Here is a 57,671-nt window from a genome sequence, read left to right on the forward strand (position 1 = left end):
ACAATGGTGTGGTGATTATTGCTTTTCCAACCTTCTCCGAAAAAGCCTAATTTCCCATTTTTGATAAAATAACGCGTGTCAGGGTGCAGCTTGGCTTCTACTTTGGTGGGCGATACCGACGTCAGTACCAACTCACTCATGGTGGGCCGCTCGTAGTCAAAAGAGAGGTTACGAATTGTAACAGTTGAACATTTAAAAAGGGCAAAAGCTACCATTTTTCCATGCAAGTAAATCTGCGTTCCGTTGCCTTCAATCGTCAGGTTTTTGAATTCTCTCAGCAAAAAAGCGACGTTTTTCACCTTCGGTAAGGTATCCTTTTCCGTGCTGTTTGAAATATAAATTTCCTGTTTATAAGCACCGTCGGGCCACAAATCCAAACGCCCACCTGGCAATACAAGCGTAGCGTTGGGGAGTTTTCGGCACTGTTCAATGGCTCTGACAAGTGCGGGGCTTGCGTTTTCGTAGCTGTCAGACTTGGCTCCAAAGTTGCTTAAAAGTACCCGTTGTTGGGCAAAAGTCATTTGGCAGAAGAACAGCATTAAACACAAGCCGAGACACTTTAATTTATGGTTATTCATGGGTTTTCAGATGGGATTTTTGTTGTTCTACCGAACCGTCGGTATCCATTTCGAGGGAGTTAATCCCCTCAAAATGAACACCTCGGCTGTACGGATAATACCGTCGGGCAGTGCGCCAAATTTCGTCACTGAAACTTGGCTAAATGAAAGAAAAGTGTGAATAAAGAAAACTGTAATTAGTATAACGCTTCGTCGGAAAGCCATAGAAAATAAAATTGAACACATGAAAATAATAACAATCAGGTCTGAAACTGCCCATAAGCACTCAATCAATCAAAACGGCTTCGCCAGCGCCAAGTGTCAGCATGACCGAATTTGCCTCCACCTTTACCTTTTTTGATAATTGTAGTCCCTCTGTTGTTATCAAAGACACCGAAAGTTGCTTTTTTCCCCGAAAAGAGGGGGGAAGTTTCCATGCGCGATTTTGGTAGCCACTTTTACTGTAAGCAACCACCGAGGGCTTTTTCAACCACAAGGCAGGCACAAAAACATCATCGTTTTCGGCCAAAACAGCCTCTCCTGCTGCCAGCGTATAGGCGTTTTGTTTGAGCGTTGCGATGGTATTCTGAGAAAAATGAACCGATTTTTGGGAGGCATTATTGACGACAAACTTTCGTTCGAGGCGGTTCAAATAATACCAAATCAGGGTTTTTGTGCAAAATTGTGGTAAAAACCCCATCAACTGTTTTGGGTCTTTCACCACCACATCCTCCCCGTGCATACTTGTCCCAAACAGTTTCCCCCATTCGGAATTATCTTGTCCACCGCAGTAATAATTTGCGGGCCACTTGAGGTATTTATCTAGCCCCGTAAACCACCAAGCCATTGGCTGATAGCCCTCAAACGACGATTCGCGTAGAAAATCGACACCCTCGCAGGTAACATCAATTCCTTTGGAAGCCCAGTAAAGAAAAATCTTGCGCTGTGCCGCCGTTTCGTCTTGTACTGTATTACCCAAAAATGGACTAATTGGCCCCTTATCAAGCGTTACTTTATATTTTCCATCAACCAGCTGAGGCACAGGCGGCCACGTATGAAAGGCGTCAATGTGGATGGTTTTGGCATTTTGAATCGGCAACATTTGGCACAGTTGATCGATTCGTTTTTGGGCAAAACCCATCTCCCATTCACGCGCCAAACTAATCGGATAGCCCCATTCGCAGGCCCGCAGGGTTCCGTCGGCGTTACGCGCAATGATGTTATTTTTTACGTAGGTCTCCCACAAAGGACTGTCTTCGTAGGCATCAAACATATTGATGTGGAGGCTCACCACCGTATGGTACTTGGTAGCTTCTTTCATCAACCATTTCAAACTTTCCAAGGCTGTTTTGTCTTCAGGGCGTTTTAGGCGCTCATTCACTTCAAACCACGCGGGGTATTTGGAATCATGCCCGTTGTATTGCCAACCCACGAGATAGACAATTTTAGGAATCCCAAGGGTCAACTTATCCATTTTTTTGATGACCTCCAGGGCTTGTGCGAAAGTCAGTGCCACGTCAGATGCGCCGTTGTCTTTCCGTTTAAATTTACCATCATACAAGGCTTGCGACAAAAACAATTTCATTGTCAAAGTTTGGTCGTAACGATGTTTTGGTTGAATTACGGCTTTCAAATCCGTCGGATAACTGATATGAATCGTGTCTTTTTGCTGGGCAAAACCCGCCGCAACCGCCAGTTGAAGCGTTAAAATGAGGGTCAAAACCTTCGATTTGGTAAAGGGTAACACTGGTTAAAATAACGTTTTGGGTGAAAAATAAGGGAGAAGGAAAGCTCCCTCTCCCCCTTCAGTTGAATCAAATCTACTGAATCTATGGAAACTTAATTGTTAAAATTGCCAATCTTCACTACCCAAACGCGGCTATCGCCATTAGCTGCTGTGATTTTGTACTTACGTGGTTGGGAAAAATCACCTGGCAAACCTGGCTGCGGGGCGCCTTCCAAAGGCTCCATGGTAGCAGCGGGCGAAATATTGGTCATCAGTACCAACCGATTTTTGGACACTTTGGCTTTTTCTTCGGCCGTAAATGACCCCGATGCCGCAGGTACAGTTACGTTAAAAATCAAGGAATCAAGCGACGCCCCAGCCGTACTTTCTTTCCGCTTAAATTGCTTTTGAGTCAGCGTAAGCGTCACATTCCGCACCACAGGGCTTCCCCCCGACATTGCTTTGGAATCTTCAAAGCGATACTCCATAAAAACCTCCGTGATAAGGGCATCCTTAAATTTGGGCAAATTATCTTCCAGTCCATATTTGAGGCAGGAAGACAAGCTCAATGCCATTCCAAGAATCAGCAAATACTTCATTTTATGTATTGTTTGCATTGTCTTTCTCATTTATTTGTGAACGTTTACCAGTTAGGGTTTTGCGTCATCGCCCCGTGGCGTACAATTTGCGAATTTTGAATCGGCAACAAGTAACGGCGCGTTTCGTCAAACAAACGCTGGTCATTGAGTTGGAAATTAATCACTTCGATGCGGTAGCCTTTGCGCGTTGCGTTGATTTCCATGTACGTCGGTTTTTCCAAAAATTCGGCAATTTTAGCCCCAGGAGCTGCGCCTCCGTTGGCACTTCCACCGTATTTACCCCAGCGCAATAAGCTCCAGTAATAGTCTTTTTCTTTGAAAAGCTCTACCCTGCGCTCGCGCTTATAGTCTTTCCAAGCATCTTCGGCGGTAGTAGCCGTCGAGGGTGGCAAGCCTCCGTGGCCTTGACGAGTGATGTTAAGCGTCGTCACAGCCTCCGCAATTTTGTTTTGCATCAGCAACGCCTCCGCTTTGTTCAAATACACGCGCCCCATTCGGAAAATCACCCAGTGATAATCCACCGGCGTGTTGAAAAAAGGCCGTGGAGACACGTTATAAATTCCTTTGCGGAAATAAGCATTGGTGATTTGGGTACAACAGCCCGAGTTCAGGCTTCCTTTAATCATTCGGTTCAGGTTTCCGTTGCGGTTGGTTGTCACCAGTTCACCGTACCAAGCCGTTGAGTCATAGACAATAGACGCCGCCAAACGCTTATCGCGGTTGTTATAAATGATTGCATTGATACTTCCCGAACCCGTCACTACGGCACTGTCGAGGAATGACGATTGTTTTTTGGTTACATTTTTCAAAAACTGCGACGATTGATCCCATTTCACCGCTTTGGAAGGGTCGGCGGCATCAATGACCAAGTATTCGTCAATGATGTTTTGGGTTGGAGAATATTTACCCCAATCCTCAAACACTTTGTCCAATTTAAACAGTGGCGTGGCGTTCCGCAATTTGAGGTCGTCGTTGTTCACATTGGGGATGGCCTCTTGCATATCTGCAATGTTTGATACGACGGTATTGGACTTGTCGCGGTAAGTAGCGAGCAAGATTTCGGGTGAAAACCGCGCTTTTTCGTTAAACATTCCTTCGTAATCGGCCTCCAACGGCTTGCCCGTTGCAATGACAGCATTGGCCGCGTCAATGGCTTTTTGGTAATAGGTATTATCCCCCGTGTAAGCCGCCGCTTGCAAAGCTGCTTCAGATTTTAAGGCATACGCCGAAGCCTTAGACGCAAGCCCCGCTGGCGACGAAGCAGGCAGGCCAGCAATCGCATCGTCTATATCTTTCATAATCAAGTTATAGGTTTCGGCGATGTTGGCCGTTTGAGGCAACGCGTAATTCGTTTCGTTTTCGGTCAATACTTTTTCCACCCATATTACCCTTCCAAAACGACGCGCTAGCCAGTAGTAGGTCATGGCCCGCAAAAATTTACCATGCGCTACCAATTCTGCCTTATCTCCGTCGCCCAAGGCAGTTGAAGCCGTTGCTTTTTCAATGATGAGATTACAACTACGAATTTTGCTAAATTGGTTAAAACCGTAATCGTCGTCTCGCGTAATTGACTCTCTTGTAAAGGCGTTTCCATCACTTTGGATGACATTACTGGTTCGAACTTCGTCTTCAACGGTGTTGGTATATAAACCTAACACTGATGAATATACGCCGTTGACAAAAAGCATGGCGTTGCCCTTCGAACTCCACACCGCTGTCTCATCAAATTTGTCAAACGGTCGGGTGTCGTCCAATTGCTTACAAGAGTAAATACCAACACAAAGGACTGTTAGTATCAATACTATTTTTGTGATATATCGTTTCATTGCTTTCAGTTGCTTTGAGTTAAAAACCTAGATTTACTGATAAGGCATACACACGTTGCGACGGGTAGTCGTAGTTGTTGTTACTTCCCGTTTCGGGGTCAAGGCCGTATTGCTTTATCTTCGAAAACGTGAGTAAGTTGGTTGCACTCAACGTCACTCTCAGGTCTGAAATGAATTTTAGGTCTTTGGAAAGATAATTTTTAAAGTTGTAACCTACCTGCAAGGCTTTCAAGCGCAAATAGCCCGTGTTTATCACCCAAAAATCGGACGTCACGGCATTGTGCCCACCGTTGACGGCTGCACCCGAAATCAAGCGCGGGAATTGCGAATTGCCCGCTCCTGGCTCCCAGTGGTTTTTGGTTTGAAACTCGTAGCGGATATTGGTTGAATAATTACTCTGGATGACATCGCCCAAATAAATACTACGTTTACCGCTGCCTTGCCAAAGCATGTTCATAAACCAACCTCCGTACGTTAAATCGGCCGTGAAACCGTACGTTACCCGTGGAAATGCTGACTTCCCTACTCTTCTAAAATCATCGCCATCAATTTTTCCATCGCCATTTACGTCTCGATAAATAATATCACCAGGCGCAACGATTGATGCCATTCGGCGCGGGCTGTTCATGATGTCGGTAGAGTTTTGGTACAAGCCTGCCGACAAATAAGCCGTTTGTAAGAACCCAATTTGATGATATGAAGTCGTATTGGGGTTTTTGAGCGTTGTGCTGTCCTCGTTGGGGTTTACTTCCCAGAGTTGGTCAAATTTTACAAAATTTGAGCCCAACGTATATTTCAACTTCCCAATGTTATTGTTGTATTTGACCGTAAAGTCAAAACCTGCTCTTCTAAACGCACCGTTTGATTTGCGGGTCGGTAAGGCCGTTCCAAGCGGGTCGGTGTACCCCACACCCGAAGGAGAAGCCAAGTAGCCCGTGGTACGCAAGTAAAAATAGTCCAAACTTCCGCTGAGTTTATTGCCCAACGTTGCAAAATCAAAACCTGTGTTGAACGATTGTTGGTCATACCAACTGATGTCGGGGCTTGGAATGCTCGGGGCATTGAGGCTTGGTTGAAGTACGCCACCTACCACGTAACCACTGCCTGTGGAGTAACCTGGTACGTAGGCAAAGCTACTCACGCCTGAGTTTTGTCCTACTGAGCCGTACGATATTCTGGCTTTCAAGAGGTTAATGATGTTTTTTTCCATCAAACTTCCCATAAAGTTTTCGTGGGAAATGAGCCAACCCAAGGCCGCACCAGGAAAAAATCCTTTTCTTTTTCCTGCGGGAAACAAGTCGCTTCCGTCGTATCGAAAACTTCCTTCAAACAAATATTTCTCTTTGAAATCGTAACGAACGCGTCCTAACCAACCATTTCTAACGTTTTCAAAACTAGAACCGTTGTTGATAGCCGTTGACTGCGGCCCCGCAAAAATCTGGTCAATCCCAAACACGTATGAGTTACGCCCCGTGCTGAAATTTTCGTTGTAGCCGTAGGCTTCTTCGTAGCCAAACATGGCCGAAACGTTATGGCTGCCAAACTTTCGTTCGTAGTTTCCAAACCCTTGCAATACATAATTATAACCCGTTGTTGTCGAAACCGAAAGGTTGGGCTGGTTCGAGCTGGCGGGTGTCGAACTACCAATGCCATATTGGGGCGCAGTGATGTTCCATGATTTGCCAAAAGCCTGCACCTGACTCAAGTTTCCGTTGGCACGAAACGACAAGCCTTCTACGCCTGGCACTTTCCAGTCAAGGTTCAACAAGGCATTCAGATTGCGGTCTTGGTTGCGAACATAGCCACTGCGGGGGTCGATTTCGACAATGGGGTGATCCCCTTTGTTGGCGTATTTTGTACGTTCCAAATCGGCATAAGCTTTGTCGGTAGGTGGTGCATTTTGGATGTGGCTCCACACCGCAAAATAACCACTCCCATAGCCGCTCGCATTGTCGCGGCGGGTTTCGTCCACCCCGTAAATGGTCATGCTGGTTTTCAAGCCAATTTTGGCAAAATCGCCCGTTAAGCTCAAGCGATAGTTATATCTTTTCAACCAGTTGGTATTAAATTGATACAACGTTCCTTGGTTCAAATAGCCCAATGAAGCGTAGTATTTGATTTGTTCATTGCCTCCGTTGAGCGACAAATTGTGGTGTTGCTGCGGAGCAAACTCTTTCAACACAAGCTTTTGCCAATCGTTGTTTGGAAAATTGAGGGGGTCGGTTTGATCGCGGTATTTTTGAACATCACTTTCGGCATATCGCCCCTGATTGCCTTCTTTTACATCCACTTGATTGACCAACGACACCAATTCGTACGAGCTGATTTTGCGAGGCAAATACGTAGGTTGCGACAAATCTTGTCCAAAGTTGTAGTTGATCGAAAGTTTTTTGTTGTTTCCTCTTTTGGTCGTTACCAATACCAAGCCATTCCCCGCCGCTACCCCATAAATCGCCGTGGCGGGGCCGTCTTTAAGGAAAGATATGTTTTCAATATCGTTGACCCCGAGGGTTTGAAATTGAAATTCAGTAGAAATAATGTCGTCGATGACATAAACGGGTGTGCCGCCTCCCCTGAGCGAAATCGAAGGTTTTTTCCCAGGACCGCCACCGCTGTTGGTGACAATAATACCTGGAATACGCCCCCCTAAGGTTTCTCCTACCGAAGAAGCCCCAAGGTTGGTGATTTTTTCGGCTTCTAAGGTTGAAACAGACGTAATATTTTTTTCCTTTTTAATCGTCCCATAGCCAACCACTATCACCTCCTCAAGGGCCTTGGTGTCGGTTACCAGCGCTACCTTGATAGTGGTACGATTATCAATCAAGACTTCTTGGGGTTTGTAACCAATGTATGAAAAGACCAAAATACCTTTCCCATCGGCAACGCTAATTTCGTAATCGCCATTGGCGTTGGTGGTTGTCCCACGGGTAGTTCCTTTAATTGTAATGCTTACCCCTGGCAATTTTTCGCCTTTTTCGTCGGTGACGGTTCCTTTTACGCCCCAGTCCACATTAGCAAGCACTTGTGGTTTGGACGACTCTTCATTTTCGTATAAAAAACCCGTTTTCGGGCCGATTTCTTTGCGTAGCACAATTTTCTTGCTCACTACTACATACTTAATACTCAGTGGTTTGAGCATTTTATTGAGTATTGTAGAAAGCGATTCGTTTTTTTCGCTCACACTTACTTTCTGATTAAGATTTAGCGTGCGCGAATTGTACGAAAACTTGACGTGGGCTGTTTTTTCAATTTCAGACAACGCATTTTCAAGGCTCACGTTGTTGAGAACAAGCGTTACTTTTGAGTCAAGCATTTCTTGCCCTTTCGCGGGCATGGCCATTGCGATTCCCACAAAAACAACAGCAAGTATCATTTGAAACACCGATATTTTCACGATCTGAAAAAGGAGCCGTTGGTGAATAAAACTTTTTTCCATACTTTTGATTGTTAATTTTAATACTATTAGACTGGTATTGACATGACATTCCCGCCCTTTGCAGAGGGTTGAGGAAAACTAGAAGCGTTGGAATGTTGCAGCATTTCGACGCTTTTTTTTTGCTACTTTTTTAGTGCATAGACAAGGGTTTAGGGGTGGTTAGTTACATCCAGATGAAATAATTGTTACCTGATTTCCATTCATTTCGTAGCGTGTATCACTTCCTAAGCTTTCACAGATAATTTTTAGCTTTTCGGGAAGTGGTTCATCACTGAGGGATGTTGTCATGTAGCAATCTTTCAATTTTTCTTTGGGGTATTCAATTTTGACCAAATACGCTTGTTCGATGGTCGTAAAAATCTGCTCTACTGGTATATCACGAAACTCAAAACTCAACTGTTCGATGGTATTGGTTGAGGCGATAAGCGGTTTGTCTTGGGTAATGTCCAAGATTTTCTCAAACGAAAGGTTGTTCCGCACAAAACGGGCCGCTTGGTTGGGCAAAAGCATGATTCCTTCTTTGGTAGCCGTTTGTATTTCCTCGTTGGGCATCACTTTTACTTTTCCCGTACGTACTACCACTTCTACGTTGGGCTGAGAAGGATAAGCGATTACCCGAAAACTCGTCCCGTAAACTTTGGTCACGACTTCGTTGGCATATACATAAAAAGGCTTGCTGGGGTTTTTGCTAATTTCAAAAAAAGCCTCTCCCGAAAGGTAAACTTTTCGTTCGTTGCCACTAAATTCTTTGGGGTAGCTAAGTTTACTTTTAGGCTGTAATAGGACCGAACTGGCGTCGGCAAGGGTAATAAGTTGCGGCTTATTTGAATTATTGGTTTGTTCTATCAATCCTTCGGTATCTTTCTCCACCAAGTCTTTATAGGTAATGACCGCCTGTGCTGGATTTTTTTGTACCAAAAAATAAGTCATTGCTGCTGTTCCAACAAGCAACACCGCCGCCGCTACCCGAAACCAACTCATTTTCCAAATTGGCTTCTGGACTTGTTGCGTCTGCGTCTGTATTGCTTCCCAAGTATCCTGTAAGCTTTGTTGTATTTCTTGGGCCGAAAGCTCAGTTTCTTCTATTTTCATTGACAAAACCCATACCCTAGCTTCGGCGACTAACTTCGCCCTTTCTGGACTCTCCAAGGTCCATTCTTCCCAATGCGTATGGTTTTCCTTGAACCTGACCCAGCGCTGGAAAGATTCGTCGGAAAGAAAGTCTTCAACTTTGGTGTATAAATCGCGTGGTTGCATCTAAAAATTAATTTCAAATGCAGAGAGGACAGCAGGTTTAAAGAGTACTCACTTGTTTAGATTTTTTTTTGAAAAAATTTCACAGAGCAAGGTAACCACCGATTATGAGAAGCGAAATCGTGCCTTTCCACTCCTTACGAAGGTGTAAAATAGCGCGGTGAAGCAGATTTTTAACCGACTGATGATTGATTTCTAATACCTCAGCGATTTGCTCCAGCGATAAGCCTTGGTGGTATCGAAGGTATAAAGTTTCTTTTTGGCGAGGTGGTAAGGTATTGAGAAGTTGATTGAGCTGGCGAACTTCCAACTCCAACGTTTCATCGTTTATCATGGAATGCTCAATCGAAAACTTGAGCGAAAATTCAAGGTCTTCCAATGGAGTCGTTTGCCGAAAAATGCGGTCTCGTTCATACAACCGCGCGATGCGTTTGCGCACACTCGAAAATAAATAGGCTTTTACCACCACTTCATCACTGAGTGAATGCCGATACAGCCAAATATCCACAAACACATCTTGAACACAATCTTTGACTTTCTCGTGCGATGGCATTAAAGTCTTACCATAATTTACCAAAGGGTTCAAATACTTCTCAAACAGCGCAGAAAAGGCGGCTTTGTCATCAGCAATCAACTGATTCCAAAGCTTCAAATCGCTTATGATTTCGCTATTTTTTTGAGGAAGAGGCACCTAAAACTGCTTTTTTGGTATTTTTATGAGCAAATGTAGAATATTTTCAATACAAAAAAGCAATCCAATGTGATTTTATTTAATATATTTTATTAAACAAAGCTTATATATTATTAAATTTTAATTTTTTTATCAGGTTGAACGCATTAAAATCTGGAGTGGCTATTGATTGCTCCAGAGGCGCTACATCTTAGTAGAAAAATTAATCAAATCCTCCTCAAAGTCCATCGGGGCTTTTGGATGGCCTTTACCTCTTTTTTCTACTAAGATTTAGCCTCGCTGAGGCTACTTTTTTTATGCGCTTAATCTGATAGTTTCCATTTCAACCTTGGAAAGGCTATTTGGGCCGAAACACCTTTATCACGGCTTCGTTGGTTTCCAAAAACGGCCCACCAATCAAATCAATGCAATACGGAATGGCGGGAAAAACGGCATCCAAGCACTGACGTATCGCCGATGGTTTTCCTGGCAAATTGACAATCAGCGTTTTGCCCCGAATCCCTGCCGTTTGTCGGGATAATATGGCCGTGGGCACGTACTGCAAACTCACCTGCCGCATCAGTTCTCCAAACCCAGGCATCATTTTATGGCAAACGGCCTCGGTAGCTTCGGGAGTGACATCGCGGGGTGCGGGGCCCGTTCCGCCGCACGTCACGACCAAACAGCAATCTTCTTTGTCGGCCATTTCGACAAGGGCTTGACTAATCAAATGTTGCTCGTCTGGAATGACCCGATACACAGGTTCCCAAGAACTGGTCAGGTATTCGTTGAGCGTTGACACAATCGCCTTCCCTGGAATGTCTTCATAAACGCCCGCACTGGCGCGGTCTGAAACGTTAATAATGCCTATTTTAATCATCATGGAACAGTTTATTTATAGCAACCGTTTAAAAAGAAAGCCCATTCAGTTCGGTAAATCCGAAGGTAACTTGATAAATTTGGGCAAAAATAACAAGGTCATGAATACATTCGCCAAAGATACCCTGCGATTACACGAATTACGCCATACAAGCTGCCGTGAAGATATTTTAGAAATTTTACAAAACCGAGCTTCTGCGCTTTCGCACGGGGATTTAGAAAATGGCTTAAAAGACCGCTACGACCGCGTTACCATTTACCGTACTCTAAAAACCTTTGTTGATAAAGGCATTATTCATAAGGTTTTGGACGAAGATGGCCTTCGCTATGCCTTGTGTAAAGATGCTTGCCAAGAACATAATCACCACCACGACCACGTTCATTTTAAATGCCAAATGTGCGGCAAAACCACTTGTTTGGAAGATATTCACGTTCCGTCTCTGGCCTTACCCGCAGGTTTCAAATCCAAAGAAGTAAATTTATTGATTCAAGGTACTTGTTCGATTTGTAATAAGTAACTTTTACCGTTAACTAAAACAAATTGATTTTCTGAGCATTAGCAGCAACTTTTGTCGTAAAGAATACCCTCACTTTAAATTTCTATACGACAATGAAACAGTTATCCATGCTAACCGCAGCACTTCTTTTTTTGAATGTGCTTTCTCTGAATGCTCAGTCCATAACCCTTACGCCCAATACAAATGGCAATCCCCAAGAAGGCCGATTGTATTATGATAATTCGGCTAAAGATCTTCGGTTCTGGAATGGGTCGGTATATGTACCAGTTGGTAACTCGGGTAGCCCAACGCCAGGTTGGGTCAATTCGGGGGCAAACCTCTACAATGCCAATACGGGCAACTTGGGCGTAGGCACCGAATCGCCTACCTCAAAACTTACGATACGTCATAATTTCTCCAACATCCTCTCACTTCAAAACCTCAACACGTTAAGCACGGGTTTAACCAACTCTATTTTGTTTGGAGGCAGTAACTACACCACTGGAATTATCTCTACCATTGGCACCTCTAGTTCGGCAGCTCGCATGACTTTTTCAACGGGCTATTCGTTTTCGGGGGGCGTTTTCAACATGCAAGAACGACTGAGCATTGCCAATGATGGAAAAGTAGGGGTCAATCAACCTTTGCCCCAAGCAACGTTGGATGTGGGTGGAAGCATTCGTTTTTCGGGGAGCAATCCTGCGGCCTTTGTAGTAACGGCAACCTCAGGAGTCAACACCTATTCCTCACTTCCGTTTTCGGGTTCACCTACCTTGATAACTTCCGCAGGAGGCAAATGTTACGCCATCAGAATTGACCACCCGATGTGTAACAATAACGCCAATGCCATATTGATGGTAACTGCCCAGGTGTCAACCTTCGGCGGGGTGCAATACAATAACGGCTATTGGTACTTGATACCAAGCAGCAACGAACGCTACACAGTAGGTCGGTTCAGCGCGCGACTTGGTTGTACCGACACAGCGGCTTGCGTTGATGCACTTTTTATTGGCGACCGAGAGTCGGAGTATTTTTTTAATGGCAATAAATTCAATGTGCTGATAATTCAGAATTGACCAACAACGGGGATTTCGGTTTTGAGAAACCTCTTCCGCCAGATTTGAGAATCTGGCGACACATTGTGTGCAGTCGGTTACTCCTAACCGACAAAAAGGTTTCTCAAAACCTTGGCTTTATTCGGTTTTGAGAAACCTCTTCCGCCAGATTTGAGAATCTGGCAGCACATCGCACGGATTAATGACGACCGCCGCGTCCGCCACCGCCTCCAAATCCACCTCGGAATCCTCCGCCGCCATAACTTCTTGGCGATGAATACGATTGGTACGACTGTCGAGGTTGCATTTGATATGTTCTCGCCGATTCGTTACGGTACGTTTGTCGTCCCGAATATCCATTTGCCACCCGAGGACTCGCCGAACGTGGCATGTTTAAGATACGGTTTTCGGGAGAGAAACCAGACCGATGAGCGTAATAACCAGCGGGGTAACGACGCACGTAAAAAGAGTTATTTAACCAAGGACGTCGGATGCCTTGATTAAGCATGACGATATAGGCCGAATTAAGGTTTATCCCAGCATACATACTTGGCAAAAAGGCCGATGAAGCCCAAATACCCGCATTGTTGTACCAAAATAGTTGAGACGACAAGTCGTAATACATGCCGTAATCGGGCAAATAATAGTACTGAACACCCGCGACCGCAGCGCCTTGAGGAGCCCAAGTGGGAGGTACATAACTTTGGTAAGTAGTACCCGAAGCGATGGTGTATGTATTAGGCGAACAAGAATCGAGGGTAAAAAGGGTAGCGAAAGCGACTACCCCTATGCCGATAAATCGGCGTACTCCTTCAAACGGAGCGTGCTTTAGCGTTTTCATGACAATGTTTGTTTTAAAGGATAATACTTACTGAACATTTTACGAACACTCGAATTAATTTGGTTTTGAATGCGGTTGATTTTGCCGCTCAAAGTGCCCTGAGCCACCCCTTCCCAAAGTACTTCTTTGGTTTTTGCATCCAAAATGTCAATGACCAATGTTCCTTCGGTGTATTGGGTTTGGTAAGGGTAGCCCCCGCCCCATCCCATCATTCCATACGGATAAAAACCGCCCCAACGTCCCCATCCACCGAAGTAGGGATAAAAACCACCTGAGTAATTGGTGCGGCGTTGTTGCTGGGTGTAAGTATGAAACTGAATGAGTGCATCAGGAGCCTCTTCGTCTTCCTTCATCCCACGGGCGAGCAACTCCGCCCCCACGGACTGCTTGACGGTGGCCGAAAGCAAATCGCTATTATACATCGGATTAGGCCCCGCTTTGACGTCAGGACGTAACCAAGCAAAGGTTTTGTACTTACCCAAATCGGCAGTGGGGTTGATTCCTGCACTTACTTGGGCGAAAGCAGCTGAAACGGTCAGGGCAATCATCCCGAAAACCACTGACCCCATTTTTACGAACGTTTTCATTGTTTTCTAGCTATTAATTGGGTTATTTTCATGACCAAAAGAATACTACGATTCTGTAGAAAATCTGTAGAAAACTGCATTTAACCGTATTTTTTCAACTTTTAACAGGTTGAACGCATTAAAAAAGTAGCCTCAGCGAGGCTAAATCTTAGTAGAAAAAGGTGCAAAGGCCATCCAAAAGCCCCATCGGGGGGATTTCATTCATTTTTCTACTAAGATGTAGCTCCTTTGGAGCAATCAATAACAAGGACTTCTTGACCGCATTCATCTGCGCTAATCAGCGGGTAAAATTTTAATATTTCAACTTTAGAGAAGGGTTGACACAACACATTGGCCTCAAAACACGTATTTGTGTTTATAAGAATATTTCGTAGAACCGATGAACCCATCACTACCCAACTAACCAACTTTCTAAGTTCATCTCCTGTAAGCCCCCAACCAACCCAATACGTTTGTTGAAGGGCATTTACACCACCAAATCCTATGAAAATCTTAATCATCGAAGACGAAACCTCCTTGGCCCAACCCTTACGCGAATACCTCACGGGTGAAGGCCACGTATGTGAATGGGTAGCTACGTTCCAAGCAGCAGAAGAAAAAATTGGGGTCTATGAGTACGATTGCGTACTGGTTGACATCATGCTCCCTGGTGGCTCGGGGCTCGATTTAGTTGACTCCCTCAAAAAAATGCAGCCCCACGCTGGCGTCATTATTATTTCGGCCAAAAATGCCCTCGACGACAAAATTTTAGGGCTTGAACTTGGCGCCGACGACTATTTAACAAAGCCGTTTCACTTATCGGAATTGAATGCACGTATCAAATCCATTCAACGGCGGCGGCAGTTTGCGGGAAACCGCGAGATTAAATTTGGCGACATTCGGATTGTACCTGACTCCAAAGAAGTGTGGGTAAATGATTCGGAAATCGTGCTTACCCGTAAAGAATACGATTTGTTGATGTACTTGGTCGCCAACGCCAACCGAGTATTGAGTAAAGGCTCAATTTCCGAACATTTGTACGGCGATGAAATCGACCAAGCCAACAGCTTCGATTTTCTTTATTCACACATGAAAAATCTACGAAAAAAATTATCCGAACAAGGCTGCCCCGACTACATTCAAACGGTGTATGGGGTAGGTTATAAATTTGCCGCATGACGCTCATCACCAAAGCCACTCGCTCCTTCTTACTAGCTTGCCTTGCCGCCTTGGCCGTGGGGGGAGTGAGTTGCTTTTGGTTTTTGCACAAAATCATGGACAACGAAGCCTCAGAGCAGTTGCTCCACGAAAAAGAACAAGTGGAAGACTATGTCAATGAAATTGGAGTTTTACCCAAACGCTGGTTTTCTATTTCCGATAGCCTTTGGGCTATTCGCACCCATCCTCCCGTTCCGATGCTGATGGGTGACACCGTTTTGTTTAGTACCGTCCAAAAAGAATACCTAGCTTATCGTCAACTTAGTTTTGGGATTGCGACGCTCAACGGCTATTATCAAGTTAATATCCGAAAAGCGCTGTACGAAACCCAAGGTCTCAAACAAGCCCTTTTGCTCGCTTTTTCGGGCTTGAGTATTGTCTTAGTAGGATTATTATTCTTTATCAATTACCGCCTTTCCAAAAGCCTATGGAAGCCTTTTTATCGCACCCTTGATACCCTCAAAACGTTCCAATTGGCGCAAAAAGAGCCTCTGATGTTTCGGAGAACGAGCATCACCGAATTTCAAACGCTCCAGTCCAATCTGACGAAATTGACCAATCAACTTCGGCAAGATTACCAAAGCCTCAAAACTTTTACCGAAAACGCCTCGCACGAATTGCAAACGCCGCTGGCCGTCATTGCGTCCAATTTAGACTTACTCATTCAAGCCCCCAACCTTACCGAAGAACAACTCGAACGCATCGGTAATCTGATTGAAACGGTGGGCAATTTGTCTAAAATGAACCACAGTTTATTGCTGTTAACAAAAATAGAAAACGGTCAATTTGCCGACTCCGTGGAGCTTGATTTGAGTTCGTTGCTTTCAGAAAAAATCGACCTTTGGGAGCCACTCATTCAAGACAAAGGCTTAACCCTTCACCAGCAGATTGCGCCTAATGTTCGCCTCAACATCAATAAATTGTTGGTGGATGTATTGCTGAACAACCTACTTGGCAATGCCCTCAAACACAACCAACCCAATGGCAGCATTCGGGTTGAACTCAGCAAGAGCACCCTTATTTTATCCAATACAGGCCCCCAACCTACCCTTCCCGTTGACCAACTTTGGGAAAGATTCAGCAAAGGCTCTTCCCGTACCGATTCCGTTGGGTTAGGGCTCGCACTTGTCAAACAGATTGCCGACACCTATCATTTCCCTATTTCTTACCACTTCCAAGACGGTTGGCACCGCATCCAAATCTCATTTAACATTTCTTAACACTCAGGGCAAAGTTTCTACAGAATCTCTACAAAATCTCGCCGTAATCTTGTTGCATCAATCAGCCACAAAGGCGTTGACAAACGATTCTTACAACCTATAAACAACGAAAAAGCCATGAGTCAACATTGGAAACAGCTCGCCTTGGTAGGGTTAATCTCAGGGGGAGTTTCAGTCGGAGCCTTAGAATTGCTCCACCAAACAAATCAAAATGTTATATTGAAAGAAGCGCCGTTAGCTTCGTTGGCCAAGCTCACTTCCGCAGGAGGCCCCGCTGGCGTGCCAGGTGATTTTACCTACGCCGCTGATGTTTCAATGCCTGCCGTCGTACACATTACCTCGACTATCAAAACGAGGGGAGAAAGTGCCCAACAACTTCAGATTCCAGAAGCGTTCCGTGAGTTTTTTGGCGACCGCGCCCCCAACATGCCACAAGGCGGCCCGCAAAAACAACAAGCGTCGGGATCGGGGGTAATTATTAGTCCTGACGGGTACATTGTCACCAACAACCACGTCGTTGAAGGAGCCGAAGAATTGGAAGTTGTTCTAAACAATAAACACACGTACAAAGCCAAAGTCATTGGTACTGACCCTTCTACGGACTTAGCAGTGATTCAAATTTCGGCTAAAGACCTTCCTGCCTTGTCGTTTGGAAACTCGGACGCGGCCAAAATTGGCGAATGGGTTGTGGCCGTTGGTAATCCATTTAACTTGGAATCGACTGTTACGACGGGGATTATTAGTGCCAAAGGTCGTGGATTGGGTATCATTGGTCAAAAACAACAAAACGAATTTAGCGGTCCTGCGCGTAAAAGCGACTCTCCGCTTGAGTCTTTCATCCAAACAGATGCCGTCGTGAACCCTGGTAATTCTGGAGGTGCGTTGGTCAACCTCAAAGGTGAATTGATAGGCATCAACACCGCAATCGCTAGTCCAACAGGAAGTTACGCAGGCTATTCGTTTGCCGTACCGTCTAATTTGGTCAAAAAAGTAGCAGGCGATTTGATTAAGTACGGTAACGTACAACGTGGTTATTTGGGCATTATGCTCGACGAATTGGACAGCAAAAAAGCCGATGAGTACGGTGTCAAAGAAACTGAAGGGGTTTACGTAAAATCGTTTTCGCCCAACAGTGCCGCCAAAGAAGCAGGTCTAAAACCTGGGGACGTTATTTTGAAAGTCGATGGCAACAACGTAAATACTGTACCTCAATTGCAAGAATTGATTGGTCGTAAACAACCTGGGGAATCGGCAAAACTCACCATCAGCCGCGACGGCAGTGTCAAAGACGTGGCCGTGACGCTTCGTAACCGCGACGGTGGAAATCAATTATTGAAACCCGATGCCGCCGAAATTGTCTTGAATGATCTTGGGGTTCAGCTCCAGGACTTGTCGCCCCGCGAAAAAACAGTTTTGAAAGAAAACGGCATTGAAGGAGGCGCCAAAGTAGGCAACATTGAAGCAGGAAAACTTTCAAGAGCAGGCGTACAAGAGGGATTCATCATCACCAAGTTGAACGGTAAGCCGATTCACTCCGTGCAAGAATTCAAAAGCGCTATTGAAGGCAAGAAAGGAACAAGGGTTCAAATCGAAGGGATTTATTCCGACGAGCCTACCGACAGTTTTACGTTTGGATTTAGCGTTTAAACGTAAATTCATGGCTGTGTTAAGAGAAGTAAACGCACTCGGCAGATTGTCGAGTGCGTTTCTTTTATGACTATCGAGGGCCTTTTTTGCCCTCGTTGCGTTTAGCATACCAAGGACGTTGTCCACTCTTTGCCTTGGCGGCAGCTCCTTGTTCAGGGGCATTGCCCGACGGCTTAGGTCTAGCTCTTTGGAAGTTGTTTGATTTTTGAGCTGCTGGCTGTTGACTAGACTTAGCAGCCTCATTTCCAGGCTTCTGACTCTGTGGATACGGGTGTTCTTCGACCACAGGAATCACCTTGTCAATCAGTTTTTGAATATCTTTCAACGACTTACGCTCTTCGGTTTCGCAAAAAGAGTAGGCCGTTCCCGAAGCGCCCGCCCGCCCTGTCCGACCGATACGGTGAACGTAAGTTTCGGGAATGTTTGGAATTTCGTAATTGAATACGTGCGCCAATTCATCCACGTCGATACCACGCGCGGCAATGTCTGTCGCTACCAAAACACGGGTTGTTTTTGCTTTAAAGTTGCTCAACGCATTTTGGCGTGCATTTTGAGATTTGTTTCCGTGGATTGACTCCGCCTTGATGTTATGACGCATCAGTACTTTCATCACCTTATCTGCCCCAAATTTAGTACGCGTAAAGACCAGTGCATTCTCAATTTTTGGGTCTTCCAACAAGTGAATCAACAAATTTGCTTTGTTTTCTTTGTCCACAAAATACACCCGTTGTTGAATCAAATCCACCGTAGAAGACACAGGAGTCACCTCTACTTTTTCGGGTTCGTGCAAAATGGTATCGGCCAATTTGACAATCTCAGGGGGCATTGTGGCCGAGAAAAACAGCGATTGTCGGCGCGGAGGCAATACCGCAATCACTTTCCGAACGTCATGCACAAAACCCATGTCCAGCATTCGGTCGGCTTCGTCCAACACAAAGATTTCGAGATGTTTAAGGCTTACAAAGCGTTGGGCCATCAAGTCCAACAAACGCCCAGGCGTTGCCACTAAAATATCCACACCGTTGTGAAGGGCATCCGTCTGACGTGCTTGTTTTACCCCTCCAAAAATAACGGTATGTTTCAAACCCGTATAACGGCCATAAGAGGCCAAACTTTCCCCGATTTGAATCGCTAGCTCGCGGGTTGGCGTCAGAATTAGGGCTTTTATGGCGCGTTGTTTCGCATTTCGGTGCAATTGCCGCTCCGACAAAAGTTGAAGTATAGGAATGGCAAAAGCGGCGGTTTTTCCCGTTCCCGTTTGGGCACATCCGAGCAAATCTTTTCCGTTTAAAACAATCGGAATGGCTTCGGCCTGAATCGGGGTTGGAGTTTTGTATCCCTCAGCCGTTAGTGCGCGGCGAATAGGGTCAATTAATTGAAGTGAGTCAAATGTCATGTAATCTTGTATAAATAAAAAAACGTGGAAAGTAGCTACTTCCCACGCTCATCGGGTAACTATACCGCAAAGATAGGTAAATAATTACAACGACTTAATTTTTAAATTCTTCCAGTTCACTTTGATACCTCCACCGTCGTGAATTTGAAGGGCAATTGACCCGTTTCCAGCGCCAATTTTCTCGTCGTTGATGTCCACCATTTCGTGTCCGTTCAACCACGTACGAACGCGCGGCCCCTCTGCTCTTATTTTAAGGGTATTCCATTCCCCAAACTTCAAAAAGCCTTCTTTCTCATCGGGAATCTGAATCAACCAACCACGGCCGTACGATTCGTAAATTCCGCCCGTATCGTGGTTTGGAGGCGCTACTTCTACCTGCCAGCCGCTAATTTTGGTGCTACCATCAGGAATATTTGAACGAATAAATACGCCACTGTTGCCATTAGCCCCTTGTTTGAAATCGACCGATAGTTCAAAGTTCTTGTAAGTTTTGGTCGTTGCTAAGTATCCATAACCTTTGTCAGGACCACTTTCACAGATCAATTCGCCGTCTTGAACGAACCATTTTTCGGTACCATATACCTTCCAGCCCGTGAGGTCTTTACCGTTAAATAAATTTTCTTTTTTTTGAGCCATGGCCCCCGTTGTCAACGCCAACGAGCAGGCAGCAATTAGAAATGGTTTACGTAGATTTGAGAGAAACATTACTTTAAAGGATAAACGGTTAGTGTAAATAATTGTCATTGCAAAACAAGTCTTTTTTAACGTGAAAACCTCATTTTTTCTTACCTCCGCCCTCATTATTGGTAGCTTTTTTTCAACAAAAGCGCAAGATAATGCCCCCGTAAGCCTTCAAGAGCTTTGGAAATCGGACACGCTCCTCCGCACGCCAGAGTCGGTTTTGTACGACCCCAAAGGAAAACAATTGTTTGTGGCCAACATCAATAAAATGAACGTTGATAACCCCGACGGCGACGGTTTTATTTCCATTTTGAGCACCGATGGGAAAATCAAAAACCTCAAGTGGACGACAGGGCTTAATGACCCAAAAGGCATGGGTATTGTAAAAAAATCGTTGTTTGTAGCTGATTTAAAAGACCTTGTCGAAATCGACTTAACCTCAGGAGCCATCCTGAAACGCCACGCGGCCGTTGGTTCGGTGATGCTCAATGACGTAAGTGTAAGCCCCAAAGGAGAAATTTTTGTGAGTGATTCGCGGGGGCATAAACTGTACCGGTACACCGATGGAAAATTAGAATTGTTTTTGGATGACCCTAATTTGCAAGGCCCTAATGGCGTTTTTGCCGAAAAAGAGCACCTCATTGTAGCTTCCGCAGGAACGGGCAATTTGTGGAAGTTGGATTATGACACCAAGAAATTCAGTTCATGGGCCATGACCAACAAAACCGCCGACGGGATTCTTCGTCATGGCGACAACTACCTAATCTCGTGCTGGCACGGCGAAATTTACTGCGTTAAACCAGACGGAAAAGTTTGGAAACTCATTGACAGCAAAAGTCCGCAGGTAAATACGGCAGATTTTGGGTTTATTCCGAATAAAAAAACGGTTTTAGTCCCTAACTTTTATAAAAATACGGTGACTGCTTACATGATAAAATAGTATTTTTGAACCATATAAGTCATATAAGTTCTTATAATCCCTTATATGACTTATATGGTTCAAAACATCCCCACGATGGAAATCTTCCTCAGTCTTTGCTTAGGAGTAGGATTAGCCGCTTGCTCAGGTTTTCGGGTATTTGTGCCCTTGCTCATCAGCAGCTTGGGCATTCATTTTGGCATCGTCAATGTCGATACAGGCTTTGAATGGATGGGAACGTGGACAGCCATCGCCGTCCTAGCCAGTGCCACCGTGCTCGAAATTGGCGGCTATTACATCCCTTGGGTCGATAATCTTTTAGACACCATCGCCACCCCCGCCGCTGTAGCCGCAGGCACTTTGTTAACCACTTCTTTTATCGAAATCGACAATCCATTGTTACAGTGGGGATTAGGCATCATCATGGGCGGAGGAACCGCTGGTTTCATCCAAGCAGGCACGAGCCTTGTCCGACTGGCTTCCACCAAATTCAGCGGGGGGCTGGCCAACCCCGTCGTCTCCACCGTCGAAAATGTCACCGCCATCGGCTTTTCACTTTTCACCTTTTGGTTGCCCGTGGTCGCTTTTGTATTGGTCGTTTTATTTATCGTTTGGTTACTACAAAAGTTATTAGCTCGAAAAAGTAAAACCACTTAAATCTAGGCTTTTAGCCATATACGCGTCTCTGCCTGCAAAAAAAGAAACATGAAAACCAACCGTCGCGACTTTGTCAAACAACTTGGAATTGTATCGGCTTCTACGGCTGCTGTTCCTCACTTCAATATCATTAAAAGCCTAAACGACAACAAAATCCGAATTGCTACCATTGGAATGGGAATTCAGGGTTTTCAGGACACCAAAGCCGCTTTACGTACCGATATGTGTGAGCTGGTTGCGGCGGCAGACTTGTACGACGGGCGGCTTGCTCACGTAAAAGAAACGTTTGGTAATCACGTATTTACCACCCGCGACTACCGCGAAGTACTTGAACGAAAAGACGTGGATGCGGTTCTCATCGTTACGCCCGACCACTGGCACGACCGCATTTCGATTGCCGCCCTCAAAAAAGGCAAACACGTTTACTGCGAAAAACCAATGGTGCAAAACATCGAAGAGGGAGCAGCCGTCATTGCCGCCGCAAAAGCCGCAGGAAAGGTAATGCAAGTAGGTAGTCAACGCATTAGCGGGGCGGCTTTTCAGGAAGCAAAACGATTGGTGGAAGCTGGTGATATTGGAAACATTAATTTTATCGAATCCACCAACGACCGTTTTAATGCCATTGGCGCGTGGCAATATTCTATCCCGACCGATGCCTCTCCCAAAACCATCGACTGGGAAACATTTCTAGGCGACGCCCCCAAACGTGCATTCGACCCCGTTCGCTTTTTTCGCTGGCGCAACTACCGCGACTACGGCACGGGTGTAGCGGGCGATTTGTTTGTCCACCTCATTACGGGCGTTCACTTTGTGACAGGTTCGCTGGGGCCTAGTCGAATTTATTCCTCAGGGCAGCTTTCGTATTGGAAAGATGGCCGCGACGTACCCGATGTCATGGTAGCAAGCATGGAATACCCCGCCCAAGGCAAATTTGACGCGTTTCAAATGGTACTAAGGGTTAATTTTGCCAACGCAGGTTCCATCAAAAACGTTACCCGCATCGTTGGTAACGAAGGTGAAATTACCTTTGGTGGTGATTCTCTCACGCTTACCAAGCGTAAATTGCCAGCTGCGCCAGGCTATGGCAACGGCGAAAGCTTCGGTACATTTTCGGACGCCCAACAAAAAGAATATTTAGCGGCCTACGACGCCAAATACCCCGCCGATTCGCGCACACCTGAGCCCGTCAAAGAAGTAAAATTTGACGCTCCCCAGGGCGATGACGCCCATAAAAATCACTTTGCTAACTTTTTTGAAGGCATCAAAGACAACAAACCCGTTATCGAAGGACCGTTGTTTGGTTTCCGTGCCGCAGCGCCCGTTTTGGCCTGTAACAAAAGCTATTTTGAGAAGAAAGTAGTAAAATGGGATGCCAAAAATCTCAAACTTTTACCGTAGCGAATGCTATTACTCATTCTAACTACAACGACTTTGGCGATTGGGATTAGGATTTTGGTAAACCCTTTATCCAACGTTTTCCAAAAATACCTAACCCAGCGCCAAGCCAATCCTCTGTTTATTGTCACTTGTACCTACGGGTTTCTCAGTTTGGGTTGCCTAGGTTACTTATTGGCAGTTTCCCCTTCCAGCCTACCCAGCTCTTTTTGGCAAAACTCCCTTATTTTTAACATTTTAGCGGTAGGAGGCAACTATTTTTTGGTCAAATCTCTCCAACACGGCGACTTGTCCGTTTTAGGACCAGTCAATGCCTATAAATCGTTAGTCAGCCTAGTTTTTGGATTATTTTTATTGAGAGAAATTCCCAATCGTTGGGGTGTCATGGGAATGTTGTTGATTGTGGCGGGAAGTTATTTTGTCTTGAGTCAATCAGGTTCTAAAAATGTACTGAGCTGGAAATTATTCCAACAACCTGAAGTACGATACCGTTTTTTCGCCCTGTTTCTTTCTGCCACCGATGCCTTATTTTTGAAGAAAATCATCATCGCTACAACCCCTACGTTGGCGTATGTTTCGTGGTGTATGGGGGGCTTTTTTTTCTCGCTAATTGGGCTACTTTTTCTACAGAAAAATGAACCACTTTTACCTCAATTCCAAGCACTTAAAGCTTACAAATGGCATTTCTTAGCCCTTGCTATTTCAACGGGATTGATGCAACTTTCGACCAACTTTGCCTTTGAAGGCATTCAGGTTAGTTATGCGTTGGCTTTATTTCAAATTTCGGCGCTGGTAAGTGTATTTTTTGGAGTACACTTTTTTCAAGAAACTCAATTTTGGAAAAAACTAGCAGGAGCTTCGGTAATGGTCGTTGGGGCTGTTCTGATTATTTTGTTCAAATAATTCGGTCAGACGGTAGTCAGACCGTACAAGCAGGCCAATGGTCTGACTATCGTCTGACCTGTGTGGATAATCCTAAACCTGCTTTGTCAGTAAGGCTCAAAAAGCCATCTTCTAACACAAAACCACCCGAAACCACGTCTTCGGCAAGGTCAAAACTTCCGTCTAAATCTAAATAACGGGTAGTTGGGCAGGCAAAAGCAGCGTGCAAAGCCGCAGTAATGCTAACGATACTTTCATCGTTACAGCCCCAAAAGAGGTCAATAGCTGCATTTTTGGCAATAGTAGCAATCTCAAAAGCATTGAGAACGCCCCCACATTTCATAAGTTTAATGTTAAAAACCCCAAACGGCTGAGGGTGTTGGGCAAGCGTTAACGCGGCATTGGCATTTTTGAGCGATTCGTCCGCGACGAGGTTCTTTCTTAGTTCAGCCTCAAGCGATAGCAGGGAAGCCTCCTCTCCTACCAACAGCGGTTGTTCGATGACCTCAATCCCCACATTTTCAGTGGCTTTTGCAAATTTTTTTAACTCGCCCAACCGATACCCTTGGTTGGCGTCCACCCGAATTTTGAACGTAGAACCGTAACATTCGTGCAGTTTCAAGACCCGCTCAATGTCTTCTTCTACCACCTCTCCCGTCTTTATTTTTAACACCTTAAATCCTAGCTTTCGGTATTCTTCGGCCTCTTTCAATGTTTCTTCCACCGACATAATCCCGATGGTAACGGAGGTAGGAAGTGAAGTTATTTTTTTTCCGTAGAGCTCCACAATGGGGATTCCAAGGTACTGGCCAAACGCATCGTGCAGCGCAATGTCCACCACGGCCTGCGTACCAGGGAGCATTGGAAAGGCTTGGCAAGTTTCAAATATTAGTTGCCTAAAATGACGAATATCTCGTCCAACAAACCTTTGAAAAAAATCTGACTGCAATTGAAGAAAAGTCTGCGTACCCGTTTCACCCACTACTTCTTCCGCTGGGCTGGCCGCTCCGAGCCCAACGATGCCATTTTCAAGTTCAATTTCCAAGAAAACATTTTCCGCGTCCGTAAACGTATAACCTGCAATGGCATAAGGCTTACTCAAGGCCAGTTTTTTGAGAAAAGGTCGAACGCAGGTAATTTTCATAAAGTGTTGATTTTATACCAAAAGTAGTTGAAGCCGCTCCACAATTTCCTGAACCCCTTGTTCCAAAGGCAACACCACAGGAATTGACAATCTTGAACGATATTCTTGCTGAAAATCAAGGGCTTCTTGATGGGTACAACCTTCGGTATTTAGGGCAAGAGCCATTACTTTTGACCCAAATTTTTCAATGATTTCGATTTCAGACTCCACCGACGGGATTTTACCCCAATGCGCCTCATTGTCAAAATAGGTACGTTTTGGGGCGTGTACCAATACCACATACTTGGCTTGACCCGAAATCAAAAACTCCAAACCACACGGGCCACTGGGGTTTCGGAGCGACGATTGTCCCTCTACCAAAATCAGGTCGGCATTGGTTTCTTTCCAACACGCAACAATGGCGTGTTCGACCTCGCCCGACACAAAATCATTGAGCGTTGAATCAAAAATAAAACCGTATTTTCCGCCTTGTAACCAGCCCGTTTGCCCCGTATAAATCATTTGGGCATTTATCTCTTTTTGTTCACAAGCCTGACGAATCAACCTTGCCGTGGTGCGTTTTCCTAGGGCACAATCCATCCCAATCACCGCCACAATCGGACAGCTTACGTCGTAAATCTCCCCCGTCCAAAAATGCAAATCTTTGCGGGCTTTGGGTTTACGAACGTCAATGAGCTGGACATTATGTTGGGCAGCAAGCGACGCAATTTCAGGTTTTTCCGACAAATATTCGTGCAAGCCATTCACAATGCAAAGTCCATTTTTAATAGCCTCCTCCACAATCGTGAGCATATCGGGTGGCAAAACCCCTCCCACCGTTGCGACCCCAATGATTAGATAATCAACTGACAACAAATACTTTAAGCTTTCTGACAAGGTACTAAAAATGGGAATATTTCGATTTTTGCCATCCAATACCTCACCTGCATCTTGCCCAGCGGTGGGTGCATCAATCACTCCCACGATGGTATATCGCTCCGTGCCACGAATCAGGCCGTGAGCCGTTTTGGCGTCGTTAGTACTTAAAAGGCCATTGGTTAAAATGAGCGCATTGTTACTTTTCATTTTAATTTTATTGCGCAGATTTGATAAATGATTGAAGTTGAGCCGTGTATTCTTCGATTTGCTGCTGTTTTTGTTCCGTCGTCCAGCCCAATTCTTGCGCCATCAAATCGGCCACAATTGGCAAGGCTTCCAACACAGCCTCCCAGTCCAGAATTTCCAAACGTGTACGGCGGGCAAACACATCACGCAAGGTCAAGGCCATTTCTTCCCGAATTTGGTAGATAACTTCTGCCTGAATGAAAGGATACTTATCCACCAAGCGTTGCGCCCAAAGGATATTTTCTTGCGTCAGACGCGCGACTTTGTGCGCCCTACTTCCGTATTTACGAATGAGGTTTTTGGCTATATCTTTGGCCAAACGATATACCGTTTGGATAATTTTCCAATCTTCAAACGCATAATCTTCTCCCCCTACCAAGACATGTTGCGCCGTCGTGCAATCGCGCTCTACTCCCAACAATTCACAGGCTTTGTCGATGGTATCTTTGGCCATGTAACGGTAGGTTGTCCATTTTCCTCCCAACAAACTTACCAAATTCGACGTAGGGTCATGTTCAACTTCGTGGTCACGAACCAGCTTTTTGGTAGAAGCCGACTCGCTCGCCGCCAATAAAGGCCGCAACCCACCAAAACCCGCTTTTACCTGCGACTTATCGGGTCGTTTGGCCAAGTACCTAGTAAGTGTATCCAACAGAAAATCAACCTCTTGGTCATCCAAAACAGGTTCTTTGTCCAAATCTTTGTAATCCGTATCAGTTGTTCCCAACAACAATTGCCCCTCAAACGGAATCGCAAAAACGACACGCCCATCGCTGGTTTTAGGAATGAGCATAGCGTCATCACTTTTCAGCACTTCATACGGCAACACCACGTGTACTCCTTTACTGGGACGAATGCGTTTGGACAACTTTGGATTAGCCATCAAGCGAACGTGATCGGCCAATGCCCCTGTACAATTGATAAATAATTTTGCTTTTATCCCAAACGTAGCCTCCCCTTCGGTTGGCCTTACTTGGGCCTCGGCAAGTTTACCATTGGTATCTTTTTTTACCCCAACCAATTCCGTATAATTTGCCACGGCCACACCTGCTTCTTCGGCTGCGTGGGCCAAAGCCAAACAATAACGAGCGTCGTCGAGCTGACCATCGAAGTACAAAACTGCGCTGTGCAATTTTTTTGCATCCAAAGAAGGCATCCTCAAAAGCGTCTCTTTTTTACTTAACCAACGGCTCTTAGGCAAGGCATCGCCTTTGGCAAAAAAGTCGTACATCCGCAAGCCAATGGTAAAGTAAAGCCCTTCAAACCAACTAAAAACAGGCGTTAATAAGGGCAATGGTCGGGCCAAATGGGGAGCATTTTGGAGTACAATTTGGCGTTCTTCCAAGCCGTGTCGTACCTGTTTTAATTGAGCAAAATCAAGGTTTTTAAAGGCTTGTTCAAGGTATCGAACTCCCCCATGAATCAGCTTTGTCGATTTCGATGAAGTTTCAGAGGCAAAGTCCTTTTTTTCAATCAATGCCACTTTGAAGCCACGCAAAGCCGCGTCGAGCGCACAACCTGCCCCGCTGGCTCCGCCTCCAATGATACAAATGTCAAACGTTTCATTTTGAAGACGTTGCAAATTTTTTGAGCGATTCATGGGAATGAGTTTTGAGTGTAACGTTATAACTTTTCTAGTCGAGCCACCCCATCCGTGATACCCACGACGTGACAAACCAGTTTTTTGTTGAATCGACTGAGGTAAGCGACGTTCATCTTTTCGATAAAAGAAGCTACCTGCGGTGTCTCAACGACATTGATGGTACACCCCCCAAAACCACCGCCCATCATGCGCGAGCCTAGGACTTCGTTGAGCGAAACCGTTTGTTCTACCAAAAAATCAAGTTCTTCACAACTTACCGCATAATCTTCACTCAACCCTTTGTGGGTTTCGTACATCTTTTGGCCAAACGCGGCCAAATCATCCCGTTGCAAATCTTCGCACGCGCTTACCACTCGTTCAATTTCTCCCACGACATACCGACAGCGTCGATAAACATTTTCAGGAAAATCGGCTTTGTGCTCCTCAACTTGAGTCAATCGAACATCACGCAAGCTTAAAACGGATGGATAAAATTGTTGTAAAATTGCCACCCCTTGTTCGCATTCTTGGCGGCGGGTATTGTAGGACGATTCAGCCAATGTATGCTTTACCCCAGAGTTACAAAGTACCAACTGGTAGTTTTCAAAATCAAACGGGAAATACTCAAAGGATAAATCGCGGCAATCGAGGCGAATAACAGAATGGGCCTTACCATGAATAGACGCAAACATATCCATGATACCACACTGAAGACCTGCGAAATTATGTTCAGCACGTTGTGCAGCGAGGGCAAGTTGTAAACGAGGGACTTGCAAACCAAACAACTCACTTAACGCCCAGCCCATTCCACTTTCTACAGCCGCCGAAGACGAAAGTCCCGCGCCGTTTGGCACATCGCCACCAAAGGCAACTTCAAAACCCGTTGGAATATCAAAACCATCCTTTATCAGTTCGCTAGTTATTCCAATGAGGTAATTAGCCCAGCTTTTAGGGGATTTAATGAGTGTATCCAAATGAAACTCAAACGCATCGTTCAAATCAGCTGCGTAAACTTTACAAAGTTGATCGGTACGAGGAGCAATCGCAAAATAAATGGCTTTATCGATAGCGGCAGGCAAGACAAACCCATTGTTATAATCGGTATGTTCGCCAATAAGATTGATACGACCAGGAGCACGTACGACGAAGGAGGGTGATTTTCCAAAAATTTGTTGAAAGTCCTCGGCAATTTTTTCTGAATACAAATACACGCTAAATAGTTGGTTTGTGGGTCTTTAGTAAGACACAAAAATAGGCAGATTCGGGAGGGATACACAATTTTTAGGGAGAATGTTGTTAAAAGTCGCAAAAACATTTATTTTTGCACCCGCGTTCGACAAGAACAGGTCCCGTAGCTCAGCTGGATAGAGCAACAGATTTCTAATCTGTCGGTCTTAGGTTCGAATCCTAACGGGGTCACCCTTTCGAGTTGTAACGACTCACCAAGCGCCTTAAACACGATTTAAGGCGCTTTTTTTATGTTTTCACCCCGTAACGAATCGCCATAAATCGAAAAATGTTATAGAAATTGTTACACAAAGTTTCAATTCCAAAATGGTACGATTTAAAGTCTTATTTGTTTAGACTTCGATAAGTTCCCAACGCGTTTCAATTCCAAAATGGTACGATTTAAAGTCCATTTCAAACATATCAGCCCCAGTTCCAGCCACGTTTCAATTCCAAAATGGTACGATTTAAAGTTTTGTTTAAGATGTATTTCAAGACTTTTCCGCCCTTGTTTCAATTCCAAAATGGTACGATTTAAAGAAAAGACGGGGAAACGCCACGACAACGTAGTTCGGTTTCAATTCCAAAATGGTACGATTTAAAGACCAAACGGATTTGATACCAGGAAAGATGGCACGTTGATTCAATTCCAAAATGGTACGATTTAAAGCTTTGTATGCCCCCTTCATTATCGCCCACCCCACGTGTTTCAATTCCAAAATGGTACGATTTAAAGTCTTATTTGTTTAGACTTCGATAAGTTCCCAACGCGTTTCAATTCCAAAATGGTACGATTTAAAGAAAGCACAACTCTCCATCGTTATGACGCCATGACTTGGTTTCAATTCCAAAATGGTACGATTTAAAGAAAACAAGAAGGCGTCTGGCAGTTTTAAATTCTTGTTTCAATTCCAAAATGGTACGATTTAAAGTTCCATCTTGACGCTTTTGCGTGAGATGAAAGTGGTGTTTCAATTCCAAAATGGTACGATTTAAAGCTAAGGTATGCTTCTGATAACAATCTTCTTGCACTGTTTCAATTCCAAAATGGTACGATTTAAAGTCACCAGCATGGTAGTTGCTCAGGATGATGGTGAGTTTCAATTCCAAAATGGTACGATTTAAAGCATGCCTAAGCCATCACAGGCCGTAGCAACCTACGGGTTTCAATTCCAAAATGGTACGATTTAAAGACCGCCGCCACCGTTATCAACGATTCCTAAGTCTGTTTCAATTCCAAAATGGTACGATTTAAAGATTCGTGTGCAGCATCGGTAGGAACGATAGGCGTGTTTCAATTCCAAAATGGTACGATTTAAAGAACGGGAGCTGTCGCCCTAAGCACAACCGACGTGCCGTTTCAATTCCAAAATGGTACGATTTAAAGCTGACGATGCGTGTACACCCGCTACGGCTTTCAAACGGGTTTCAATTCCAAAATGGTACGATTTAAAGGCCCGTGTCCAGCATATACAAGTTCAGACTTATTCGGTTTCAATTCCAAAATGGTACGATTTAAAGGGTACTGAACACCCATCAGTCACGTATCCCTCTGGGAGTTTCAATTCCAAAATGGTACGATTTAAAGTCTACCGAAAGCTGCTTACTCGAAACCAATTCGGCGAGTTTCAATTCCAAAATGGTACGATTTAAAGAAACAATCACGTAGCAGCTATATTTCTCGCTCATTTGTTTCAATTCCAAAATGGTACGATTTAAAGTGCAATTGCTCTTTGTCGGTAACCAAGAACACCTTTGTTTCAATTCCAAAATGGTACGATTTAAAGGCCAAAGATGATGTCAAGTTGATCGTGATAACTTAGGTTTCAATTCCAAAATGGTACGATTTAAAGAAAATTGGATTAAAAGGTTTAGGTTATTTTAAGCAGTTTCAATTCCAAAATGGTACGATTTAAAGGCTGTACGGAAGTCCCACTCGGCGGCTTTTACGAAGTTTCAATTCCAAAATGGTACGATTTAAAGCAAGCGTTTCCCCGTCAATGTGTCCAAGTACACGTGTTTCAATTCCAAAATGGTACGATTTAAAGGTATCATTTTTTGCATCAAAAGGCAAAGAATCACAGTTTCAATTCCAAAATGGTACGATTTAAAGTTTTGCGCCGTCTCCAATCTTCGCATCGTCGCCAAGTTTCAATTCCAAAATGGTACGATTTAAAGCGGTACGGCTACCCTGTTGATCCGAGCGGGAAAAACTGTTTCAATTCCAAAATGGTACGATTTAAAGTTGTTGAAGCACAGGCCAAAACCTCAGAAGTAAGCAGTTTCAATTCCAAAATGGTACGATTTAAAGCGATGGAATGAGCTCGGTATGAAAGCCCAAACCAAGTTTCAATTCCAAAATGGTACGATTTAAAGTCTCACAACCTGACCCGTGCCCAAGTAGATTACCATGTTTCAATTCCAAAATGGTACGATTTAAAGCAGTAAATTTTGCTAACCATCGCCGCCGTCCCGCTGTTTCAATTCCAAAATGGTACGATTTAAAGCAATCCGCTTACTATGCCAAAAGACAATACATTGGCTGTTTCAATTCCAAAATGGTACGATTTAAAGCTGAGGTTTTGGCCTGTGCTTCAACAAGGTCTTTGTGTTTCAATTCCAAAATGGTACGATTTAAAGTCATTGTAACGGTCGCCCAAAATGCACAGTTGTTTTGTTTCAATTCCAAAATGGTACGATTTAAAGCGCCAAACTGGTAAAATTGATGACCTCCCACCACAAAGTTTCAATTCCAAAATGGTACGATTTAAAGTTTCACTCAAATAGAAATCATACACTATATCCATGTTTCAATTCCAAAATGGTACGATTTAAAGAACCCCAATGGCCGTAACAATCAAGCCGATTGGATGTTTCAATTCCAAAATGGTACGATTTAAAGCACAAATGCTCTATGTCTTCGCCCAAGATTCTCAACGGTTTCAATTCCAAAATGGTACGATTTAAAGGCTGCTTTTTTGGCTACAGCCGCCTCGTATTGGCTTTGTTTCAATTCCAAAATGGTACGATTTAAAGTTTTCGGGAGCTTTGTAGGCCAAATGTTTCTTGTTGTGTTTCAATTCCAAAATGGTACGATTTAAAGCTTTTGGCTGATACGCTGCGCCGATTCCTTCTCGAGTTTCAATTCCAAAATGGTACGATTTAAAGATTTCTTGGTCGTATTCATGCTTTTCTCCGTGGGTATGTTTCAATTCCAAAATGGTACGATTTAAAGTTTATCAAATTTGGGAGACTCTTACGATCAACTTTGTTTCAATTCCAAAATGGTACGATTTAAAGTTTTAAGGGCCAATGGGCGGTAAAATCTTCGGGAAGAAGTTTCAATTCCAAAATGGTACGATTTAAAGCGTTGTCGGAGGCAGCTTTCGCCACCTGTTTGTAATGTTTCAATTCCAAAATGGTACGATTTAAAGAATGCGCTATTACACAGAGGGGCAACCGCGTCTATGTTTCAATTCCAAAATGGTACGATTTAAAGTATCATGGTCAAGTACGAGAATACGACACCGAAACTATGTTTCAATTCCAAAATGGTACGATTTAAAGATACTTACTGACCCGTCAAAGCGGGAAGCGTTCTTGTTTCAATTCCAAAATGGTACGATTTAAAGTTGCCTTGGCTAGATCCATGATGCCGCCATGATGGTTTCAATTCCAAAATGGTACGATTTAAAGTGGCCTTTGTCAGTTGGGTCTATATTCAGTGCGGGATGTTTCAATTCCAAAATGGTACGATTTAAAGATGGTACTAGATTTCAGTGGCGCAAAAGCCTCTTTCAAGTTTCAATTCCAAAATGGTACGATTTAAAGAGGTGGCCACATCTATCAGGAACACGACAATGATGTTTCAATTCCAAAATGGTACGATTTAAAGATAGCTGAACTCGGCACTTTCGGAGTTAAGCCAAAGTTTCAATTCCAAAATGGTACGATTTAAAGCCCGTATTTTCCTGACGCGTCCCCATAAATGTAAATGTTTCAATTCCAAAATGGTACGATTTAAAGACGAAGACCCTAGCACGATACTTGAAGGGTACTGCTGTTTCAATTCCAAAATGGTACGATTTAAAGTGTTCAGGATAGTCGAGCCACTTCCAAGAAAGATTCGTTTCAATTCCAAAATGGTACGATTTAAAGTGATTATTTATTTTCTTACTCTACCATTAAATGCTCTTGTTTCAATTCCAAAATGGTACGATTTAAAGTTCGCGTACCATAATGCGATGTTTCTCAACTATTTCTGTTTCAATTCCAAAATGGTACGATTTAAAGTGAAACAATGCGCACACAAATCAAAAACCTTGCCTGTTTCAATTCCAAAATGGTACGATTTAAAGAACTTATCCCTCCCCTTCTCCGTCCAAACCCAGATGTGTTTCAATTCCAAAATGGTACGATTTAAAGCTTGGTGAACTTAGCAAATTTCTTTTGGGCGCTGGCGTTTCAATTCCAAAATGGTACGATTTAAAGTGACTTTCTCAACTTGCACATCCTTCCATCTGACTTGGTTTCAATTCCAAAATGGTACGATTTAAAGACAACCGTTGCGAAGAGTACGACGTGTACAACATGTTTCAATTCCAAAATGGTACGATTTAAAGCTCGTATCGGTTTTTATAAACCTCCTTATTAGAAATGTTTCAATTCCAAAATGGTACGATTTAAAGAATCGCAGCGTCTGCTAACTCATCCTCTACCGTATCCTGTTTCAATTCCAAAATGGTACGATTTAAAGGTTTGCGAAAAGAGAGCAATCGTTTTGGCAGTTGCGTTTCAATTCCAAAATGGTACGATTTAAAGCATCTAATAGGCGATAGTTGTGCATATAGAAATCCTTTGTTTCAATTCCAAAATGGTACGATTTAAAGAAGCGTAACCCATATTTGGCAACCGCCCGGGATTTGAGTTTCAATTCCAAAATGGTACGATTTAAAGCCAAGGTAAAACCAAGAGCGAAGCACAAAAAATCGCGTTTCAATTCCAAAATGGTACGATTTAAAGTTCTATATATTCCTCCTCTAAAATCTGCTTTCCTTGTTTCAATTCCAAAATGGTACGATTTAAAGCCTCTCAAAGCAGCCGAAACCATCACCAAAATCACGTTTCAATTCCAAAATGGTACGATTTAAAGTTATCTCGATGCTACTGGTAGAGGCAAACCAAGCTAGTTTCAATTCCAAAATGGTACGATTTAAAGACGCTTACTTTTTCCATAGGTTGCGGTTAGGCTCTAATGTTTCAATTCCAAAATGGTACGATTTAAAGACCACTCGGACAACGTCTTGCTTGGTAGTAATTTTGTTTCAATTCCAAAATGGTACGATTTAAAGTGCTCTATGGTATCGGCTTTCTGCGAAAGAGGCAAGTTTCAATTCCAAAATGGTACGATTTAAAGTACAAGGTAGAACAGTAACGACGCAGGGCATAGAGGTGTTTCAATTCCAAAATGGTACGATTTAAAGTGAGGATGCGGTAGAAGTATATGAACTGGATTACACGTTTCAATTCCAAAATGGTACGATTTAAAGCTACCTTTTGCTCCACAGTTTCTAGCTCAACAACTGTTTCAATTCCAAAATGGTACGATTTAAAGGGCAAAGACGATGCCGCAGGAGTTGCGTATTTTGCGTTTCAATTCCAAAATGGTACGATTTAAAGTGTGCAATCTTTGAACATGAAAGTTATAGTTCTACATGTTTCAATTCCAAAATGGTACGATTTAAAGTTGCCACTACTACGAACCGCATTGAGCAAGTTGTTAATGTTTCAATTCCAAAATGGTACGATTTAAAGCCCAAACACCGCTGCGCTATCGGCGACACGGGCGAACGTTTCAATTCCAAAATGGTACGATTTAAAGAAGTAGTTTCTTTGTCGCCTAACCCGTGGGTGAGAATGTTTCAATTCCAAAATGGTACGATTTAAAGGTATCAGGAAGTTACAGCGCAAAACGGAATGACGGGTTTCAATTCCAAAATGGTACGATTTAAAGGACACGGAAACAGTGCCTTACATCGGCACAAACGGGTTTCAATTCCAAAATGGTACGATTTAAAGAACCCGTTTAATGTTGCGGGCGAATCCGTTAATATGTTTCAATTCCAAAATGGTACGATTTAAAGCCGCCTTGCTGCAACTTTTAAAATTCACGAAGCAATGTTTCAATTCCAAAATGGTACGATTTAAAGATTATCTTGAAGTAAGACATAACGGTTTGGTTTTGTGTTTCAATTCCAAAATGGTACGATTTAAAGATTCTCCGTCGCATTTGTTTTTGTGCGGGAAAACAAGTTTCAATTCCAAAATGGTACGATTTAAAGTTGAAAGCCTCAAAGAGTACCTTTCAGACCCTTTAAAGTTTCAATTCCAAAATGGTACGATTTAAAGAGGCCATTGGAATACGCGCAGACGAGGTTGATAGAAGTTTCAATTCCAAAATGGTACGATTTAAAGCTAAGGCGAAGGGGTGGTGGGACGAAGAGCGACCCATGTTTCAATTCCAAAATGGTACGATTTAAAGAAGCGGAGCAAGAGAGCTACCTACGGCGCTACTACAGTTTCAATTCCAAAATGGTACGATTTAAAGGCAAGAAGAGTTGTTGCAATCCGCCCTCAAACTAATGTTTCAATTCCAAAATGGTACGATTTAAAGAGTCAGAGCGCTCCCTATTGCGCTTTGCGCTATCTGTGTTTCAATTCCAAAATGGTACGATTTAAAGCTTACTTTTTCCATAGGTTGCGGTTAGGCTCTAATGTTTCAATTCCAAAATGGTACGATTTAAAGTAGCGGCTTCTGCTTTAGCTCTTTCGGCGGCGGCTTTGTTTCAATTCCAAAATGGTACGATTTAAAGAAGACGACGATATGCTTATGTACACCAAGCTAATCGGTTTCAATTCCAAAATGGTACGATTTAAAGCCAACCCCCCAAACGTAGCCTCGTATTTTGTACCATCGTTTCAATTCCAAAATGGTACGATTTAAAGAAGTTGACGAAACAAAGCTCCACGATGCAAGCTAGTTTCAATTCCAAAATGGTACGATTTAAAGACCTGTTTGGCCTTTAGCCAAAGCTGGTCTTCTGTTTGTTTCAATTCCAAAATGGTACGATTTAAAGTCGGTGCTGGAGTTTGCGCAGTCGAATGAACAGGCCGTGTTTCAATTCCAAAATGGTACGATTTAAAGTAGGAGGTTGTCTTTCTGTTTAGTTTTCATCAACAAAGTTTCAATTCCAAAATGGTACGATTTAAAGGGTTATTTAAAAAAATTCTTGACCGACATAAAAAAGGGTTTCAATTCCAAAATGGTACGATTTAAAGAAAACAGGCAGCTCTTACAATCAAAAAGGGACTCTGTTTCAATTCCAAAATGGTACGATTTAAAGGAGAAATTCGTTCAGCCAACTCTTCGCGCTTTTCTTTGTTTCAATTCCAAAATGGTACGATTTAAAGTAGTCGATAAGTTTACGCCAGAGACTCGCAAAATTATGTTTCAATTCCAAAATGGTACGATTTAAAGCATTGTTGTATGGTTTTTGAAGTTCAAGCTATCACTGTTTCAATTCCAAAATGGTACGATTTAAAGATTATCTTAGGGTCGGGTGGAGTATTTAATTTTGCTGTTTCAATTCCAAAATGGTACGATTTAAAGAAAAATACGCGTGGTTTGTCTCATTTGATCCGCGCAGTTTCAATTCCAAAATGGTACGATTTAAAGCCGCTTATGCCCTGCCATTGGGAAAGACCGTTTCAAACGTTTCAATTCCAAAATGGTACGATTTAAAGTCCTGAGTGATTTCGAGTTGGAATAAGCGACCGTTGTTTCAATTCCAAAATGGTACGATTTAAAGTTAAATAAACAAAGCATTTTTAAATTCCTCCGTCGGTTTCAATTCCAAAATGGTACGATTTAAAGACCAAGCCCTTTTGTTGTGGCTTTTGGAAGGTGAGTTTCAATTCCAAAATGGTACGATTTAAAGCAAAAGTTTTCCTGCCTACTTTCGGGGTCACTTTTTTGTTTCAATTCCAAAATGGTACGATTTAAAGTTAGGCGCGTCGCCTAGCGTAGTTCTACACAGCGACGTTTCAATTCCAAAATGGTACGATTTAAAGTCCCGTATTTTCCTGACGCGTCCCCATAGATGTAAATGTTTCAATTCCAAAATGGTACGATTTAAAGGAAACGCGTCTCGCTCAATCATACACGCCCCTAAAATGTTTCAATTCCAAAATGGTACGATTTAAAGGTGTTCCGCAAGTATCAGGGCAACAACGAAACCTGTTTCAATTCCAAAATGGTACGATTTAAAGTTTGCTCCGTAGGCAGCATCTAGTTCGTCCTGAGGTTTCAATTCCAAAATGGTACGATTTAAAGCCGAAATGAGTTTGAGGGATTCGGCAATGGTTTGGTTGTTTCAATTCCAAAATGGTACGATTTAAAGAAAAATCTGATTTCCCCTTGTAATCAATATACTCAAGTTTCAATTCCAAAATGGTACGATTTAAAGAATAGAAATATATCCCTGGCATGGCTTATGTGTTTCGTTTCAATTCCAAAATGGTACGATTTAAAGACTCGATGGGTAATTTGATTTTAGTTCCTATCCCTTTGTTTCAATTCCAAAATGGTACGATTTAAAGCAAAAAGCATGACACAGTGGGTTGAAGCAATTGTGTTTCAATTCCAAAATGGTACGATTTAAAGTATTTAACTTTCATTTTCTTTATCAATATCAAGCAAGTTTCAATTCCAAAATGGTACGATTTAAAGTGCCCATCTTTTCCATTTTTGTAGATTGTTTGAGGGTTTCAATTCCAAAATGGTACGATTTAAAGAATAGGCAAACTGAAAAACTAACTGCCCCGCGTTGTGTTTCAATTCCAAAATGGTACGATTTAAAGAATCCGCGCCGTATCGTGCTAATTTAGATTCAATGATAGTTTCAATTCCAAAATGGTACGATTTAAAGTGAAATTAACAAGGTTGGAAACAGCTTTGTACTAAGGTTTCAATTCCAAAATGGTACGATTTAAAGAACCTGTTACGAGACATTCAGAAGGTATTTAGACTTTGTTTCAATTCCAAAATGGTACGATTTAAAGAATAGTTGGTGTATCGGGTTTTACCTTCGTTTTTAGCGGTTTCAATTCCAAAATGGTACGATTTAAAGTCCCCAAATATTACATTCTTTGTAGTTAGTGCTGTGGTGTTTCAATTCCAAAATGGTACGATTTAAAGCCCGCAGGTACTTGTGCTTCGGTTTCATAGACTTGTTTCAATTCCAAAATGGTACGATTTAAAGGCATAGAAATCGACCAACTTTAACCAACTAAACAAAAGTTTCAATTCCAAAATGGTACGATTTAAAGCCTACTCAGGATTCATTGGAATTGATTTCGATGAGCTGTTTCAATTCCAAAATGGTACGATTTAAAGATGACATCAAGGCTGTCTTCGACGTAGGGTGGCGTGTTTCAATTCCAAAATGGTACGATTTAAAGAGCAAGTCTGAAACCGACGCTCTTTGCCACTGCGGTGTTTCAATTCCAAAATGGTACGATTTAAAGTATGAAAGTTCGTCGTAATCTGTCATGTTTTCTAGTTTCAATTCCAAAATGGTACGATTTAAAGTAATAGCCTAAAAAATATGAGTAAAAGAGCTTATTTGTTTCAATTCCAAAATGGTACGATTTAAAGATAGAGTCGAAATTAGCCCGTTACGGTGCAGAATTGTTTCAATTCCAAAATGGTACGATTTAAAGTACGCCTGTATCTATGCACCATTCAGATATATTTTGTTTCAATTCCAAAATGGTACGATTTAAAGAAAACCCCTGCCCAAAAGGTCGATACCTGAAAAAGTGTTTCAATTCCAAAATGGTACGATTTAAAGAAAAATGTGGCGTTATGCACCCAACCGACGCAATCAAGTTTCAATTCCAAAATGGTACGATTTAAAGTATCACGAATAGCAATACATCCGCAAAAACTGTACGTTTCAATTCCAAAATGGTACGATTTAAAGCTGCAAGGCTTTTAACTCCTTTGGTCTTATAAAAGCAGTTTCAATTCCAAAATGGTACGATTTAAAGCAACGGCCTTTCTATTACAGGCGTAGGGCAAACGGGTTTCAATTCCAAAATGGTACGATTTAAAGTTGGGTCGCTCATTGCCATTACAGCGGGTATTCTAAAGTTTCAATTCCAAAATGGTACGATTTAAAGAAGGCAATTTTTTACGTGGCTGCCTTTGTCGTAGCCTGTTTCAATTCCAAAATGGTACGATTTAAAGGGTGCCGACGATACCAACCCAAAGATTGTAGGGCTGTTTCAATTCCAAAATGGTACGATTTAAAGTTCATAAGTAACTTGTGTTAAAGCCCTATCTCATGTTTCAATTCCAAAATGGTACGATTTAAAGAGATACACGCTAACATCAATGAAGAAACCTTCTACGAGTTTCAATTCCAAAATGGTACGATTTAAAGAATCGGCGCGCTTGGTCGGCTTTCGCACCAAACTGGTGTTTCAATTCCAAAATGGTACGATTTAAAGACACTAGGGGAAGAGCTTACTGAAGTTCAGGCCCGTATGTTTCAATTCCAAAATGGTACGATTTAAAGGGTCGCTTCGCACCATTCGGCCAGCTTGGTGTCCAGTTTCAATTCCAAAATGGTACGATTTAAAGTTTTCATAAGTAACTTGTGTTAAAGCCCTATCTCATGTTTCAATTCCAAAATGGTACGATTTAAAGAATGACGCCGCACATTGGCTGGTTAACACTTATATAAGTTTCAATTCCAAAATGGTACGATTTAAAGAATAAACCGCGCGCCCTCCTGGATCAACGTCCCCAGTTTCAATTCCAAAATGGTACGATTTAAAGTCGCCAACCTTAAAAAGAAACTGACTAATATAGAATAGTTTCAATTCCAAAATGGTACGATTTAAAGACTTCCTTGGTACGCTCAAGACCTTCCTTGGGATGTTGTTTCAATTCCAAAATGGTACGATTTAAAGACTTAAAAGCTCCCTTAAATATGCACAATTGCAATAGTTTCAATTCCAAAATGGTACGATTTAAAGGCCGTGATGATAGAGGAAGGATGGACGACCACCCTGTTTCAATTCCAAAATGGTACGATTTAAAGTTAGAAGCATTTCAAAGAGAGATAGAGGGGCTAGAAATGTTTCAATTCCAAAATGGTACGATTTAAAGAGGAATACAACAGCTACAACAATCAGGAGTACGCCAAGTTTCAATTCCAAAATGGTACGATTTAAAGTTTACGGGAAAAATGCAGCTCTTTGTGGCATAGACTTGTTTCAATTCCAAAATGGTACGATTTAAAGATCCATTTATGGACGGTCTAAGCATGAACGTTTGCTTGTTTCAATTCCAAAATGGTACGATTTAAAGTTTGTAAATTTTGTAGAAATTCAAACCCCAAAAAAGTTTCAATTCCAAAATGGTACGATTTAAAGTCTTTTTATCAAGACCCTAAACACCGCACCCGACCCGTTTCAATTCCAAAATGGTACGATTTAAAGTCCAACGAAGTATTTAACGAAATCTTACCTTTTTTGGTTTCAATTCCAAAATGGTACGATTTAAAGCGAATCAGCGGCTGTCTCATTGGATAGTGCCTGTTGTTTCAATTCCAAAATGGTACGATTTAAAGTTTAGGGTTTCAGTTAACGACAGGATTGTCGTTGTTGTTTCAATTCCAAAATGGTACGATTTAAAGATTGTTTCTATTGCTTCGTGACTTGCGGCATTAGCGGTTTCAATTCCAAAATGGTACGATTTAAAGTGTACCACCGCTTATGATACCTAAGTCTTCGTTTGGTTTCAATTCCAAAATGGTACGATTTAAAGAAATGGGCGGAATCAAACGTCTGTATCTTGTACTTACGTTTCAATTCCAAAATGGTACGATTTAAAGTATCCCCTGCGAGTTTTAAGCCGCTTGCGTCTTTTGGTTTCAATTCCAAAATGGTACGATTTAAAGAACAAGGCGATTTTTTGGAGGCAATCATGTTTGACAGTTTCAATTCCAAAATGGTACGATTTAAAGGCGTGGCGGCGGCATGATGTTCACAAACTTTGACATGTTTCAATTCCAAAATGGTACGATTTAAAGCCAACGCCCCCCGCGCGGTCTTTTCTTTCTTTACAATGTTTCAATTCCAAAATGGTACGATTTAAAGTTTTGTAAACGAAACAACGGCAGCGAGTTTAAAGGAAGTTTCAATTCCAAAATGGTACGATTTAAAGTTTAAATTAAGGACTGATTTACCACAAGAACTTTAGTTTCAATTCCAAAATGGTACGATTTAAAGCAAAAGTACCAAAATCAAACAAACCAACTGATCAAAAGTTTCAATTCCAAAATGGTACGATTTAAAGTAGTTGAGCGAAAAACAAAACTAGACCGCTCAATTATGTTTCAATTCCAAAATGGTACGATTTAAAGAGGACGACTTCCTAAAGCAAGTTCTTTTAAACTTGTTTCAATTCCAAAATGGTACGATTTAAAGTGGAAGTAGTCTAGCTCCCACAACCGCCAATACTGCGTTTCAATTCCAAAATGGTACGATTTAAAGTGGGAGAGGGTCTTGATAAGACGCTCAAAGAAATGTTTCAATTCCAAAATGGTACGATTTAAAGTAGCTAACTGTAATTGTTCTTCTGGGGTCATTGCTCGGTTTCAATTCCAAAATGGTACGATTTAAAGCCGTGACCAAGGGCGAAGAGTCTGGAAAGTACGAAAGTTTCAATTCCAAAATGGTACGATTTAAAGATTTCCAAGAAATGGTACTTTGTAGCCCCAAAAATGTTTCAATTCCAAAATGGTACGATTTAAAGCAAACGTCTTAATCGTGCCTTTTACGTCGGTCGTAGTTTCAATTCCAAAATGGTACGATTTAAAGTTAAGCGGCCTAAAAGACCGCTTGACTAGCGGTAAAATGTTTCAATTCCAAAATGGTACGATTTAAAGAGAGGCGGTGGATGTAATGGTCACGGTAAGTGGCATGTTTCAATTCCAAAATGGTACGATTTAAAGTCTGTTTTTGTACCATTGCCAATCATTTCAACGATGTTTCAATTCCAAAATGGTACGATTTAAAGGATAAATGGAAACAAGGCGAATTTATGCTAGATGTAACGTTTCAATTCCAAAATGGTACGATTTAAAGGTTCAGGTTAATGTCAGTGAGGAGGGTGTTTTAGCTAGTTTCAATTCCAAAATGGTACGATTTAAAGACAGCTTGACAAAACCTACAAAAGTCCAGTACTCTTTGTTTCAATTCCAAAATGGTACGATTTAAAGAAAATTCCCTTGTTCGTTGGGGGCAAAGACAAAAACGTTTCAATTCCAAAATGGTACGATTTAAAGAGAAGGGTATATTGGATTGCGCGATTTCTCTGGAAGTTTCAATTCCAAAATGGTACGATTTAAAGAAATTGATCATGGTGAATCTAGCCATAAAATTATGTTTCAATTCCAAAATGGTACGATTTAAAGCAAATCTGTACCTTACGTAGTAGGCTCACCTGTACAGTTTCAATTCCAAAATGGTACGATTTAAAGGCAAAACTGATAACCGACAGGCAGAGAAAAGCTAAGTTTCAATTCCAAAATGGTACGATTTAAAGAAAATTGGATTGCTGAGAAGTCTATAAATTTTGCAAAGTTTCAATTCCAAAATGGTACGATTTAAAGTGAAAACGAAAAAGACAGTGCGTGCGAATGGTGAATGTTTCAATTCCAAAATGGTACGATTTAAAGACCATGAACATCATTACTTCGTAAGTCTGTAACGCCGTTTCAATTCCAAAATGGTACGATTTAAAGAGTTCGGTTGTCAAGGGCAATGTGTTCGTGCTAAAGTTTCAATTCCAAAATGGTACGATTTAAAGGCAAAAGAGGTATTCAAGACGCCCGACGGGAAAGCCGAGTTTCAATTCCAAAATGGTACGATTTAAAGAAAGTATTTGGATCAACTGGACAAACTAGCCATTTAGTTTCAATTCCAAAATGGTACGATTTAAAGGTGGTTAGTTACACAGGCCTCCGTCCTTTCTCAATGTTTCAATTCCAAAATGGTACGATTTAAAGGGCGATGGCCTTTGTAAACATCTACGATTATCCGTTGTTTCAATTCCAAAATGGTACGATTTAAAGTGCCCTGTTTGGTAATTGGCCTCGCCCGCACAGGCGTTTCAATTCCAAAATGGTACGATTTAAAGAGGACTTGAATTGAATCCTAGTTCATACCCCGCAAGTTTCAATTCCAAAATGGTACGATTTAAAGCAATCGTTTTCTACACCTTTACGGTGAGCTTCTTTCGTTTCAATTCCAAAATGGTACGATTTAAAGCCGTTGCAAAAACGGCTATTTTGGCTCAATTTTAAGGTTTTTTGCGGTATTTTTCAACTAAAAAATCGTCGATGGCCAATGACTCGATTATACTAGACCATCGACGACTGCTCATTATCAATCACTTACGCCAACATCAAGGGTTTTTATAGTCAATATGTCAACGAACTTTTGGGCATTTTTGCAACTTCGACGACTTTGCACTCAAAGAAAGTTATCAATTGAGCTTCGTTCTACCCCAATAATCTCTTTGTCGAGCCATCGCTCGTTCCGACTCTTAAATAGGATGACGCTGTCTTGATCTTCGTTCATAATCGCCCGCGCGCCTATCAACATTTCTTTCAACTTCGCTTCCGTGATTTCTCCTTCAAACACCGAATTTTGAATCCAATTCAGGTACTTGCGACAGTGTTTCAGCATCTTTGCCACTCGTTTTTCGCCAATATCATACACCAATATTACATACATAGCGCTTTTCCCCTCCCTACTGGGGAGGGACAGGGAGGGGTTACCATAACATTTTAAAAGGTTTATACACTTCCATACCCAGCAGATGTTTTTGCAGTTTGTAGCACTCTAGTTTTACTAAATGCTTATAACTCACGTTTCTACCCAACGAACGATGTTTAAACGTATCTTTCAATCGCTCTTCAAACGCTTGTACAAATACCTTTTTTGCCCCTTCTTTCAACACGCAGCGGTTAATATCCTGGCGAAAATCGCTGGCTTGTATCTGTTTTTTGTTCAATACCGTAAAAATTGTTCGATCCACCAACATGGGTTTGAATATCTCCGACAAATCCAACGCCAACGAATACCGCCTCGCCCCAGGTTCGTGCAAAAAACTAATGGTGGGGTTGAGTTGGGTGTGATAAATCTGATCTAAACATACGGTATAACACATCATATTGCCAAACGAAATCAACGCATTCACCTCGTTCTGAGGCGGTTGCTTACTACGATTTCCCATGTCAAAATCGTTGATTATTTCCCCAAATGCCCCGTAATAAGCTTGTCGGATATTGCCTTCGATGCCCATCAACTCCGCAATGTTTCCCGCATCGGTAATCGACGGCGAATAACTTTCGATTTGTTCTAGCTGCTTGCCAACGTCTTTGCCGCGCCCTTGGTAGTACTTCAGGTTTTTGGTCATGTTAAACGCCGCCCCTTCCACCAAGGTCTTAGCTACGACCATCCTTTTTTTGTCGGAGAGGTAATGGCGCGTTTGTTCGACTTGCATTTTGCCCGCCAACAAATACTCTTTTGCCATAAACGAGCCCGTATAATGTTCATAATAATCGAAAAAATGAACCGATACGTGGTTTTTACCCAAAAAGTTGTACATCGCGCTGTTGGCATCCAAACTTCCAAAACAATACAGGTTGTCCACTCCCTCAATGGGGATGTAACGTGGTTGGCCTTCATTGCCTTGCTCATCGACGGGCACAAAACAGAGCGTGTTGTCTTTGCGACTCAGTCGGCCAGGGTTAAAGAGATAATAGCTTTTTTTCATTTTTTGTCTTCCAATGGTTGTTATTCGTCTCCCACCCAGCAAAATTCAAAATAACTACAAGCCTTACATTTTGAAATCGGCAACTTCGGCGGACACTGTTCTTGTTCGAGTACTTCCCTGATTTTTTCGATATTGGCTTCAATTCGTTGTACGTCTTCTTCGCCAAGTGTCACCCGTTCGGTTTGGCGTAATTTGGGGTATTCGATCACACCATGGCTGACTTCCACGCCATTTTTTTGCAACAAGTACAAATAAAACTGCACCTGCGCCACGTGCGCCCATTCTTTGGCCGCCGACTTCTTAGTTTCATGAACAATCCCGCGTTTGGCGTCAAAAAAATCTATTTTAGCCGTTAGGACAACCTTTTCGTTTTCAAGAGGGAGCATTATTTCCAATTCCTCGTTTTTATCGGCCCGAAAAGGGTAACTCTCCTCCCCTATCAGCTTGCCTTCATACACCACCTCCGAGGTATGTTCCATCCGAATCGCATGGTAGTGCAGCCACATTTCTCGTTTGCAAATGTGGAAAATGTTCATGAGCGTGGCGTTGATGTTCATAGGAAGAAATTATCGGTTACGTCGATTGCTTTTTCATTTAATCCACCGCCTAAAGTGTAAACAGGCGTTTCCAAGGTCAATGCTTGTTCTGTCACTTTTTTAAATCCTAATTCTTCTTTCAAAAAGCCCTGACTTTCCAAATTTGGGATAATTTTTGAATGGGCAAACAAAGAAAAAGTGAACTTAGACAAAATACCCTGCAATGTGCGCAGTTGATTTTCTGCTTTTAAATCAAAACCTTTCCGCTCATTTTTGGCTTTAATTTGGCGAAAAACCAAATTTCGATACAGTTCCCAAACTTCTTTTCCATCTATTTCTTCCCTCGCTGTGGGTGAAATTTTGAATGAATTTAGGAAACCTAGCTCATGTTCCGAAAAAACTAGCTCCATTTTCCCGTTTTCACTACCATAAACTTTAATGGGGATTGCTAGAGGCACGAAAACTGACTCATTTTGTTGGTTAATAATTTTGAAACCGCTATCCACCTCTTCAAATCTCAATTTTTTAATCGCGGGTTCATAGCCATTTGTAAAGTTATCAGCCCAATTTCCTTCGTTAATCTTATCAATTTTAGAAAACACTTTTTCGTATAGAAACTTAAAATCTTTGTCTCTCAAAATTGTCTGTTGCTCTTCAATTGAGATTTTTTTTGTCTCTTGAAAACGATGATCGGCTTTGTAAAGGACATCTGCTTCGTCCAGATCAAACAAATAGACTTTACACCCTTCTTTGCTCGCATTGCGATTGACACGCCCTGCTAATTGTTCGTCACTATCAAGCAATGAACGGTTTTTAAAACCTAAATCCATGTCAATATCCACTCCCGCCTCTACAACCTGAGTGGTTATTAACAAAATGTTCTCCCCCCGCTTGCTGCGTTTGATTTGGTTGATAATTTGCCTACGGCGAGGCTCTAATATTGTCCCTGACAAAACCAAAATAGCATCAAAACCATTGTTGGTTCTGCCGCCAATAAGTTGCTGAAAATCAGAAGCGGACTTTTTATAAATAAACTCTACGATAGTTCGTACACTCCCTTTTTCTGTCGCATAGTCCTGTGATTTTTGAATAACAGCATTTGCGAGTTCTTCCAACTCTATTTTACCTTGAATCAATTCAAAATCGAACGTAACGCGTTCGGCGAAATTTGGGTTCAAAATATACTTTCGAGCATTAGGTAACAATTCAACAAAATCAGGTTTTTGAGATAGGCCAATGTCCAAATCACTGATTTTAGGTAAAGTCGCCGACATCAACACAAAACGAATGTTAAAAAACTCAGCATACTGACTGATAAAATATAACATCTTATCCCACAATTTTGGGTTATAAGATTGCACTTCGTCAATAATCACCACTGAATTTGCCAATCGGTGCAATAAATAATTCGTCTCTTTCCTGTTCGTTTTCAGAACTTCAAAAAATTTGACATGCGAAAGAACCGTAATTGGATAAAGCGCAAACAGATGATCAATAAAATCCTTTTTATCATCCCCATACTCGCCATCTTTTTGTTCCTCTTTTGAAAGTTTACTGTAAAAACCCGCCTTGGAGTGCATTTCAACCAATTCGTCGTCTTTCAAACCAAGCGTCTCTTTCAACGCTTGGTACGTTTGCGTGATAAGCGTTGTGAAAGGGAAAACATAAAATACTTTGTTCAGTTCTGGATTGGCTATTAAGAGTTCTGTTAGCGTTATCATCGAGAGGTTAGTTTTTCCTCCTCCTGTGGGTGCTTCTATATAAAAAAGGCGTTTATGCGTATTTTTCCGTACCGTTTGAATCAATTCAACCGCCATTTCTTGACGAAGACGATTCAAATTGTCCTTTGACTTTTCAGTTGGAAAGGTAAAGCAATACCCTTCCAAGGCTTCATAAGCTTGTTTATTATGCCCGTTTGAACGTAAATACTCAGTAAACTCAACTATTCTTTCTCGTTTCAAAACACCAAAATCATTCGTAAGTGCTTCGCCCATGTACTCATGTGTGGCTAAATAATCCGAGGCGGTTAAAAGTGAAAAGCTAAGTTTGATTAGCGCAAACAGGGGAAAAGTAGAGGAAACATTATTAAAATAATCTTCAAACTGTTCTCCAAGAAAATAGTCCGACATTTCCTCATCAAAATCTACACTGTACAACCTTAAATATTCACTTAACTCATTGTACCATTTGTGCAGCGAATAACGTCGAAAATCTTCCAAAGGGTCACTTAACATAGGCTTATGATGACAAAAAATTGGGTACGACAAGCCATACATACATAAAGCAAGTAGCCCTTCTTCTTCTTGCGATAGTTCTAATTCAACCAGTTTTTCTAAGTGGTATGCTAAAAAAATATAAGTACCCAGAAACGAATGCCCGTAAGGAGGGTTCAATGTCAAAGAAGAGTTTTCAGAAAAATGGTGCCCATTTTTCATTCTCATTACCTGAAAATTCTCATTCACTTTTCCAAAATCATGAAAGGTAACAACATTAAAAAACATCAGCTTAATGAAGTTTTTCACCTTTTCTTTCTCATTAGAGTTCACTTGAGATGCGGCTCCTTCCACCAGTTCATCTATAATATCCTCCATTTTATGCTCACTGTATAATGACTTAAAGTAGTCAAATACAAGTTCGCAATGTTCTGAGAGAGTTTCAGGGAGTAACTTAATCACATTATCATTATTGGGTGGCAAGTGCGCCCAATAATGATGATGTGATTTCAAAATCAACTGTATTTTGATTCGGCTAGACTCGTAATTTGTAATAGTTAGCATTTTACACAAACAGTTGTATTAGTTTTCCTTTTACTTCTTGACTACTTATCACGTATAAATCATGAATAGTCGACTCCTTTGAAAATAGCCAATCAGAGTAAGCAAAATCAAACAGCACATATTGAAACAGTCGCTCATCAAATTTTTGAGGCAAACGTTCAAAGTAGGTAAAACTTCCTTTTCGCTGAATTTCATTTCGAGTTCTAAATGAGGGCTTCAATACGACTCTCTGGTTTCTAAGAGGGTCTTCTCTGACAAAAACAGAACTCACCTCAAAATCGACAGAGTAATCAAAGATTTGAAACGCATACTCTCGAAACGTATTTTCTCCTTCCTCAGTTAGCCAAGAAGCTTGAAACTCATTCTTGCCTAAATAAGGAATATACTCAGCCTTTCCTTCTTTGAGGTTTCGATAAAGGTGCTCTTGCTCGCTCTGTTCTAAATTCAACAACACATAGCATCGGTATGCAGGCCGAATCAGCATAGTTTCTTCCACCAACAGGTTCCCGTCGAGGTTGGCATAACCTACAGTATTGGTGTACTTGATGGAGGTTTTTTGAAAATTACCGCGTTCATGGTACCCTTCCAATGGTTCGATACCCACAGGAACGCCCTTTAGTTTTTGGTAATATTCAGGAAATTCTCCTTTCTTCTGATAACCTGCTAACCCTATAATAGCCCCCAAAATTCCTAATAAAGCTGGTTTGTGTATCATGTTGTACGACAACAACAAACCGTCGTTATAATCAGGTTTTTTGAAAAATCCGAAATCTGCACGCAGGTCAAACGACACTAATTTTTCAGTACTCATACCTTTATTAGTTCAGTTCGAGTTGCTGCGCATTCTGGGGTGCATTAATAACCGTTGTTACTTCCTTGTTGAAATACAACTCAATGGTTTCTATTTCAGCAGCAATGTGCGGTTTTGATAGTAATGAAGCCACTTTGGCTAAATCTACTTCTCGATTTTCATTGACACTGACCAATTCCACAAAAGATGGCAACACAAGTTTAGAGCCTTCTTTCAACTGTACCCAAAGCAATAACTCATTTTCTACCCCCGCCTTAGAAGCCGAATCATAAAAGGTAGCTCCGCAACGAAGTGCTTCTTTCAATTTGGCAATGTCGTCGATGGTAACTCCGTCACTCCCTGCGGCTTTATTAAAATCTTCCAAATTACGTGGATTCACCGAGAGATGATGTACGTAATGCCCCTCTTTAAGTTTGAATTGTGTACCAAGAGTGGTCTGCATGGAATCAGTACTTTTTTCGTTCGAGTTCCGAAAAGGCGATGAAATCTGTTCTGAATAAATAATACCTTCTACAAACTTGTTAACTCCGTGCGTAAACTGAACTGGTCCATGCAATGAAAGATTAGCATCTTTACTGGCAAATGTTCCACCAAATAGTCGTATATCAATACAATTTAAGAGATTTCCTAAAATTTGTTTGCGCACTTTTACCGCCCCATCTTTCCCTTTTTCAGCTACAGGAAAAGCCCCAAAATGATTGACATAATTTTGATCAAGGTCACGGGGTTGCATCTCGTCATTGAGGCTTTTGAAATAAAATACTTTTTCATTCGCAAAATGCTTGCTAAGATAATTACGTACTGTGTATTTCAAGGCTTTATCTGTGGCATAAACAGTCCCGTCGGGAAGGGTACGCGGTTGATGGGTAAAATCCGCGTTGTAATTTGCATTAATGGCTTTTACGATAACACAGCCAAATACTCGGTTGTTGAACGCTGTACTCATGTTAATAAATGATTATGTGGTTTATTCTTCTGTTTCGTTTTGAGTTTCTTTAATTTCATTGTTCTCTTTATCGCTAAAAAGCTCATTTTCTGAGAACACCCCTGCCAAAATAGCCGGTATCAAGTCACGTATATTCGTTTTAGTTTCATAATCAAGTACTTCGGCAAATGGTGTACGAAACTTCGTCGAAAAGTTTTCGTGTTTGTACGTATCAAATAGTCGCGCAATCGCTTTATTCAATTCTTTAGACTGAACTTGCTGCATAAAAGGCTCTAAGCGTTTGTAGCTGCGGTCAGCAGTTTTACTTTTTCGTAGCAAGTAATAAATCACCTGCCCGACCGCAAAGGCATATTGTTCGTCGTTTTCAATGGAGGCTTCTCCCTTAGCCAATTGCTTCATGTAAGCCCGATGAGCCTGTAATTTGCTTGCCATAGTTTCTATAGTTAAAGTAAGTTGGTTAAAGTTTTCTGAAAGACTGAACCAGATATTTAGCTTCTGACGAATGCTAACATTCTGGCTATTAAGGTTATTTTTAAATTCATCCAAACGAATATCATCAAGAATGCTACTCAACATAATTTTATCAAATGTATGTTGGTTGACCGCTTCTCGTTTCGATTTATAGATAAAATCGTAGAAGGCTTTCCGATAAGTCATAACCATAAGAAACGTAGCATCCGACTTACAGTATTTTGCATCTATATCATCAAAATAACGGTGTTGAAAGTCTCCCGTCTTGGTCTTAACAATTAGTGCATTATTAAATACAGGTAACAGGACGGCATATTGAAAGTCAAAAACATTTTCAATGTGTCTCCGATAATTTATCTTAAATAGGTCTTTTATTTCCCAAGCAGCGCCTTTTTCATCTTTCAGTTCGTACTCAAACTTAGGGACAAAATCAAAATCTTTAATTTCTCCCGCTTGATAGAAAAGTAAATAATAATTACCAAGTTGGTCTTTATAATCTTTGTAGAGGTCTTCAATAATCTCTTTGTAACCTCGCCGTTTTCCTAACGCTGCATCTTGCTTGAACAATGAAATAGAGGCATCTCGTATATTTTTCTTACCTTCCGTTTTGAGTTCATCTTGATGAATAAAGATAGGAAGCGGACGCGGCAGAATATTACGTCCAATTAAGTCCTGAAACTCATACAAATGCTTCGCCTCCTGAGCAGAGATTCTCCCCGCAATATCAAATACAGCCGATTGGTGCGTCAAAAATGGCTTCTTAGTGGGATACCCATTAAAAAAATCGCTGGTACCAAAAGTTGTCTCTTCTACTATACGATTATATTCGTTGGTATTGAACAACTTATCTGCCAAATAGACATCGTTCGCCTTTTGGTATTTTTCAGTAGGTTCATCTAAATAAAAAATAACATATTCAGCATCTTTCATCTCAGAATAAACTGGAATATGGGCTAACCACGAGTGGAACGATTGCTCTGAATTCAATGCGTACTTAAACAACTCTACCCGCTGTTTATCCGTTTCATTTTGGAGCAAGTCCGACGCTTTACCAAAATATGCACTTATACGCTCATATACCTGTGATTTTTTGTCTTTGTGGTTTTTTACGTACTTTTCTCCGTTTACTAAGTTTTCCTTCTTAATAGCCAAACAATAGGGAGAACATGAGTGTATTGCTTTCGTCGGTAAGTCAAAACATTTATTAGTATTCACGCACCACGACAATTGAGCCAAAGAGGCGCAATGTCCAAGCAATATTTCTTCTTCTTGTGTCAGGTTTTTGCTTTTAGTATATACCCACCCCACTAAAGATGACTCATCCATAAATACGCAATCCTCTTCTTGCCGAACTTTCAGCAGAATATGCAGCCCTTCTTTAGGCTTCACTCCTAGCCCCTTAAACTCAGAATCAAGGGCTTGTACAAACGTTGATAGTTCTTTAATCATGTGCTTTATTATTTAGACTTCATATTAGTCATTAGTAATTTTTTTGTATTACTTTTAATAATTCCTTACATTTACCATAATGTGCAGAAAAATAGGATTTGAAATTTAGTTATTTTATTGAGTTACAATCAAACAATCGTACCACTTTCTGTCAAAAACTTATCAAACGGTAAACCCTTATGCCCGAAACCCATTATTTCTTTATCGACGAATGTGGCGACCCAGAGTTTTATGGGAAACGAAAAAAATTGTTGGTCGGGACGGAAGGGTTCCAGCCTTTGCTTATTTTGGGTATGGTCGAAACACCGAACCGCAAAACGCTTCAAAAAGCTATCTTGGAACTCAAAGCCGAAATCTTGTCAGATCCTCTTTACAATACAATTTATTCGGTTTCACAACCCGACTTTTCATGCTCGTACCGACCACTCCGACATTCGCCACCGTTTCTTCCAATTCCTTCGGCAATTTAATCCTTCCGAACTTCGTTTCCACGCCATTATTGGACGCAAAGATCTAGGCATTTTCAACCGTAAGCATAACAATAATCCCTCCGAATTTTATTTTGACCTCGTTTCTCATTTATTCCAAGAGAAACTAAATCCTGGGCATAGCCATTCGATATATTTAGCAGGCAGGGCCAAGTCGGGACTGCACAAACTCGTCTCTTCGATTGACCAAGCCATTGAGAACGATGCCAAGAAAAAAGGACTTGAAAAACAAAACATTCAGTATAACTGCAGTATTGAGCCCAGCTATCAAATGCCCGAATTAAGCATCGTAGATTACTTTCTGTGGTCTTTACAGCGTTATTTATTAAAGGGAGAAATCCGCTTCTGGCAAAGCATCGAGCCTTTAGCAGGTGAAATTGTCGATTTATACGGAGAAAGCCCAAAAGTATATGACGGTGAGACTCACTTACTGAGACTCGATAAATTAAAACCGCCTTTAAATTTGTGAGGACACAAAAAAACTGATACATCTCTTCGCCCCCGTACCAGTACTGGCAACCCCCATCAGGAGATGAGTTGTGTAAGCGACCAAACGCATCAGTCAACCACAAAGATACTAGATTTCTCATCGTCAAAACGTATTAGTGTCGAAACTTTTTCATTGATAAAACCTCATTCTACCACCTCCACACACCCACATCCCATCGAACAATACTTCCCAAATCCACCCAAATAGCCTACATCGATGAGTTCGGGAGGAGCTGTGAGCGCAAATGTAAAGTTGTGGTAACCAATCACTTTTGTTTGCGCCTTCTCATTGCCTTCTTTGGCCAGAAATCCTCGTTTCTTAATCCGTTCGGGGTCGCTTAGTAACTCAAACTTAACCAGTCGCTCGGCAATCGCTACGTCCATTTCCATTGAAGGTTGCACCGAACGCAGTTTATCGACCAAATTCACCGCAAAAAATCGCCCAAAATCAGCGTCCGTTGGGGTCAAGTATTGATCCAAATCATCTACTTTTTGAGCTACAACCATTGGCGACAGTGTACGAAATGTCATTGAACTCTGCAACGTGGGCAGGGGGGCTGTCTCCACGCGTTCTACCACAAAATCGGCCCTGCATTCCCGATTATAAATGCTCAGTTGCTGCTGTTGAAACAGCCCAACGATAAAATTTTCGGCTGCTTTGTCCACATAAAACGAGATATAAAGCACCAAAAAACCCGAACGCAGTACCATATACGTATCTCCTTTTTTAATGGGTTCAATGCTTGGTATTTGCAGAGCCGAAAAAGTAAAGTGCTTAAACGCCTTACGACTCTCGGGCACTTGGTAGCCTCGTTCGTGCAGAAAACCCGCATACGTAGCGTCGGCATTCGCCAACCGACCGTATATCCACGCTTGCAGGGGATATTGGTAGTTGAATACTAAACGCTGACGGTCTTGAACGGGGGTTAACGTGAGTTTGAATCGCATGAATTATGTCATTTTGAACGCTAATTTATGCCATAAGTTAGTTTAACGAGAACTTTACTTATGTTTTACTAAAAAAATAAAAAAAACAACGCCGAGACGAGTGCCTCGGCGTTGTCAATTCAATCATTGATTATTCAAACCCACCAATAATCTTTAAGTGGTATAGTCCATGGTCGATCGACGATAGTCCAGCGTTTTTACGTTACTCCTGCCCATATTATGGACTGTGGACTAAGGTCTGTCAACTATTGACCTACAACTAATTCGCTTGGAGACGCGCTAGTTTTGTGAACGCTTGCTCCTTGTATTTTCCTGTCAGTGTTAGTGATACAGTATTTCCTGATTTAGGGGCTGACAGTCCAAATTCAGCCCACGTTTTTGTAATCGTTGCGCGACCTTTGGCGTCGGTTGTCACGTCGGCAATTTTTGTTCCCGTGCGTGTCGTCAATGCCAAACTCAACCCCGTAAGAGGAATAGAGTCAATGCCTTTCTTGTAATCCAATATATTGGTTTTGTCCAATTCAAAAATCCGAACGCTTATCGTCGCCTGGGCACTTGAAGCAGAAGACCTTACGGTAGGCTCGGTTGTAAAACCTCCTCCATCACCGACAGCATTGTCAAACACTAGCAATACAGGCGAAACAACTCTGTCCACAAAGGGGTCTTCTACTTTGCAAGATGCTGCTGCCAAGGCCGTAGCCACAAATAAGAATATTTTCAAAGTTTTCATTGGTTCATCAGTTTTGTTGAAACATTCATTCTAACAAATTTTCGTTGTTCTTTTATGCTTTCGACAAGCGAACAGTTTTTCGTCCCAAAAAGGTTGGAACAAAACCCACTAGCATCAAAACAATCCCCGTAATGGCAATGGTACTGGTATGGGCAAAAAACGTTCCCGTTGACAAGATTCCTAAAATAAGTAAAGTGGAAAAAGGCAACGAAAAGGCCATGACCAACACCGCTAACTCGGCATTAAACGTGCGGCGTTCTTTGGGAATCTCTAGGGCTTCTTCGCGTGAGTTGAAAGCTGAGATGTGCGCAAATGGCCAAAAACTTGCCGAACTCAACGGAATTACGGTGGCCAACAAAATCATTGTTGGATCATGAATCCCCAGTAGCGTGATTATAGCGGCGCTAAAAAGCATCGTTAGCCCTGCACGAAATACCAACAACGAAGCAATAAGTCTTTTTTTACGTTGTTTTAGTTGAACAGCTACCCCAATAAAAATCAACACCAACGGCGTCATCATTGCGCTTGTTTTGTCAAATACCTCCTGAACAATCATCGGGAGTGCTTTAAAATTTAAGCCTAAGCTCAACAAAACCGCCGCCGAAATAATGATGATGTTGATTGGTTCTTGAATGAGGTTCATCAAAAGACTTTTGATTTTTTCACCCATTTTAGTTTCCTCCGATTTGGTGTTTTTGAGGAACATATTCATGGCAATCACGTACAAGAAAATCAACACAAAAAACTTATTTCCTACGTCGCCAAGGGCAGCCATCGCGACACTTTTTTCACCCAAAAATTCGGCAATAAACGGAAAGCACGACAAGCCTGGCGCCAAGGATGGCAACAACATCACCAACGTACGTCCCATTGAACTGTCTTTTTCGATGCCAAAAAAAGGAAAGGCCAACGGTGCCGTGAAATACATAAAAAAGTTAAACAACAACGTCAACGCAGGCACCACAATCAGCTTTGCATCCACGTCAATTTTCATCAAAGCAATAAAAATCGTAGCAGGGAGCGCCACCGAAAGCACCATTTCCTTGATTCCGTTGGTTTGTTCTTTGTTCTTAAACTTAGAACGTAGTATAAGACCTAACCCAATCAAAGCGAGCAGGGTTATGGCTTTTTGTAAAGCTTCACTCATAAGTAAATGTGGAAAAGTAGCAAATCTTGGGCGTAGGTAGGTTCACTACCTACGCCACTGACTTTGATTTAAAATTAGCTTATCGCCTCAAGCGTACTTACAAACTGCTTGATTTCGTCCATCGTACCCATACTTACGCGGCACCAAGGTTTGCCCTGAATTTCGTATCCGCGTACCATGATGCCTTTCGCCATCATTTTTTGGAGCAATTCTTTGGTCGGAATGTTGATGGGGAAAATCACGAAGTTGGTGTATGAAGGCACGTATTTGTACCCCAAACGATCCAAGTTTTTGCAAAGATACGTCTTCACTTCGTGGTTTAGCTTACGGGTTGTGTCTTGGAACTCCGCATCGTCCATACTTGCCACCGCTGCGGCAATCGACGTTTGGGTGATTCCCATTCCACCACGGGTAATTTTCTGAATTTTATCCAACGTGGCAGGGAGGGCCGCTACGTATCCTACGCGCAAACCTGCCATACCCATAATTTTTGAGAATGTACGGGCGATGATAACGTTTTTCTTTTGTGCCAACAACGACACCATACTCTGAGTATCAGCACCTACGGCCAATTCGAGGTAGGCTTCATCCACAAAAATGGGTACTTTTTCAGAAACACGTGAGCAGAAATCCATCAACTCTTTGCCCGAAGTGATGCTACCCATTGGGTTGTTAGGATTACAGATATAAACAAGTTTGGTGTCCTTGTCAATGGCCGCTTCCATTGCTTTCAAGTCGTGCGACCAGTCACCTTTACACGGAACAGCCTTCCAGGTAGCTCCCGTAGCCTCGGCTACTTTTACCAATGACATATAAGTTGGGTCAGCCGAAACTACATTTCCACCTTTTTGGAAAAGTACGATGGCCACTTTCTCTAACAAATCCGACGAGCCAGGGCCCATCATGATGTGGTCAGGTGTAACGCCTTCTTTTTTAGCAATTTTTCCAACAAGGTTTTCTAACTCTTTCCACGAATAACGGCTTCCCGTAGCAACTGCATCCGCTACTGCCTTGCGAGCACTCATCGGAGGACCGTAAGGGTTTTCGTTGGCATTGATACGCACAAGGGTTGGAGGTGTTTTAGGCGGGTTTTCCAACACCGTTTCTCTGAGTAAAGGGCTATGAAATATGTTACCGTTGGTGTCTATACGTGAAGGTACATTTGCGAAGGCACCTACTGCAGGAGCAGCGGCCATTCCTCCTAAGGTCATCAAACCTGATTTAAGTAAACTACGGCGGTTGATAATCTGTGTCATGTGTTTGTGAGTTTTTTTTGAATTGGTGGTTTAGCTTGTGGCTTTTGTTGGTATTTTGTTATGGTGACTCTAAGTTAACTATTTTATTCACAACTACATAGCAAAATTCAAATTATGTATTTCTGTGAATAAAAATTTAACAAATATGTTATTTTTCAGCCCACCAAAGCTTGGTTTTCATGTTATCGGCACCGCCATTGAGGGCAATACCTTTTTCCAAACTAGCTTTGTTGAGTGAATATTCGGTGCTTGGGTACGGCAAGCGGGTTGGCAACACACCATCGTTTTCAAAAACTGCCCGTGGGTCTTTGGGAGGTAGCACAGGAAAACCTGTTCTGCGGTATTCGGTCCAAGCCTCTACCCCTACTCCGTAAAGTGCTATCCACTTTTGATCAAGTACTTTTTCACGCGTTACGGCACCTACTTTGGTAAAATAATCGGCAGGCACTTTCAAACCATATTGTTCAAAAGAAGCAGTAATTCCGTTTTCAAAGTACGTTTTGGCATCTCCAGTAATATCCCCATCAATGGCTGCTTCGGCCAAAATCAAGTTCAATTCTGAAAGGGTCATAATCACACTTGGCGTTTCGGGGCGGGTGAAGTAATTGCCAATCGTTGAGCTCGACGATAAGTAAGTTGTCGCGATAGCATCTGGTAAGCCGTTGGGGTGTCCTACGTATTTTCCAGCTACTGGATTCGCATAAATCGTGATGCGGGTATCGCCCAAAG

At 42.2% G+C, this 57,671-nt stretch carries 38 protein-coding genes, 1 tRNA gene and 1 CRISPR repeat array (2 of these 40 cut by a window edge); of the genes, 11 read left to right on the top strand and 28 right to left on the bottom strand.

The window, feature by feature from the left end; all coding sequences use genetic code 11:
* The 8 genes from AC23P2_RS07615 to mog form a co-directional block, all read right to left on the bottom strand.
* A protein-coding gene (locus tag AC23P2_RS07615; RefSeq protein WP_487772632.1) for a right-handed parallel beta-helix repeat-containing protein crosses the window boundary here: on the bottom strand, positions 1-578 show its 5' end (the start). 1,228 nt of this gene lie to the left of the window's left edge; only the first 578 of its 1,806 coding nucleotides appear in the window; the start codon lies at positions 576-578; its stop codon lies beyond the left edge, outside the window.
* A gap of 265 nt (positions 579-843) precedes the next feature.
* A complete protein-coding gene (locus tag AC23P2_RS07620) occupies positions 844-2,304 on the bottom strand; it encodes an endo-alpha-N-acetylgalactosaminidase family protein (RefSeq protein WP_487772633.1) in 1,461 nt (486 codons plus the stop codon).
* Between the two features lie 92 nt (positions 2,305-2,396).
* Positions 2,397-2,900: a DUF5018-related domain-containing protein gene (locus AC23P2_RS07625; protein WP_487772634.1), complete on the bottom strand. Its 504-nt coding sequence runs from the start codon at positions 2,898-2,900 to the stop codon at positions 2,397-2,399.
* 26 nt (positions 2,901-2,926) lie between these two features.
* Positions 2,927-4,708 carry a RagB/SusD family nutrient uptake outer membrane protein gene (locus AC23P2_RS07630; RefSeq protein ID WP_487772635.1) on the bottom strand — a complete coding sequence of 594 codons (1,782 nt, stop codon included), beginning with the start codon at positions 4,706-4,708 and terminating at the stop codon, positions 2,927-2,929.
* A 19-nt stretch (positions 4,709-4,727) separates the two neighbouring features.
* Positions 4,728-8,144, bottom strand: a complete 3,417-nt coding sequence (locus tag AC23P2_RS07635; protein ID WP_487772636.1) for a TonB-dependent receptor — start codon at positions 8,142-8,144, stop codon at positions 4,728-4,730.
* A gap of 159 nt (positions 8,145-8,303) precedes the next feature.
* Complete coding sequence (locus AC23P2_RS07640; RefSeq protein WP_487772637.1) at positions 8,304-9,401, bottom strand: FecR family protein; 1,098 nt, start codon at positions 9,399-9,401, stop codon at positions 8,304-8,306.
* 79 nt (positions 9,402-9,480) lie between these two features.
* On the bottom strand, positions 9,481-10,089 hold the full coding sequence (locus AC23P2_RS07645; protein ID WP_487772638.1) for an RNA polymerase sigma factor: 609 nt from the start codon (positions 10,087-10,089) through the stop codon (positions 9,481-9,483).
* 337 nt (positions 10,090-10,426) lie between these two features.
* Positions 10,427-10,948 (bottom strand): molybdopterin adenylyltransferase, encoded by a 522-nt coding sequence (mog, locus tag AC23P2_RS07650; RefSeq protein ID WP_487772692.1) that lies wholly within the window; start codon positions 10,946-10,948, stop codon positions 10,427-10,429.
* 100 nt (positions 10,949-11,048) lie between these two features.
* Between mog and AC23P2_RS07655 the strand changes: the two genes are divergently transcribed.
* Both AC23P2_RS07655 and AC23P2_RS07660 read left to right on the top strand, forming a co-directional pair.
* Complete coding sequence (locus AC23P2_RS07655) at positions 11,049-11,465, top strand: Fur family transcriptional regulator (RefSeq protein ID WP_028525574.1); 417 nt, start codon at positions 11,049-11,051, stop codon at positions 11,463-11,465.
* A 92-nt stretch (positions 11,466-11,557) separates the two neighbouring features.
* The gene (locus AC23P2_RS07660) at positions 11,558-12,520 is read left to right on the top strand and encodes a hypothetical protein (protein ID WP_487772639.1); all 963 of its coding nucleotides are present in this window, start codon (positions 11,558-11,560) and stop codon (positions 12,518-12,520) included.
* A gap of 178 nt (positions 12,521-12,698) precedes the next feature.
* Here the strand turns inward: AC23P2_RS07660 and AC23P2_RS07665 are convergent, their stop codons facing one another.
* Both AC23P2_RS07665 and AC23P2_RS07670 read right to left on the bottom strand, forming a co-directional pair.
* Positions 12,699-13,340 (bottom strand): hypothetical protein, encoded by a 642-nt coding sequence (locus AC23P2_RS07665; protein WP_487772640.1) that lies wholly within the window; start codon positions 13,338-13,340, stop codon positions 12,699-12,701.
* Positions 13,337-13,927, bottom strand: a complete 591-nt coding sequence (locus AC23P2_RS07670) for a DUF4136 domain-containing protein (protein WP_487772641.1) — start codon at positions 13,925-13,927, stop codon at positions 13,337-13,339. Before AC23P2_RS07670 ends, AC23P2_RS07665 begins: the two co-directional genes overlap by 4 nt.
* A 483-nt stretch (positions 13,928-14,410) precedes the next feature.
* Here AC23P2_RS07670 and AC23P2_RS07675 point away from each other — a divergent pair, with 483 nt between their 5' ends.
* The 3 genes from AC23P2_RS07675 to AC23P2_RS07685 all read left to right on the top strand — a co-directional run bounded on the left by AC23P2_RS07675 (position 14,411) and on the right by AC23P2_RS07685 (position 17,991).
* A complete protein-coding gene (locus AC23P2_RS07675; protein WP_487772642.1) occupies positions 14,411-15,085 on the top strand; it encodes a response regulator transcription factor in 675 nt (224 codons plus the stop codon).
* Positions 15,082-16,344, top strand: a complete 1,263-nt coding sequence (locus tag AC23P2_RS07680; RefSeq protein WP_487772643.1) for a sensor histidine kinase — start codon at positions 15,082-15,084, stop codon at positions 16,342-16,344. Before AC23P2_RS07675 ends, AC23P2_RS07680 begins: the two co-directional genes overlap by 4 nt.
* Before the next feature lie 117 nt (positions 16,345-16,461).
* Positions 16,462-17,991, top strand: a complete 1,530-nt coding sequence (locus AC23P2_RS07685) for a Do family serine endopeptidase (RefSeq protein WP_487772644.1) — start codon at positions 16,462-16,464, stop codon at positions 17,989-17,991.
* Between the two features lie 70 nt (positions 17,992-18,061).
* Here AC23P2_RS07685 and AC23P2_RS07690 read toward each other — a convergent pair whose 3' ends face one another.
* Positions 18,062-19,387 carry a DEAD/DEAH box helicase gene (locus tag AC23P2_RS07690; protein WP_487772645.1) on the bottom strand — a complete coding sequence of 442 codons (1,326 nt, stop codon included), beginning with the start codon at positions 19,385-19,387 and terminating at the stop codon, positions 18,062-18,064.
* Positions 19,388-19,471: 84 nt separating this feature from the next.
* Entirely contained in the window at positions 19,472-20,092 is a 621-nt protein-coding gene (locus tag AC23P2_RS07695) for a 3-keto-disaccharide hydrolase (protein WP_487772646.1), read from the bottom strand.
* Between the two features lie 61 nt (positions 20,093-20,153).
* On the opposite strand from AC23P2_RS07695, the gene AC23P2_RS07700 reads away from it, so the two are divergent.
* From AC23P2_RS07700 to AC23P2_RS07715, 4 genes are all read left to right on the top strand, one after another.
* Positions 20,154-21,008 (top strand): SMP-30/gluconolactonase/LRE family protein, encoded by an 855-nt coding sequence (locus AC23P2_RS07700; RefSeq protein WP_487772647.1) that lies wholly within the window; start codon positions 20,154-20,156, stop codon positions 21,006-21,008.
* A gap of 75 nt (positions 21,009-21,083) precedes the next feature.
* A complete protein-coding gene (locus tag AC23P2_RS07705) occupies positions 21,084-21,644 on the top strand; it encodes a DUF4126 domain-containing protein (protein WP_472488496.1) in 561 nt (186 codons plus the stop codon).
* 48 nt (positions 21,645-21,692) lie between these two features.
* Entirely contained in the window at positions 21,693-23,042 is a 1,350-nt protein-coding gene (locus AC23P2_RS07710) for a Gfo/Idh/MocA family protein (protein ID WP_122930603.1), read from the top strand.
* A gap of 3 nt (positions 23,043-23,045) precedes the next feature.
* Positions 23,046-23,942, top strand: coding sequence for an EamA family transporter (locus tag AC23P2_RS07715; protein WP_487772648.1), 897 nt, complete (start codon positions 23,046-23,048; stop codon positions 23,940-23,942).
* 46 nt (positions 23,943-23,988) lie between these two features.
* Here the strand turns inward: AC23P2_RS07715 and AC23P2_RS07720 are convergent, their stop codons facing one another.
* The 4 genes from AC23P2_RS07720 to galK are packed head-to-tail and all read right to left on the bottom strand — an operon-like array spanning position 23,989 to position 28,962.
* Positions 23,989-25,065 (bottom strand): mandelate racemase/muconate lactonizing enzyme family protein, encoded by a 1,077-nt coding sequence (locus AC23P2_RS07720; protein ID WP_487772649.1) that lies wholly within the window; start codon positions 25,063-25,065, stop codon positions 23,989-23,991.
* Between the two features lie 12 nt (positions 25,066-25,077).
* Complete coding sequence (locus AC23P2_RS07725; RefSeq protein ID WP_487772650.1) at positions 25,078-26,130, bottom strand: N-acetyltransferase DgcN family protein; 1,053 nt, start codon at positions 26,128-26,130, stop codon at positions 25,078-25,080.
* 7 nt (positions 26,131-26,137) lie between these two features.
* Complete coding sequence (locus AC23P2_RS07730) at positions 26,138-27,769, bottom strand: glycerol-3-phosphate dehydrogenase/oxidase (RefSeq protein WP_487772651.1); 1,632 nt, start codon at positions 27,767-27,769, stop codon at positions 26,138-26,140.
* 23 nt (positions 27,770-27,792) lie between these two features.
* The gene (gene galK / locus AC23P2_RS07735) at positions 27,793-28,962 is read right to left on the bottom strand and encodes a galactokinase (protein ID WP_487772652.1); all 1,170 of its coding nucleotides are present in this window, start codon (positions 28,960-28,962) and stop codon (positions 27,793-27,795) included.
* A gap of 134 nt (positions 28,963-29,096) precedes the next feature.
* Between galK and AC23P2_RS07740 the strand changes: the two genes are divergently transcribed.
* A tRNA-Arg gene (locus tag AC23P2_RS07740) sits at positions 29,097-29,170 on the top strand.
* Between the two features lie 121 nt (positions 29,171-29,291).
* A CRISPR array of direct repeats spans positions 29,292-43,381; the repeat unit is 30 nt; unit sequence GTTTCAATTCCAAAATGGTACGATTTAAAG.
* 204 nt (positions 43,382-43,585) lie between these two features.
* On the opposite strand, the gene cas2 is transcribed toward AC23P2_RS07740, so the two are convergent.
* Genes cas2 through AC23P2_RS07775 form a run of 7 tightly spaced genes read right to left on the bottom strand, consistent with a single transcriptional unit; the run spans position 43,586 to position 51,884 of the window.
* Entirely contained in the window at positions 43,586-43,849 is a 264-nt protein-coding gene (cas2, locus tag AC23P2_RS07745) for a CRISPR-associated endonuclease Cas2 (protein WP_487772653.1), read from the bottom strand.
* A 40-nt stretch (positions 43,850-43,889) separates the two neighbouring features.
* A complete protein-coding gene (cas1b, locus tag AC23P2_RS07750) occupies positions 43,890-44,894 on the bottom strand; it encodes a type I-B CRISPR-associated endonuclease Cas1b (RefSeq protein ID WP_487772654.1) in 1,005 nt (334 codons plus the stop codon).
* A 20-nt stretch (positions 44,895-44,914) separates the two neighbouring features.
* On the bottom strand, positions 44,915-45,451 hold the full coding sequence (cas4, locus tag AC23P2_RS07755) for a CRISPR-associated protein Cas4 (protein WP_487772655.1): 537 nt from the start codon (positions 45,449-45,451) through the stop codon (positions 44,915-44,917).
* On the bottom strand, positions 45,448-48,156 hold the full coding sequence (cas3, locus tag AC23P2_RS07760; RefSeq protein WP_487772656.1) for a CRISPR-associated helicase Cas3': 2,709 nt from the start codon (positions 48,154-48,156) through the stop codon (positions 45,448-45,450). The genes cas4 and cas3 overlap by 4 nt, the downstream gene beginning before the upstream one ends.
* A gap of 52 nt (positions 48,157-48,208) precedes the next feature.
* Positions 48,209-49,018, bottom strand: a complete 810-nt coding sequence (cas5, locus tag AC23P2_RS07765) for a CRISPR-associated protein Cas5 (RefSeq protein ID WP_487772657.1) — start codon at positions 49,016-49,018, stop codon at positions 48,209-48,211.
* 7 nt (positions 49,019-49,025) lie between these two features.
* Positions 49,026-49,964 carry a type I CRISPR-associated protein Cas7 gene (locus AC23P2_RS07770; protein ID WP_487772658.1) on the bottom strand — a complete coding sequence of 313 codons (939 nt, stop codon included), beginning with the start codon at positions 49,962-49,964 and terminating at the stop codon, positions 49,026-49,028.
* Positions 49,965-49,985: 21 nt separating this feature from the next.
* Positions 49,986-51,884, bottom strand: a complete 1,899-nt coding sequence (locus AC23P2_RS07775; protein WP_487772659.1) for a hypothetical protein — start codon at positions 51,882-51,884, stop codon at positions 49,986-49,988.
* 231 nt (positions 51,885-52,115) lie between these two features.
* On the opposite strand from AC23P2_RS07775, the gene AC23P2_RS07780 reads away from it, so the two are divergent.
* Positions 52,116-52,841, top strand: a complete 726-nt coding sequence (locus AC23P2_RS07780) for a hypothetical protein (RefSeq protein WP_487772660.1) — start codon at positions 52,116-52,118, stop codon at positions 52,839-52,841.
* A gap of 164 nt (positions 52,842-53,005) precedes the next feature.
* Here the strand turns inward: AC23P2_RS07780 and cas6 are convergent, their stop codons facing one another.
* The 5 genes from cas6 to AC23P2_RS07805 all read right to left on the bottom strand — a co-directional run.
* Complete coding sequence (cas6, locus tag AC23P2_RS07785) at positions 53,006-53,809, bottom strand: CRISPR-associated endoribonuclease Cas6 (RefSeq protein WP_487772661.1); 804 nt, start codon at positions 53,807-53,809, stop codon at positions 53,006-53,008.
* A 259-nt stretch (positions 53,810-54,068) separates the two neighbouring features.
* Positions 54,069-54,539: a hypothetical protein gene (locus tag AC23P2_RS07790; protein ID WP_487772662.1), complete on the bottom strand. Its 471-nt coding sequence runs from the start codon at positions 54,537-54,539 to the stop codon at positions 54,069-54,071.
* A 52-nt stretch (positions 54,540-54,591) separates the two neighbouring features.
* Positions 54,592-55,686: an AEC family transporter gene (locus tag AC23P2_RS07795; protein WP_487772663.1), complete on the bottom strand. Its 1,095-nt coding sequence runs from the start codon at positions 55,684-55,686 to the stop codon at positions 54,592-54,594.
* 74 nt (positions 55,687-55,760) lie between these two features.
* Complete coding sequence (locus tag AC23P2_RS07800; RefSeq protein ID WP_487772664.1) at positions 55,761-56,942, bottom strand: pyridoxal phosphate-dependent aminotransferase; 1,182 nt, start codon at positions 56,940-56,942, stop codon at positions 55,761-55,763.
* 148 nt (positions 56,943-57,090) lie between these two features.
* On the bottom strand, positions 57,091-57,671 hold the 3' portion of the coding sequence (locus AC23P2_RS07805) for a SusD/RagB family nutrient-binding outer membrane lipoprotein (protein WP_487772665.1). Its footprint extends 880 nt past the window's final position; 581 of the gene's 1,461 nt are visible here — the last part of the coding sequence; its start codon lies beyond the right edge, outside the window; the stop codon is at positions 57,091-57,093.

This window comes from Runella sp. R0.1_18 (assembly GCF_057652155.1).

Coding starts and splice junctions, on each gene's coding strand:
- AC23P2_RS07625 (WP_487772634.1), bottom strand. CDS start 2,900: ATGCAAACAATACATAAAATGAAGTATTTGCTGATTCTTGGAATGGCA.
- AC23P2_RS07630 (WP_487772635.1), bottom strand. CDS start 4,708: ATGAAACGATATATCACAAAAATAGTATTGATACTAACAGTCCTTTGT.
- AC23P2_RS07635 (WP_487772636.1), bottom strand. CDS start 8,144: ATGGAAAAAAGTTTTATTCACCAACGGCTCCTTTTTCAGATCGTGAAA.
- AC23P2_RS07640 (WP_487772637.1), bottom strand. CDS start 9,401: ATGCAACCACGCGATTTATACACCAAAGTTGAAGACTTTCTTTCCGAC.
- mog (WP_487772692.1), bottom strand. CDS start 10,948: ATGATTAAAATAGGCATTATTAACGTTTCAGACCGCGCCAGTGCGGGC.
- AC23P2_RS07655 (WP_028525574.1), top strand. CDS start 11,049: ATGAATACATTCGCCAAAGATACCCTGCGATTACACGAATTACGCCAT.
- AC23P2_RS07660 (WP_487772639.1), top strand. CDS start 11,558: ATGAAACAGTTATCCATGCTAACCGCAGCACTTCTTTTTTTGAATGTG.
- AC23P2_RS07665 (WP_487772640.1), bottom strand. CDS start 13,340: ATGAAAACGCTAAAGCACGCTCCGTTTGAAGGAGTACGCCGATTTATC.
- AC23P2_RS07670 (WP_487772641.1), bottom strand. CDS start 13,927: ATGAAAACGTTCGTAAAAATGGGGTCAGTGGTTTTCGGGATGATTGCC.
- AC23P2_RS07675 (WP_487772642.1), top strand. CDS start 14,411: ATGAAAATCTTAATCATCGAAGACGAAACCTCCTTGGCCCAACCCTTA.
- AC23P2_RS07680 (WP_487772643.1), top strand. CDS start 15,082: ATGACGCTCATCACCAAAGCCACTCGCTCCTTCTTACTAGCTTGCCTT.
- AC23P2_RS07685 (WP_487772644.1), top strand. CDS start 16,462: ATGAGTCAACATTGGAAACAGCTCGCCTTGGTAGGGTTAATCTCAGGG.
- AC23P2_RS07690 (WP_487772645.1), bottom strand. CDS start 19,387: ATGACATTTGACTCACTTCAATTAATTGACCCTATTCGCCGCGCACTA.
- AC23P2_RS07695 (WP_487772646.1), bottom strand. CDS start 20,092: ATGTTTCTCTCAAATCTACGTAAACCATTTCTAATTGCTGCCTGCTCG.
- AC23P2_RS07705 (WP_472488496.1), top strand. CDS start 21,084: ATGGAAATCTTCCTCAGTCTTTGCTTAGGAGTAGGATTAGCCGCTTGC.
- AC23P2_RS07710 (WP_122930603.1), top strand. CDS start 21,693: ATGAAAACCAACCGTCGCGACTTTGTCAAACAACTTGGAATTGTATCG.
- AC23P2_RS07715 (WP_487772648.1), top strand. CDS start 23,046: ATGCTATTACTCATTCTAACTACAACGACTTTGGCGATTGGGATTAGG.
- AC23P2_RS07720 (WP_487772649.1), bottom strand. CDS start 25,065: ATGAAAATTACCTGCGTTCGACCTTTTCTCAAAAAACTGGCCTTGAGT.
- AC23P2_RS07725 (WP_487772650.1), bottom strand. CDS start 26,130: ATGAAAAGTAACAATGCGCTCATTTTAACCAATGGCCTTTTAAGTACT.
- AC23P2_RS07730 (WP_487772651.1), bottom strand. CDS start 27,769: ATGAATCGCTCAAAAAATTTGCAACGTCTTCAAAATGAAACGTTTGAC.
- cas2 (WP_487772653.1), bottom strand. CDS start 43,849: ATGTATGTAATATTGGTGTATGATATTGGCGAAAAACGAGTGGCAAAG.
- cas1b (WP_487772654.1), bottom strand. CDS start 44,894: ATGAAAAAAAGCTATTATCTCTTTAACCCTGGCCGACTGAGTCGCAAA.
- cas4 (WP_487772655.1), bottom strand. CDS start 45,451: ATGAACATCAACGCCACGCTCATGAACATTTTCCACATTTGCAAACGA.
- cas5 (WP_487772657.1), bottom strand. CDS start 49,018: ATGAGTACTGAAAAATTAGTGTCGTTTGACCTGCGTGCAGATTTCGGA.
- AC23P2_RS07770 (WP_487772658.1), bottom strand. CDS start 49,964: ATGAGTACAGCGTTCAACAACCGAGTATTTGGCTGTGTTATCGTAAAA.
- AC23P2_RS07775 (WP_487772659.1), bottom strand. CDS start 51,884: ATGATTAAAGAACTATCAACGTTTGTACAAGCCCTTGATTCTGAGTTT.
- AC23P2_RS07780 (WP_487772660.1), top strand. CDS start 52,116: ATGGGAAACGAAAAAAATTGTTGGTCGGGACGGAAGGGTTCCAGCCTT.
- cas6 (WP_487772661.1), bottom strand. CDS start 53,809: ATGCGATTCAAACTCACGTTAACCCCCGTTCAAGACCGTCAGCGTTTA.
- AC23P2_RS07790 (WP_487772662.1), bottom strand. CDS start 54,539: ATGAAAACTTTGAAAATATTCTTATTTGTGGCTACGGCCTTGGCAGCA.
- AC23P2_RS07795 (WP_487772663.1), bottom strand. CDS start 55,686: ATGAGTGAAGCTTTACAAAAAGCCATAACCCTGCTCGCTTTGATTGGG.
- AC23P2_RS07800 (WP_487772664.1), bottom strand. CDS start 56,942: ATGACACAGATTATCAACCGCCGTAGTTTACTTAAATCAGGTTTGATG.